This is a genomic window from Duganella vulcania, from assembly GCF_009857655.1.
GTDB lineage: Bacteria > Pseudomonadota > Gammaproteobacteria > Burkholderiales > Burkholderiaceae_D > Rugamonas > Rugamonas vulcania.
In genome coordinates this window covers 1-47,447 of sequence record NZ_WWCX01000050.1, presented here as the reverse complement: position 1 = coordinate 47,447, position 47,447 = coordinate 1, and the positions used below count along the sequence as shown (strand labels likewise).

Here is a 47,447-nt window from a genome sequence, read left to right as displayed (position 1 = left end):
CCGGGCCGTGACGGCTCCCTTGCCGCCGGCTGCAGCGCCGCCGCTGGCCGCCTTGCCCCCGGCCGGGCCGGTGAACGGGCGCTTCTTCTTGGCTGGCGCTTCGGCCGCCGCTTTCTTGGCTGCGGCTGCGGCTGCGCCTTTGGGGCCGGTCTCCGGCACGCGGTGGTCGGCCTCGAAGCCCGGTTCCTCGATGCGATGGATGACCTGGCGGGTCAACGTCTCGATGGCCTTGAGCATATCGACTTCGTCGGCGCAGACCAGCGAGACGGCTTCGCCCTCCATGCCGGCGCGCCCGGTGCGGCCGATGCGGTGGATGTAGTCCTCGGCCACGGTCGGCAAATCGAAGTTGACCACCTGCGGCAGCGCCTCGATATCCAGCCCGCGCGCGGCGACATCGGTGGCCACCAGCAGCTGGACTTCGGCGTTCTTGAAGCGGGCCAGCGCACGCAGGCGGGCCGGCTGGGTCTTGTCGCCGTGGATGGAATCGGCCGAGATGCCGTGTTCCTGCAGCGTCTTGACCAGCGCCTCCACGCCCTTGCGGGTCTTGACGAACACCAGCACCTGGCCCCAGCGCAGCTTCTTCAGCAGGTGCAGCAGCAGCTCGGGCTTGCGGCGCTTGTCGGTAGGGATCAGCCACTGCTTGACGGTCTTGGTGGCCGTGTTGCTGGCGCTGACCTGGATCGACACCGGATCCTTCAGCATGCCGCCGGCCAGCTTGCGGATCTCGTCGGAGAACGTGGCCGAGAACAGCAAGGTCTGGCGCTGCTTGGGCAGGGCCGCCAGCAGGATGTCCAGATCGCGCTCGAAGCCCAGGTCCAGCATGCGGTCCGCCTCGTCCAGCACCAGCGTTTGCAGCATGGAGAAGCTGATCGCGCCTTGGTCGTGCAGGTCGATCAGGCGGCCCGGCGTGGCCACCAATACGTCCAGGCCCTTGCGCAGCTTGGTGATCTGCGGCTCGATCGGCACGCCGCCATAGGCCACGGCCGATTTTAGCGGCAGGTTGCCGCCGTAGCTGCGGAAGCTCTCGTAGACCTGTTCCGCCAGTTCGCGGGTCGGCACCAGCACCAGGCAGCGCACCGCTTTCGGCGCGGTCATGCCGTCCATGGTCAGGCGCTGCAGTATGGGGAGGGCGAAACCCGCCGTCTTGCCGGTGCCGGTCTGCGCCGCCGCCATCAGGTCGCGGCCCGCCAGCACGGCGGGGATGGCTTGCTTCTGGACGGGCGTGGGCTGCTTGTAGCCCAGCGTCTCCAGCGTGCGCTGTATGGGGTCGATCAGGCCGAGGGCTTGGAAGGTCATGGTGTTATGCCGTAAAACGAAAAGAGGGCGCAGTGTAGCCGGTTGTCCCGGCTTGTGCAGAAAATTAATGGGACAACGCGTCCGACCACAGGGCCAGGATCTCGCGCACGCGCTGGTCCGGCAGGTTGAGCAGGTTGTCGCCGATGTACAATTCCACCGAGCTGCGGCCGGGCAGCGCCGCGTGGCTGGCGGCGTTGAACAGCCACACGCCATGCTGCTCGGCGACGCGGTTGCGGATCTCGTTGGCGCGCTCGCGGCTGACCGGCAGGTGCAGGTGCAGCATGCTGGCCTGCGGACGGGCAGGATTGGGCGTCAGCAGCGGGTAGTCGCGCAGCTCCTCGTATAGCCACTCCGTACGGCGGAAGTAGTCGGGCATCGCCGCCAGCCGGGCATCGAACTGCATGGCGGCGGCCACCACGTATGGCGTGCGCTGGTAGACGTTGCCGCCCTGGCGGCGGAACCATTCCTGCGCCTTCGCCACGAAGGCCGCGCTGCCCAGCAGCATAGCGCCGCCCATGCCGCCTATGCCTTTGTACAGCGACAGGTAGACGGTGTCGAAGCCGGCCGCGATGTCGGCGGCCGGGCGGCCATATGCGGCAACGGTTTCCAGCAGGCGCGCGCCGTCCAGGTGCAGATGGATGGACTGCTCGCGGCAATAGGCCTTGATGGCCGCCAGCTCATCCCAGCTTGGGCACTGGCCACCGATCTCGCGCATCGGCAGCTCCAGCGTGGCCGCGCCCAGATGGTCCGGGATGCCTTTGAGTTCGTCCAGAGTCCACGGGCGGTGCGGGTCGCCGATCTGCAGGGCCTGGAAATGGTCGAACAGCTGATGGTTGCCGCGTTCGTGGCGCAGGATGTGCGAGGTTGGATGCAGCGCCACCAGCCGGCTGCCGCGCTCCGAACAGGCGATGCGCAGCGCGGTGGCCTGCGTCATGGTGCCGGTGATGCAGAACAGCGCCGATTCAAAGCCCAGCAGGGTGGCGACCTTCTGCTCGAAGTCCTGTATCAGCGTGCCGGTGCCGTAGACGTCGTGCGCGACGCCGTTGGCTTCGCACCACGCGGACATCGCCGCGAACAGCTGGGCGGGCGAGGGCTGGCGGTGTCCGGGAAGGTGGGTGGTGCAGCTGAGGCGCAGTTCGGCGTCGGTCAAGGCGTTCTCCTGAAAGGGAGAATGTTACCGGCTTTTTGCCGCCGGGGCCAAAAAGCCGTTTTGGGATACTGCTCGTCGTAGTCCGGCGACAGGGTGCCCATCCGCCTCCAGAGGGCTGATCGAGTAGGTGGACAATGGGCCGGTGTTGCTACGGCCTGCTGTGCGCGTAATGTTTGTAAATTAATTAATGCCCGGTCTGGCAATCGTGCGAGGTTGTCGTAATGCTATGATCGCCTCGCTGTTAATTATTAATTAATTAATTTTTTGAGGACGGATTTCAGATGAAAAATCTTCAAGGCGCTACTTTGATTGCCGCGCTGGCCGCAGCCTTTTCTGCACAAGCCCAGACGGTCATGACCATCAACGGTCTCGAAACTTCGACCACCTGCACGGCCCCGCTGGTGTTTATTTCGGACGTGGGCAGGGAGGGCTTGTTTTATCCGGTCGCGTCGAACTCGACAGACCAGGCGAACGGCGGGACCACGTTGTTCTGCAATAAAAACAATAGCGCCAGAAAAATGTACAAGCGCATGTTCGATGGTGCCGTCAACGCCAAATGGTTCGGCCTGAGCGAGAGCTCGCTGGACAACGCGCCCGCCGTGCAGGCCGCCATCACGGCGCTGCGCAACGGCCAGGAATTGCTGATCCCGGAAGGCTATTACAAGTTCCAGGACACGATTACTTTACCGGCCAATAAATACCTCCGCTTCACCGCGCGCGGCGATCTGGACTTCGGTGCGCGCGATGGCATCGTCGTGCAAGGGCGGTATGGCCATGTGCTGGAATTGTCCAAAATGAGCGGCGCACCTTGGGAGAATACGCCCACCTACGGTTACGTCGGCTCCGGCATTACGCTGATGAATGCCCAGTACGCGACGGTGAAAGTAAATTCGATCAACGGTTTTCATGACGCCATCAAGGTGGTCGGCAAGGACCAGAATGGCTCGCAGTACAACAAGATCGACTTCGAACTGCTGACGCATAACGACGTCGGCGTACTGCTGACGACAGAGATTGACGGCTGGGCCAACGAAAATACCTTCACCGGCGGGAAGATGTCCGGCGTGACCGGTCTCGCGGCCGTACCCGGTTCTGCGCAGGTAGGTCAGTTCAACGGTAATAAGTTCTACAACTTCGGCTTCGAGAGCTTGACCAATGGCGTCGACGTGGACAAATTTAGCAACAATGTCTTCATTGCGCCGCGCCTGATGGGGGGCGAGGGTGTGGTCAACGGCTTCAAGTTTGGTCCGAGATCCTGGAATAACGTCATCGTCGCCACCGGATTGTATGAGGAAGCGTTTGTGTCGCAAGGTGCGGTGGGCAACGCCGGTATAGGTAACTTCTTGTTAGGCCACGTCATGACGAAGGGCGGTTCGACGTCGGGCGTGGTCAGCATCGCCGACAGCAAAGGCCGCTTCCTCAGCCTGATACGTGACCCGAGCTACTCGGTCAGCCAGGAGACGAAGTCGCGCATCCTGCCGCTGTCGTCGCTGCCTGCCGTTTCGCCCTGATGCGCTGATCGGCTCAGCGCTGCAGGTCAGTTCGCGCTGTGTTCGATGTGGACGTTGTGGAACTGCAGCGCGGCCAGATTGGCGTAGACGCCACCCAGCGCCACCAGCGACGCATGGGTGCCGGTTTCGACGATGCGGCCGTCCTCCATCACGATGATGCGGTCGGCGCGCTGCACGGTCGCCAGGCGGTGCGCGATGATGACGGTGGTGCGGCCGACCATCGCCGCCTCCAGCGCCGTTTGCACCAGGCGTTCGGATTCCGCGTCCAGCGCGCTGGTGGCTTCGTCGAGCAGCAGCAGCGGCGGGTTTTTCAGCAGCGCGCGCGCGATCGCGATGCGCTGGCGCTGGCCTCCGGACAGGCGCACGCCGCGTTCGCCCAGGAAGGATTGATAACCCTGCGGCAGGCGTTCGATGAATTCGTGGGCCGCGGCCAGCTTGGCGGCCTGGATCACTTCCGCGTCGGTGGCGCCGGCGCGGCCGTAGCGGATGTTCTCCATCGCGTCGGCCGAGAAGATCACCGTATCCTGCGGCACGATGCCGATGGCGTCGCGCAGCGTGTGCAGATCGAGCCTGGTGATGTCGACGCCATCGAGCTTGATGCTGCCGCTTTGCGGATCGTAGAAGCGCAGGAACAGCTGGAACAGCGTGGTCTTGCCGGCGCCCGAAGGGCCGACCACGGCCACCGTCTCACCCGGCTTGATGTCCAGCGACAGGTGGCCCAGCGCCGCCGTGTCGGGACGCGAAGGATAGGAGAACGATACGTCGTGCAGGCTCAGTGCCGCGCCGTTGGCGGCGCGCGGCGGCAGTGCCAGCGGCTGGGCCGGCGACTGGATGGCCGACTTGACCGACATCAGTTCCAGCAGGCGCTCGGTGGCGCCGGCGGCGCGCTGCGCCTCGCCCATCACCTCGGACAGGGCGCCGATGGCGCCGGCCACGATGGACGCGTACAGGATGAATTGACCGAGGTCGCCGCCGGTCATCGAGCCTTCCAGCACGGCGTGCGCGCCCAGCCACAGCACGAACACGATGGTGCCGAACACCAGCACGATGGCGATCATGGTCAGCAGCGCGCGGGCGCGGATGCGGCGCATGGCGGTGCCGAACGCGCCTTCGACCGAGGCGCCGAAACGCTCCGATTCGATCTTCTCGTGGGTGAAGGCCTGCACCGTCGGCATGGCGTTGAGGATTTCGCCGGCCATGGCGGAAGCGTCGGCGATGCGGTCCTGCGAATCGCGCGAGAGCTTGCGCACGCGGCGGCCGAACATCACGATCGGCAGCACCGTCAGGATCAGCAGGCCGATGATGATGGCCGACAGCTTGGCGCTGGTCACGAACAGCATCACCAGGCCGCCGATGAACAGCAGCACGTTACGCAGCGCCATCGAGATGCTGGTGCCCACCACCGCCTGGATCAGCGTGGTGTCGGTGGTGATGCGCGACAGGACCTCGCCGCTTTGCGTGGTCTCGAAAAATTCGGGGCTCTGGGTGACGACGTGGTTGTAGACCGCGCTGCGGATGTCGGCGGTGACGCGCTCGCCCAGCCAGGAGACGGTGTAGAAGCGCGCCGCCGTGGCCAGCGCCAGCACGGTGGCCACGCCGAACAGCGCCAGGAACACCAGGTCGACGTGCTTGATGCTCTTGGCCCCGGTGCCGCCGAAGCCAAGGTCGATCATCTGCTTGAAGGCGGCGGGGATCGCCAGCGTGGAGCACGCGGCCACCACCAGCGCGATGCCGGCCATGAGGAACTGGCGTTTGTACGGCAGCAGGAACGGCGTCAGGCCGCGCAGGGTGGCTAGACTGCCTTTCTTGGCTTCCCTGGCTGTGTTGGGGGCGGCTGCGGACGGGGTGCTGGCGGTGGTGCTATTGGTCATCGTGTGGCTGCGGTTCGTAAGTAGTCTATGTTGACGATTCAGGTGTCGCAAAATTGTTCGGTGCTGCTAAAACTTGATCGGCCTCACATAGCCGGTCATCTCCAGGTAGGCGCGGCCGGCGGGCTTGCCGTCCCGCTCAAGCGTCACCGCTCCCTCCCAGTACACCGCGCCGGTGGAGCGCCGCGAGTCCAGCTCCTGGTCATCCTGCAAAGGGATAACCTGCCACACGGTGCTGCCGGTGGTGAGCTGGGTCGAGACGGGATACTCGGCATTGGTGCGGGGCGAACGCCACCGCCGTTGCGGGGTAAAGCTGACCTGGTCCGGGGAGAACTGCGTGATCTTACCGGATGCATCGCGCCATGTCGCGTGCGACCATAGTTTAGCACCTGTCTTGCTGCGCATCTGGAAAGCCATCATGGCGCCGCCGTCGACGAGGTTGGCGCCGATCCAGTCCCAGCCCGCCGCATCGGTGGCGACGTACTGGCTGGACCACTCGTGATCGAACCAGCTGGCGCCTGTGACGGCGACCGTCTTGCCGGCGCTGGTGACGGTGCCGGTGGTGGTCAACTGCGGTTCGCTGTAGTAGTAGCTGCTGTCCGACAGCTGCGCGCCCTTGCGGGAATAACCACGGTCGCCCTGCGGCAGCACCGGCTGCGACGGCGTCAGTTTCAGATCCAGCTTGAAGCTGGCGGCATCCAGGTGGACCTGGTAGCTGCCGTCTGCGGCGCGCGCCATGTGCCAGTCCTCAAGCTTGACGTCGGTGTCGCCCACTTTGGCGTACGACAGGCCGAAGCCCTCGCGCGCGCTGCGCTCGTCGTGCAGCAGCTTGCCGTTGGCCGGATCGGAGATGGCGGCGTGGCCGATGATCAGCTGCTTGGGCGCGAATTTGCTGGGATTGGCGCGGTCGTGCGACGTGGCGCTGCGGAAGAACGTGACCTGGAAACCCATCGGCTTGCCGTCCGGTTTCGTGAGCCAGCCGGTCACGTACCACCATTCGGTCTTGAAGTCTGGATGGGCGCCGAAGTCCGCCGGGAAGCTCAGCGAGGCGCCGGGCGCCAGCGGCGTGACCGCCTTGAACACCGGCTCCGCCGCGTGGACGGACGTTTGGACGGCCAGCGCCGCCAGCAGCGCCAGTGCGGCGGCGCCGCGTTGGATCGGATTCATTTACCAGTCCTCCCTGACTGCGCGTATCGGCCCGCCCGACAGCGACTGGCGGCCGGCCAGCAGCGCGGTCAGCGCGGCGGCGGCCAGCAGCAGGCCGGCCACGGTGGCCAGCAAAGGCCATGGCAAATGCAGCTGCATGGTCCAGTGGAAGGACTGCGGATTAACGACAAAAACCAATATCAGGCTGATGACCCAGCCCAGTGCGAAACCGGTGACGATGCCCAGGCCCGTCAAGGCGCCGCCTTCGATGGCAAGGATGGACAGGATCTGCCGCCGCGTGACGCCGACGTGGCGCAGCATGCCGAACTCCTTGGCGCGCGCCAGCGTCTGCGCCGAGAAGGTGGCGGCCACGCCAAACAGGCCGATGACGATGGCGATCGCCTCCAGCAGATAGGTGATGGCGAAGCTGCGGTCGAAGATCTTCATGCTCATCGAGCGGATCTCGGACGGCGCGGTGGTCGTCAGCGCGGCGGCGAAGGGCAGGCGCTTCAAGGCCCGATCCGTGTCGGCCGCCTTGGCGCCGGGCTTGAGCCACAGGGCGACGTTGCTGGCGTCCATGTCGCCGGTGACGGCGCGGTAGTCGCCCAGCCGCATCTGGATCGAGCCGGTCGGACGGGCGTAGTCGCGCCAGACGCCGGCGACCGTGAAGGAGCGCAGCTTGCCGTTGAGCGGCAGTTCGATGCGCTGGCCGACGTTCATGCCGTACAGGTCGACCATCGCTTCCGAAATCCAGACCGGTGGCGGAGCGCCAGGCCCGGGTACCTGAGTGGCGCCGACGATGGCCAGCGTCTTACCCGGGTCGGCAGGGTCTACTTCGCGCGCCATCAGCGCGACCGCCGGACGGGCTGCGGCCAGCGAGATGCCGCGCATGCGCAGGAAGTCGGCGCTGGCGACGCCGGGCAGGGCGGCGATGGCGGCCTGCTCCTGCGGCCGCAGGCCGGCGGTGGTGCCGGCGCTGGTGGTGCTGACATAGATGTCGGCCGGCAGAATGTGCAGCAGCCAGTCGTCCAGCGACACGCGGAAGCTGGAGACCATGATCGCCATCGCCACCATCAGGCTGAAGCTGGACAGCACGCCGCCCAGCGCGATGCCGGCCTGACTGGAGGCGTTGGCGAGGCGCGATAACGTCAGCGTGACCACGGGCGAGGCGCCGGGCTTGCCGGCGGTGGCCGCGCTCCAGCGGCGGTGCGCAATGCGGAACACGATGGCGGCCAGGCGCGGCATCAGCGCGATGGCGCCGACCAGCAGCAGCGCGATCGACAGGTAGCCGAACAACGGCAGCTCGAACACCGGCGGCGCCTGCGACAGCAGGGCGGCTAATGCGATACAGGCCAGCGCCGGCCAGGCCTTGGACAGCCGCGACATCGCCGCCTCCTCGGTGCCCGACTTGAGCGCGACTGCGGGTTTGGCGCGTGCGGCGTCCAGTGCCGGCGCGGCGCAGCCCAGCAGGGCCACGGCAACGCCGAGCGCGAAATAGACCGCTGCGGCGATGGGCGTGAACTGCACCTGCGGCCGCACGCCGGAGAAGAAGCCTGCCCCCAGGTCGGCGCCCATGAAGTGCAGCGCGGCGGCGGCCATGCCATAGCCGGCGGCGATGCCGATGGCCGATCCGGCCACGCCCAGGCTCAGGCCTTCGATCAGGATCTGGCGCAGCAGGTGCTTGCGGTCCATGCCCAGCACGCGCAGCAACGCGAACTGGCTGCGGCGGCGTATCACCGACAGCGCCTGGGTGGAGAACACCAGGAAGGCGCCGGTGAACAGGGCGACCAAAGCCAATACGGTCAGGTTGACGCGGTAGGCGCGGCTCATGCCTTCGTTGCGGCTGTTCTGGTCTTCGTCGTTGGGCTGGCTGACGCGGAAACGGCCGGGATAATCGTGCTGCAGCTGCTGTTCCAGTTCGGCCTTGAAGGCGTCGCGATTGACGCCGTCGCGCAGTTTGAGGTCGATGCGGGACAGCTGGCCGAGTTTTTCGAAGCGCCATTGCGCCGCACCCAGGTCCATCACGCCGATGCGCTGGCCGGCGCGGGCGCGTTGCAGCGAGCCGGCCACGCGCAGTTTCAGTTCGCCGACGCCCACTTGCAGCGTCAGCGGCGCGCCGGCGGCGGGCTTGAGCCACTGCTGCGCGGCGGGCGACAGGAACAGCGCGTCGTCGGCCATCGTGTCCATCAAGTGGTCTTCCGATGGCACGCCGACCAGGTCGGACGAGATGAAGCTGGCGCGGAAAACGTCGATGCCGAGTATCTTCAGCGCGGTGGACTGGCCGGGCACGGAGGCGTCGAATTCCAGCACCGGCGAGGCCACCGCCACGCCGGCGCGCTGGGCCAGCACCGGGTAGATGGCTTCGTCGAAGAACTGCTCGGTGCCGCGCACCTGCACGTCGGCCACGCCGGACAGTCCCTTGATGGCGGAGGAGAATTCGTTGAACGCGGCGGCGTTGATCAGATGGATGGCGAAACCGAGCGAGATGCCGACCGCGATCGCGGCGATGGCCACCAACGCCCGCAGCGGATGCGCGCGCCATTCGCCCAACAACAACCAGCGCGACAAGCGGCCCATCGCGGCACCGCTCACAGGATTTTCCCCGGATTCATGATGCCCAGCGGGTCCAGCGCGGCCTTGATGGCCCGCATCATGTTGAGCTCCACCGCCGATTTGTAGTGCGCCAGCTCGTCGCGTTTAAGCGCGCCGATGCCGTGTTCCGCCGAGATCGAGCCGCCGAATCCGACCACGCTGTCATGCACCACGCGATTGACCTTGTCCTGGTTGAGCAGGAAGTCCTCGTTGGAGATGCCGTCCGGCGGCGCCACGTTGTAGTGCAGGTTGCCGTCGCCCAGGTGGCCGAAGCACACCAGCTGGCAGCCGGGGAAGGCCGCGTCCAGCAAGGGACCGGTGGCTGCGATGAAGTCGGCGATGCTGGACACCGGCAGCGAGATGTCATGCTTGATGTTCTTGCCGGCCTTGGCCTGCGCCAGCGGGATGTGTTCGCGCATCTGCCACAGGCCGGCCGATTGCGCCACCGAAGTCGCCACCACCGCATCGCTGATGACATCGCGCTCCAGCGCCGCGCCGATGGCCTGTTCCAGCAGGCCGACCGCGTGCTGTTCCGATTCGCTGCTCGACAGCTCCAGCAGCACATATTGTGGATGCGGCGCCGCGAACGGCTTGGGCAGCGACGGAAACTGCTGCGCCACCAGCTCCAGGCAATAGCGCGACATCAGCTCGAAGCCGGTCAGGCTGGAGCCGCAATGGTCCTGCATTAAAGTCAGCAATTGCAGCGCGTGGGCGGGCGAGGGCAGCGCCGCTAGCGCGGTGATACTGGCCTTGGGCTGCGGATAAAGCTTGAGCACCGCGCCGGTGATGACCCCCAGCGTGCCCTCCGCGCCGATGAACAGATCGCGCAGGTCGTAGCCGGTATTGTCCTTGCGCAGGCCGCGCAAGCCGCTCCAGACCTCGCCCTGCGGCGTGACCACTTCCAGCCCGAGGCATAATTCGCGCGTGTTGCCGTAGCGGAGAACCGCCGTGCCGCCCGCGTTGGTGGACAGGTTGCCGCCGATGGTGCAGCTGCCTTCCGCCGCCAGCGACAGCGGGAACAGGCAGCCCGCTGCGGCCGCGGCTTCCTGCACCTGCTGGAGGATGCAGCCCGCGTCCACGGTCATGGTACGGTTGACGGGATCGACCTGCCGGATCTGGTTCAGCCGCGCCAGCGACAGCACGACCGCGCCGCCGCCGGCATCCGGCACGCTGCCCAGCACCAGTCCTGTGTTGCCGCCCTGCGGAACCAGCGCCACGCGCCACTGCGCGCAGGCGCGCACCAGCGCCGCCACCTGGTCCACCGATGCGGGCCGCAGCACGGCAAGGGCCTTGCCGGTGAAGCGTCCGCGCCAGTCGGTGAGGAAGGGCGCCATGTCGGCGCTTGAATCGAGTACAAAGGCGTCGCCCACGACGGAGCGGCAATGCGCGAGGAAATCGATCATTTGACGGTGTTGACCTTCACCTTGTCCAGCAGTTCCTTGGCCAGCTTCTTCGCCGCTTTTTTATACGGACGCAGATACATCACGGCGCAAACAAAATAGACGCAGACGATCAGCGCCTCGCCCCAGGCCATCCAGGCGGAGATGCTGCCCTTGTCGCTCCAGCCGCGCACCACGCCCTCGGTGAAGTACAGCAGTATCATCATCGACGTCCACTGCAGGGTGTAGATGTCGCGCTTCCACACGCCGTACAGCGGCAGCAGCAGCGGCGCGGCCTTCAGCACCAGCCAGGAGCCGCCCGGCTTCAACGGCGCCAGCACCATCTCCCACAGCACGCACCAGACGATCAGCGTTACCAGGCTGCCGATGGCGCCCCAGTGAAAATACTTCTGCATTGTGTTTTCCATCATGCGTCCCCGGTCAAGCGACGGCGCGCAGTTTGACGGCCGTTTCGGCCAGGCGCCGGCCCAGCGCGATGGCCAGGCGTTTTTCATCTTCGGTGATGGTCTTCTTGCCGTCAAGTCCCGACCAGTGGCTGGCGCCATACGGCGTGCCGCCGCTGGAGGTGGTCATCAGCTCCGGATTGGTGTACGGCAGGCCGAGCACCATCAGGCCGTGGTGGAACAGCGGTATCATCATTGACAGCAGCGTCGATTCCTGGCCGCCGTGCAGGCTGCCGGTGGACGTGAACACGCAGGCCGGCTTGCCCGCCAGCGCGCCGGACAGCCACTGGGCCGCCGTGCCGTCCCAAAAATACTTCATCGCCGAGGCCATGTTGCCAAAGCGGGTGGGTGAGCCGACCGCCAGCCCGGCGCATTCGGCCAGGTCGTCCAGTTCGACGTAGGGGGCGCCTTCGGCCGGCACGTCCGGCTCGGTGGCCTCGGCCACCGTCGACACGGCTGGAACCGTACGCAGGCGCGCGTCGCAGCCTGGCACGCTTTCCACGCCCTGGGCGATCAACTCAGCCAATTTGCGCGTTGCGCCGTGACGTGAGTAAAACAATACAAGAATAATCAGATTGGCTTGGTTCATCGGCGGTATTATAGGGCGCTTTGGCGGGTGGCATCGTCGCCACTCTTGTATTTCGATTATCGCTCATGTACGAAAAAATTATTCATCCGGTTTTACAGTATGTCTCCCGCAACTGCCGTAGCGGGATAGAGACAGTGCGCTCACTGTCCTGGCCCGAAGTGCGGGACCTGTTTTTGTTCGCCCACCGCCGCCTGCGCGAGGAAAGCCTGCCGCAAGTGGCCGGCAGCCTCACTTTCACCACCGTGTTCGCGCTGGTGCCGCTGCTGACGATCGCGCTGGCGATCTTCACCACCTTCCCGATGTTTAACACCTTCCGCTCATCGCTGGAGGCTTACTTCGTGCAGAGCGTGATGCCGAAGTCGATTTCCAGCACCATCCTCAATTACCTGACCATGTTTGCCTCCAAGGCCACGCGGCTGTCGGCGGTGGGCGCGGTGGCGCTGATTTTCACCTCGATCGCGATGATGAACCTGATCGAGCGCGTGTTCAACCGCATCTGGCGCGTGCGCGCCGAGCGGCGCTGGAGCAAACGCATCCTGGTCTACTGGGCCATCATCACGCTCGGCCCCTTGCTGATCGGCGTCTCGCTGACCTTGTCGGGGCGGGTGTTCATGGCCACCAGCGACCTGATAGGCGACGTGCCGGTGATCGGCGCCTTGATCTATACGGTGCTGTCGCTGGCGCTGACCACGTTCACCTTCACGCTGTTGTATGTGGCGGTGCCGAACCGCGACGTCGACTGGCACGACGCGGCCTGGGGCGGCCTGGTGGCTGGCCTGGCGTTCGAGGTGGCCAAGCGCGGCTTCGCGGTGTTCATCACGCAGTTTCCGACGTATTCGAAGATCTACGGCGCGCTGGCGGCGCTGCCGCTGTTCCTGCTGTGGGTTTATGTGTCTTGGCTGATCACGCTGTTCGGCGCGCTGCTGGTGGCCGCGCTGCCGGTGGTGAAGTACGAACGCTGGTGGCACGAGGCGCAGCCGGGCGGCGAATTTGTCGACGCGATGGCGATCCTGCGGGTGCTGCATGTGGCCTGCAAATGCGGCGACACGGCGCTGGTCAGCGCCGGCGCGATCCGCGCGCGCACGCGGCTGGGCTTCGACGAGATGGACACGCTGCTGGAAAAGATGATGGCCGAAGGCTGGGTGGGACGCGTCAAGGTCGATGCGCCGGCGCGGGTCCAATGGGGCAAGCGTGTCAGCGAGGGCAGCGACCACTGGGTCATCCTGGCCAATGTGGAGAAGCTGACGCTGGCCGAGGTCTATCGCCTGTTCGTCTTCGCCGGCATGCCGATCAACGCCGGTGTGGTTGGCGATGGCGACGATGAGCGCGACCTGAAAGCCGCCCGCGAGGCCGCCGCGCTGGCACGTGAAGTGGAATCGGCCGTCGAGGCGGGACTGGGCAAGACCCTGGCCGCGCACTTCGGGCCTATCGACTGCCGTTAGGTGCTAAGAGCCCACAGGCCTGGCCGCGCCGCTGGCGCGCGCCAGGCTTGAACGGACGCCGGTCACGGCTTCCAGCCGTTCCCGCAGGTAGCTGCTCAGGCGCGGATGCTGGCTGAATGCGACGTTGAAGCGGATATGCTGGTTGGGCGTGTCGTTCGCCGAGAAGGCGGCGCCGCGCATCAGCAGGATGTTGTTGCGGTAGGCGTCCTGCACCAGCAGGTCGACATCCAGGCCGTCCGGCATCGTCCCCCACAAGAAAATGCCGGCGTCGCCGGGCTGCTCGAACCGCACGCCGGCCTCGCTCAATTGCCGGGTGCTGGTGTTACGAGCGGCCATGATCTTGCGCTGCATGCGGTCCAGGTGCTTGCGCAGGTTGCCGGCCCTGAGCACCTCCAGCAGCACGTATTCGTTCAACGCCGGCATCGTCATGATGGTATGGATCTTGGTCCGCATCAGCACCTTGAGCAGGGCCGGGGCGGCGGCGAGATAGCCCATCCGCAGGGCGGGGCTGAGCGCCTTGCAAAAACTGGAGTAGTAAATCACGCCGTCAAGGCCCGCCAGCGCGGCCAGCCGCGTGCTGTGGCCGTGCTGGAAGTGGCCGTGAACGTCGTCTTCGGCGATCAGGAAGCCATGCTGCTTCGCCAGCATCAGCACCTTGTGCAGATTGGCGGCGCTGCTGCTCCAGCCGGTGGGGTTGTGCAAGGCGGTCTGCACGAACAGCAAGCGCGGACGGTGTTCGCGGCAGGCCGCTTCCAGTTCGTCGAGATCGAGGCCGTCGGGCCGGCGCTTGACCGGCACCAGGCGGATGCCATCCTGGCGCAGCCGGCCGAACATCAGGAAGTAGCCGGGATCTTCGACCAGCACGGTGTCGCCGGGCTGCAGGAAACTGCGGCAAATCAGGTCGATCGCGTGGGTGGCGCCGAAGGTCGTGAGAATATGGCCGGCGTCGAAGGCCATGCCGATGCCGCGCAATATCAGCGCGATATGTTCACGTAGTTCGGGCAGTCCTTGCGGAGGGCAGCGCGATGCCATGCCGGCGGCGCTGCGCGCCAGGGCGCGTTGCACGGCGCTGCCGGGGACGGCGTCCTGCAGCCAGGTCGGCGGCAGGGCGCCGCTGCTGGCCAGCAGAATGCCGGCGCGCTGGTCGTTGGCTTGCTGCGCCAGCCAGACCGGCTCCTGCTCCTCGCCCGCTTCCAGCGCGACTTCATCGGGCGCCACGCTGCCGGCGTCCTTGGGCGAACAGGCAAAGAAGCCCGCCGTGCCATGGGAATCGATGACGCCCGCCGCGACCAGCCGGTCGTAGGCCGCCACCACAGTATTGGCGCTGACTTCCAGCTGCGTAGCCAACTGGCGTATCGACGGCAGCTTGGCGCCGCCGGGCAGGGCGCGGCTCCCGACCATGTGGCGCAACTGGGCTTCTATCTGTTTGGACAGGGCGATGGGAGAGGAGCGGTCAATGGGGAACATGATGAGAGTCTAGCGTAAAAACATCACGGCCAGCACGAGCAGGATGGCGGCCATGGTCCAATTGAACGCGCGCTGCTTTTGCGGATCTTGCAGGAAGCGGCGTATCGACATGCCAAACAGCGCCCACATGGCGTTGCAAGGCGCGCCCACCAGGGCGCCGATTACCGCCACCAGCAGTGCATTGCCGAGCGTATTCCCGCCGGCGGGCATGAAGACCGATGCCACGGTGATGGCCTTCACCCAGCTCTTGGGGTTGAGCGCCTGGAAGGTCATCGCCTGGGCAAACGTCACCGCCTTGGGCGCCTGCGCGCCGCTCATCGACGCCCCGCTGAGCTTCCAGGCCAGGTAGATCAGGTACACCGATCCGGCGATGCGCAGCACTTGCTGCGCCAATGGGTAGGTCACAAAGACGCTGCCCAGCCCGAGGCACATCAGCATCGTCTGCACGAACATGCCGGTCTGGATGCCCATGATGGCCGGTACCGCGCCACGGCCGCCGAAATTGGCGCCGGTGGTGGCGAGCATGACGTTGTTCGGTCCGGGCGTGGCCGACATCACCAGGCAGTAGGTCATCAGGGGCAGCAGATCGGTCATGGCGCGCGGCTCATAGCGTGGAAGTGATGCCAGTCTAGGGGCGCGGCGCGGAGCGGACAAGGCACAGCGCCACGGGGGCAGGCACATGCTGTATCACTCCGCCGATGGTGACAGTTGCCCATTGCCGTTATAGAATCGACATTCATAAAAATCAACTGGGAGACGTCATGCTGAGAATGCCGATTGCGGTGGTCTTGTTTGGAATTGCCGGTGTGGCGTCGTCTGCCCAGCAGCTGCACCCGCCCGGCCTGGGGGAGCGCGGCGATGAGGCCAGCATCGCGGTCGACATCAACGCGAGTGGGCAGGTGGCCGGCATCATCGAGGAGGAGAGCGGCCGCCAGCGCGCGGTGCTGTGGAACAAGCGCCTGATCGAACTGGGCACCCTGGGCGGCAGCGACAGCTTCACCAAGGGCATCAACATCGGCGGCGACGTGGTTGGCTCGGCCCAGGACAGCGACGGCCACTGGCGCGCCTTCGTCTACCGCGCCGGCCTGTCGATGCGCGATCTCGGCACGCTCGGCGGCGGCAGCAGCTACGGCATGGGCATCAGCCGTTCGGGCCAGGCGGTCGGCTTCGCCGACACCAGCGACGGCTACTTCCACGCCTTCAGCACCGGCCCCGCCGGTGACGGCCCGCTGGTCGATTTGGGTACTTTGGGCGGCAACATCAGCTACGCGGCCGGCGTCAACACCGATGGCGTGATCGTCGGCACGGCGGCGCTGGCGGACGGTTACCGGCGCGCCTTTATCTACCGGCCCGGCGCCGGCATGAAGGACCTGGGCACGCTGGGTGGACGATCCAGCAGCGCCACCGCCGTCAACGATTCCGGCGTGGTGGTCGGCGCGTCCGAGACGCCCGACCGGCACTGGCACGCCTTTGTCCACGATGGCACGAAGATGGTCGACCTGGGTGCGATGATCGGCTACGGCAACAGCTTCGCCACCGCCATCAACGCCGCCGGCCACGTGGTCGGCAGCATCCGCGTCGGCGACGAGCGCCGCTCCTTCGTCTACCGCGACGGCAAGATGACCGTGCATCCGGGCGGTTACGGCCTGTACCTGGTCAACAGCATCAACGCCGAGGAACTGGTGATCGGCGCCAAATACGTCGGCAAGAGGTTCGAGGCGTCGACCATGCACTCGTCCCAGCGCGCCGTGGTCACGCACGGCGGCAACGACATGGTGATGCTGATCGCGGCGGTGCTGGCCGCCACTGCGGGCATCGTGATCTACCGCCGCCGCTATCGCGGCATCGTGCTGGAAGGCGCCAGCCGCATTATCCGCTTCAAGTTCCCGCAAAACTGAACAGGGCATCCAGCACCGCGTCCGGCTGCTCGCTCATCAGCGAGTGGCCGCTGTCCACTGTCACCACCTTGCCGTGGCTGATGGTGGAGGTCAGCAGCTTGGTGGATTTTGGTGGCGTCATCATGTCGCGGGCGCCGAACAGGAACAGGGTGGGGCAGCGCACCGCCTGCGCTGCCGCTTCGCCGTTGGCGTAGGCGTTGCAGGCCGAGAAGTCAGTGTGGAACACCTGCTGGGGATTGATCTGCGAGATGCGCTGCATCAGCCGGCGCGAGCCTCCCATGATGCTGAAGCCCGGCCCGGGACAGGATGGCTTCTGCGCGATCGACGAGTGTGACCAGATGTTGACCATGTCGATGGCGCTCTGCTCGTCGCTGCGCGAGGTTTCCAGCAGCGCGTCCGAGACCTTCATCGGGTAGGTCGAGCCGATCATGCCCAGGTGGGTGACGCGTTCGGGCGCCCTGTGCGAGGCTTCCAGCGCGATCAAGGATCCCATGCTGTGGCCGAACAGCGCGGCCTTTTGCACGCCGGCGGCGTCCAGCACTTGCAGCAGCCAGTCCGCCAGCTCCGGTACGCTGGCCTTGGCCGCGCCCTTGCTGCGGCCGTGGCCAGGCAGGTCCACCGCCAGCACGCTGTAGCCGTGGTGCGCGAAATAGCGGGTCTGCAGCACCCATACCGAATGATCGTTCTGCGCGCCGTGGATAAAGACCACGGTCGGCAAGGCGGCGTTGAATGGCTTGCCGCCGGTGTAGCAGTAGGCGTCCACGCCTTGTACGGTCAGCAGCATGTCATGCTCCTTTCTGCGACAGCTTCAGGCCGCGCGCCAGGTCTTCGATCAAATCGTCCACGTCCTCCAGGCCCACCGACAGCCGCATTGTGCCCTCGGTGATGCCGGCTGCCGCCAACTGCTCGGCCGGCACGCGGAAGTGCGTGGTGGAGGCGGGGTGGATCGCCAGCGACTTGGCGTCGCCGACGTTGGCCAGGTGCGAGAACACTTTCAGGCTGTCGACGAAGCGCCGGCCGGCGGCGCGGTCGCCCTTCAGGTTGAACGAGAACACGGCGCCGCAGCCTTTCGGCAGCAGGCGCTTGGCCAGTTCGTAGTCCGGGTGCGACGGCAGCTCGGGATAGGATACCGATTCCACCGCGGGATTCGACAGCAGGAACTCGACCACCTTGCGGGTGTTGGCCACGTGCCGGTCCATGCGCAGCGCCAGCGTCTCCACGCCCTGCAGCACGGCGAAGGCGTTGTGGGGGCTCATGACGGCGCCGAAGTCGCGCAGGCCTTCGCGCCGCGCGCGCAGCGCGAACGCCGCCACGGTCGACTCTTCCGTGAACACCATGCCGTGGAAGCCGTCGTACGGTTCGCACAGTTCGGCGAAGCGGCCGGTCTTGTCGTAGGCCTCTTGCCAGTCGAAGGTGCCGCCGTCCACCAGCAGGCCGCCGATGGCGGTGCCGTGCCCGCACAGGAACTTGGTGGCCGAGTGGAACACCAGGTCGGCGCCGTGCTCGAAGGGCTTGAGCAGGTAGGGCGTGGTGAAGGTGGAGTCCATCATCAGCGGCAGGTTCTGCTCGTGCGCGATGGCGGCGACGGACTCGATATCCAGCACGTCCAGGCCCGGATTGCCCAGCGTTTCGGCGAACAGCACCTTGGTGTTGGGGCGGATCGCGGCGCGCCAGGCGTTGAGGTCGCGCGGGTCGACGAAGGTGGTCTCGATGCCGAAGCGCTTGAGCGTGTAGGCCAGCATATTGTGCGAGCCGCCGTACAGCGCGCGCGAGGCGACGATGTGCGAGCCGGCGCCGGCGATGGTGGCGAGCCCCAGGTGCATCGCGGCCTGGCCGCTGGCGGTGGCGATGCCGGCCACGCCGCCTTCCAGCGCGGCGATGCGTTCCTCCAGCACCGCGTTGGTGGGGTTCGAGATGCGCGAGTAGACGTGGCCGGCGCGCTCCATGTTGAACAGCGAGGCGGCGTGGTCGGAGTCCTTGAAGGCAAAGGATGAGGTGAAATAGACTGGCGTGGCGCGCGCGCCGGTGGCCGGGTCGGGCGCGGCGCCGGCGTGCAGCGCGAGGGTGTCAAAGCCGGGATATCTTGGTCCGCTCATGTGGTCTCGTTGGAGTTATAGGAATGCTGGGCATCCTACCCTGAATCGCGGCTTGGCAACAGCTCTGCAAGAATGTTGCGATTTGCTTATCCAGAGCGCTGGATTTTTTGCCGCTCATACGCTACATTCGCTATAAGGCTACAATAATCAGAACCCCCATTCACAAAGCCTATATCAGCGGACAGGACGGCCCAAAATGAAAGTCTCCGAAATTCTTCAGGTTAAAGGCAGCATTCTTTACACTATCTCTCCTGACCAGCCGTTGGCCGACGCCGCCAATACGATGGCGGAGAAAGACATCGGTTCGCTGGTGGTCATGGAATTCGGCGAGCTGGCGGGCATGCTGACCTTCCGCGAAGTGCTGCGCGCGCTGCACGAGAACGCGGGCACGGTGGGCACCGGCACGGTGCGCAAGCACATGGACGATCATCCGATCACCGTCACGCCCGATACCGAGGTCAACGAGGTGCGCCGCATCATGCTGGAAAAGCACGCGCGCTACCTGCCGGTGATGAACGCCAAGACCATCCTGGGCGTGATCTCGTTCTACGACGTGGCCCGCGCGGTGCTGGAGGCGCAGAGCTTCGAGAACAAGATGCTGAAGGCCTACATCCGCGACTGGCCGGCCGAGACGGCGGACCAGGCGGACTGAGTACACCCCGGCGCCCGGCGCCGGAAAGCAAACCGCCATGCGGCCATGCGACGATGTTGAGCGTCGCATGGCCGCATGGCGGTTTTTTTATCAGGCCGCGCCTTCCAGCGTGTCGTTGTTGAGCCAACCGTTGAGCGCCGTGGCCGTCATCGGCCGCGCGAACAGGAAGCCTTGCGCCAGCGGGCAGCCCAGCGCCTGCAGGATCTGCGCCTGGCGCTCGTCCTCCACGCCTTCCGCGATCACGGCCAGGCCGAGGTTGCGGCCCAGCTGGATCACCATCTCGGCGATGCTGCTGCCGCGCGCGGAACCGGTGATCTCGGTGACGAAGGCGCGGTCGATCTTCAGGCGGTCGATCTGCAGCCGCTGCAGGTAGGACAGCGACGAGAAGCCGGTGCCGAAGTCGTCGATCGCGATGCTCACGCCGGTCTGCTTGATCTGGCCCAGCATCTTGATCAGCATGTCCGGCTCTTCCATCGCCATCGATTCGGTGATCTCCAGTTCCACATATTCCGGCGGCGCGCCAGTGTCGTCCAGCGCCTTGCGCAGCGTCTCCAGGAAGTGCGGATGGCGGAACTGCACCTGCGAGACGTTAATCGACATCATGAAGTCAAGGTGGCCGGCCTTGCGCAGGTCCACCAGCTCCTGGCAGGCGGTGCGCATGACCCACGCGCCCAGGTCGATGATCAGGCCCGAATACTCGGCGATCGGGATGAAGCGGTCCGGCGAGATGAACTTGCCGTCCGGCGTCTGCCAGCGCAGCAGCGCCTCGGCGCCCATCGGCCGGCGCGTGGCCAGGTCGATCTGCGGCTGGTACACCACGAACAGCTGGTTTTGGCCGAAGGCCGTGCGCAGCGCGTGCATCATGCGCACCCGTTCGCGGATCTCCACGCCCATCGAGCGCGAGAAGTAGAAGTGGCCGGCGCGTTGCTGCGACTTGGCGCGCTTGAGGGCGATGTCGGCGTCCTTGAGGGCGTCGGCGCCGCTGCCTTCATGCTCGCCCAGGCGCACCAGGCCCAGCGTGGCCGACAGCTGCACGTCCTGGCCGTCGATGCTGAACGGATCGGCGAACAGCGCCAGGATGTTGGCCGGGTTGACCTGCGACGAGTCGCCCAGCACGCAGAAGATGTCGCCGCCGATGCGCGCCACCGTCAGCTGGTCGCCCAGCTGGGTTTGCAGGCGGCCGGCGACCGCCACCAGCAGCATGTCGCCGAACTGGTGGCCGAGCGCGTCGTTGGTCTCGGCGAAGTGGTCCAGGTCGACCAGCGACAGCGTGGCGTCGTCGCGCGCCGGGCCGGCCAGCGTGGCGTCGAGGATCTCGACCAGGCGGGTGCGGTTGGGCAGCTTGGACAGCTGGTCGTAGAAGGCGGCGTTGTGCAGGTGCGTGACCAGTTCGACATTGTCCAGGCCCACGGCCACGTTGGAGCAGAACACTTCCAGCAGGCGCTCGTCGATCTCGGTCGGCGCGCGGCCCACGTCCAGGTAGGCGACGAAGTCGCGGCTGGCCTTGCCGGCGAAGTACAGCGTGATGAAATCCGGGCCGTAGATGTTGCGGCGCTGGCCCAGCGTCAGCTCCATGGCGTCGTAGATGGGCTTGTGCTCCTGGTTGCACAGCGTGGCGTTGTCCAGGTGGCGGTAGCTGCCGATGGTGGCCATCACCATCAGCTGGTGGCAGCCGTCCTCCGGGCATTCCTGCACGCACAGCACGCCGTTGCCGTCCTGGCCCAGCAGGTCGGCGATCTGCGCCAGCACGCCGGAGGCGAAGTTCTGCACGCCGTGCAGCGCCATCAGCTGGGTGCTGGCGTGGACGATCTGGTTCAGGCCGCGCCGGCTGTCGTTGATCTTGCGGATTTGTTCGTACGAGCGGATCGCCGCCGTCACCGTGGTGTACAGCTTGATGCGGGTCAGCTCGGACTTGGTCTTGTAATCGTTGATGTCGAAATCGCGGATGGCGTCGATCTCCGGCGCGTAGCCGGGCTGGCCGGTGCGCAGGATGATGCGCACGTCGGCCAGGTTCAGTGTTTCGCGGATGTAGCGCACCAGGTGCAGGCCGGCGTCGTCCTGTTCCATCACCACGTCGAGCAGGATGACGGCGATTTCGGATTCGTGCTTCAGCAGTTCGCGCGCCTGGCCGGCCGAATACGCGTGCACGAATTCCAGCGGGCGCTGCTGCATGTCGAGGTTGCCCAGCGCGAAGGTGGTGGTCGAGTGAACATCTTCGTCGTCGTCGATGATCATGACCCGCCAGACGTTGCGCGCACCGGGCACTGCGGGCATCGCCGGATGCTCTTCTAAGAATACCAGATCGTCTTGATCGTCCTTGGAGTGCTCAAGGGGTGTGATCGGTGGGGGCATGTGTAACATCTCCAGGATTTCTCGGTGTTCTTGAGATCAAGTATATAGCGAATTGTTAAAAAGAACGCGGTTTTCCGGCGCTTTACACAGAACGTTGCGTACTGGTGTGCAAGTTTGCCCGGCTTTCATCGAAAGAATGGTATTTTACCAATGGAAACTTGCTTTGTGGAAATTATCGCTACGGGCGGGCGGCAAACGCCGCTGGCTGGTAGAATTGGGTACTTTCCACCTTTTTCCAAAGATTCTCTTCCTATGTCCGGCAATACATTTGGCAAATTGTTTTCAGTAACTACCTTTGGTGAGTCGCACGGTCCCGCGATTGGTTGTGTGATCGATGGCTGCCCACCAGGTTTGCCTTTGTCGGAAGCGGATATCCAGCCTGAGCTGGACCGCCGTAAGCCGGGTACCTCGCGCCACGTGACGCAGCGCAAGGAGCCTGACACGGTGGAAATCCTGTCGGGGGTGTACCAGGGCGTGACCACCGGCACGCCGATCGCGCTGCTGATCCGCAACGAGGACCAGCGCAGCAAGGACTACGGCAATATCGTCGATAGTTTCCGTCCAGGTCATGCAGATTACACCTATTGGCACAAATACGGCGTCCGCGATCCGCGCGGCGGCGGCCGCTCGTCGGCGCGCCTGACGGCGCCGGTGGTCGGCGCGGCCGCCATCGCCAAGAAATGGCTGCACCAGCAGTACGGCACCGAGTTCAAAGGCTGCATGAGCCAGCTCGGGGACATCGCCGTGCCGTTCCAGGACTGGTCGCACGTGCACGACAACCCGTTCTTCGCCGCCAGCGGCGACGCCGCCCTGATTGCCCGCATGGAAGAGGCGATGGACGAGCTGCGCAAGGCCGGCGATTCGATCGGCGCGCGCATCGACGTGATCGCCCGTAACATCCCGGTTGGCCTGGGCCAGCCCATCTACGACAAGCTCGACGCCGACATCGCCTATGCCATGATGGGCATCAACGCCGTCAAGGGCGTGGAGATCGGCGCCGGCTTCAAGTCGGTCGAGCAGAAGGGTTCGGTGCACGGCGACTCGCTGACGCCGGAAGGCTTCGTCGGCAACAACGCCGGCGGCGTGCTGGGCGGCATCTCGACCGGCCAGGACATCACGGTGTCAATCGCCATCAAGCCGACCTCGTCCATTCGCACGCCGCGCCAGTCCATCGACAAGGACGGCAACCCGGTGATGGTGGAGACCTTCGGCCGCCACGACCCGTGCGTCGGCATCCGCGCCACGCCGATCGCCGAGGCCATGCTGGCGCTGGTGCTGATGGACCACGCGCTGATGCACCGCGCGCAGTGCGGCGACGTCCGCGTCGCCACGCCGAACATCGCGCCGCCGGTGCCGCCGGTCCCGCCAGCTTCCAACTAAGCGGTGCCGGTACAAGCTTTCAGCTTCGCCTTATTCCTGTTCTGCTACTACGCGCACGCGGGAACCTGGTCCACCTACGCCACGCTGTTCTTTGCCGATAAGGGCATGACGGTGGCGCAGATCGGCGTGCTGATGTCGATGATCCAGGTGCTGCGCATCGTCGGCCCCAACGTCTGGGGCTACGTGGCCGACCATTACGACCGCCGCGTGTTCGTGCTGCGCATGGCCGGCTTCGCCGCGCTGGCGGGCTTCAGCGGCTTCTTCTTCGGCAGCACCTTTGCCCACTTCATGCTGGCGATGATCGTGCTGAACCTGTTCACCAGCGGCCAGGCGCCGATCTGCGAGGCGCTGATGCTGTCCGAGATGCGCGGCGACCTGACCTTCTACGGCCGCATCCGCATGTGGGGATCGATCGGCTTCATCGCCTCGGTCACGCTGGCCGCGTACGCGCTGGAGCACTACGGCATCGCCGCGTTGCCGTGGGTGGCCGCGGCGCTGCTGGTGCTGACCATAGTCGCCGCCTTCCGCCTGCGGGACGTGCCGCGCCGCGTGCACAAGGTGGCGCCGCCGCCGTTGCTGTCGCTGCTGCGCCGGCGCGAGGTGATCGCCTTCTTCGCCTCGACCGCGCTGATGGTCGCGGCCCACACCTCGCTGTACACCTTTTATTCGCTGTACCTGGAGCGTAATGGCTACAGCAAGACCGTGATCGGCGCCATGTGGTCGCTGGGCGTGACGGCCGAGGTGCTGCTGTTTTACTTCCAGGCGCCGCTGTTCAAGCGCTGGGGCGCGCGCAACATGATGCTGGTGACGCTGGCCGTGGCGGTGGTGCGCTTCCTGATGATAGGCTTCGGTCCGCACGTGCTGTGGCTGCTGATCGTGGCGCAGGTGATGCACGCGGCAACGTTCGCGCTGCATCACTCGTCGTCCGTGATGACCCTGCAGCGCTGGTTCTCCGGGCCGCTGCAGGCGCGCGGGCAGGCGCTGTACATGAGCATCTCGTACGGCATCGGTGGCTCGCTGGGCGGGCTGTTCCTGGCGCAGTGGTGGGAGAGGGCGGGGCCGCAGTCGGTGTACTACGTGGCGGCCGCGCTGGTGGCCTGCTCGATGCTGGCCGCCGCGCTGTCCTACCGCTGGCAGCAGCGCGATATTTACTAACCGCGGGAGCCGACCGCTTCCAGCTTGTGGCGGCGCTCGACCGCCCGCACCACCAGCGCCCGCATGTCGTTCAACAGCGCGAACTCGGTCTGGCTCAGCTGGATGGGCGGGAAGGAATCGTCCCAGTCGCCGTACAGGAAGCCGGCCGGCTGGCAATTGGCCGACAGCGGCAGGATGACGAAGCTGCGCGCTTCGGACAGGGAGCTTTTCCACCACAACGGCAGCTTGGCGGCGAACTTCACGTCGCGGGCGTTTTCAATGAAGATCACGCGGTCGCTGTTGAGCGCGGCATGGAACACATTCGGCTCGTAGGCGTCGTCGAAGGCCAGCGCCGGCAGCAGTTCCCTGGTGCCCTCGCCAAAGCTGATCTTGGCCGCGTACTGGTTATCCTTGCGGTTGCGCACGAAGGCCACCGCGCGCGAGAAGTCCAGTCCCTTGTACACCGTTTCCAGCGCGATCTGCACCATCTGGCCGGGGTTGGCCGTCTCCAGCATGTCGCGCATGTCGGCCAGGCCGCTGAGCAGGATCTTGTTGCCGGCGGCGCGCTGGCGCGTCTTGGCCAGCGCCTTGGCGCGGCGCTCGGCGGGGCGCGACAGCGGGGCGATGGACAAGTCGTTGGCCGCCACCACCTTGGCCTGCTCGATGGCGTGCATCAGGTTGTCCGGCTCCACGCCCAGCATGGCGGCGTACGATTGCGTCAGTTCCTTGACCACGGCGGCGCCGGCAGCATCGTCATGCCACAGCGATTCCGCGCACAGCGCCGACATGGTCGACAGGCCGGCGATCCAGTCCGAGCTGCTCACTTCGGTGCCGGGCGCCGGCGGCTCGACCTTGCGCATGCCCTTGACCAGCGTTCCCGGCAGGCCCCAGTGCAGGGCGGCCGCGTGGCCGATTTCCTCCATCGTCAGGCCCAGCATTTCGGGCGCGACCTGGTCGATGCCGCAGCCGGCCTGGTCGGCCGCGCGCTGCAGTTCCTGCCAGCGCTCCGGCATGTAGAAGGTCATCATCATGCGGCCCAGCGTGTGCAGCATCGAGCACACCACGGCTTCCTCGCCGTGGCGGCTTTCGGCCGTGTAGGCGATCTGCTGCGCCACGATCCCGGCCAGCACGGCCTTTTCCATTTCAATGTGGGCGATGGTGGCGTCGGGCGAGCCGGCCGCCAGCTCCTCGATCAGCTTGAGGCCCAGCGCCAGGTGGCCGATGGCCTCGGTGCCCAGCACCAGCACCGCCTTCGACACCGTGTTCACATGCTGGCCGAAGGCCGAGTACATGCCGCTGTTGGCCAGCCGCAGCACCTTTTGCGTGAGCACCGGATCGGACAGCACGGTGCGGGTCATGTTGAATTCCTGCTCGTCCTCGCCGCGCATCGCGCCCAGGATGGCGGTGATGGCCTTGGCGAAGCCCGGCATGTCGCCGCGCCGGCGGGTGCAGTCCCACAGCGCGGCCAGCGTGGCGTCGCCCAGCGGCGTGCTGGCGGTGAAGCGCGCCGTCATTGCGCCACCTGGCGCAGTTCGGGCGGCACCACCTTGACGTGGATGCTTTCCTTGAGCGCGGCCAGCGCCACATTGGCGGCCATCGGCTTGCCGGTCAGGTAGCCCTGGATGTACTGGCAGCCGCGCTGTTCCAGGTAGTCCATCTGGCCCTCGGTCTCGACGCCCTCGGCCACCACGGACAGGTCCAGGTGCTTGGCCAGGTCGAGCACGGCGTTGCAGATGGCGCCGTCCTTCTGCGAGCCGGGCAGGTCGCGGATGAAGGTGCGGTCGATCTTCAGCACGGAGATGGGGAAGCGCTTGAGGTAGGCCAGCGAGGAATACCCGGTGCCGAAATCGTCGATGGCGATGCGGGCCTTGCGCTCGGCCATTTTGGTCAGGATGGACTCGGCATGCGCCGGGTCGATCATCAAAGTGCCTTCTGTGATTTCCAAAACCAATTGCTCACCAAGTAGGCCGGAGAAGGCGATCGCATCGTCCAGCACATCCAGAAATTTATCATTGCGGAATTGCCGCGGGCTGATATTAACAGAGATGTACAGGCTGCGCTTTGCCACTTCCTCGAACTGTTTCAGCTGCACGCAGGCCGCCTTCAAGGCCCAGGCGCCCAGCAAATTGATGAGGCCGTTGGTCTCGGCGATCGGGATGAAGCGGGCCGGCGGCACCATGCCCAGCGTCGGGTGCTTCCAGCGCATCAGCGTTTCGAAGCCCTGGATCTCGCGCGTGCGGGCGTCGACGATGGGCTGGTAGTAGAGCAGGAACTCGCCCTCGCGCACCGCCTGGAACATCGCCGCCTCCAGCGAGATGTCGTGCTCCGGCGGGCCGGACTGGGTCTGGCTGTACACCACGCAACGGGCCTTGCCGGTTTCCTTGGCGCGCGACATGGCGGCGTCGGCCAGCGCGACCAGCCGCACCTCGTCCTCGGCGTGCTGCGGGTAGACCGCCACGCCGACCGAGGCGCCGATGTAGATCGTGTGGTTGTCGATTTCAAACGGCGACTGCAGGGTGGCGATCAGGCGGCCGGTGACCAGCTTGATCTGCGCCTCGGTGGCGGTGCCGGGCAGCACGGCGACAAACTCGTCGCCGCCGACGCGGGCCAGGGTGTCGCTGTCGCGCAGGGTCTTGCGCAGGCGGGCGGCGGCGGTGCGCAGCACGGCGTCGCCGACCGGGTGGCCGAGGCCGTCGTTGACTTTCTTGAATCCGTCCAGGCCGATGGTGGCGACCGAGAAGCCCTGGCCGGAGCGGCGCGCGTTGGCGATCACCATGCGCATGCGGTCCGACAGCAGCAGGCGGTTGGGCAGTTCGGTCAGGGCGTCGTGGGTGGCCATGTGGCGCAGCCGCTCTTCGGTGGCGCGCTGCAGCGTCATGTCGCGGCCGACCACCAGCAGCTCGCTCAGGCCGTGCTGGTTGGCGTAGCAGGAGATTCTCAGTTCGTGCCAGATCTCGGCGTCCGGCGTCTTGATGCGTACTTCCAGCTGACGCGACACGCTGGTGCCGCCGACTTCGGCCAGCACGGCGGCCAGCGGCGCCTGGTCGTCCAGCGATACCAGCTTGAGCAGCGTGTCGCCGGCCAGCGGGACATAGCTGGAGATCAGGGCCACCGCGCGTTTGCTGGCATACAGTATCTGCCCCAGCTGATTGAGGCGGAACACAACATCGCCCGCCTCTTCCATGAGGTTATCCAATTCATGTCGCGGGGATGGGGCTGGGATACTGGAAAACATCGCGAGGATCTAATCTTTCATTTTATACATGTAACGTGGCTGCGCGAAACTTGCAAAACCAGAACGCAATGTATCACTGATGAGAGTGGATTTACATGAAAAACGACAACATCGAAGCGACTTTTACAGTTTTCTCTTGAGTTAGGCCAATAAATTGAAGTTTACATAGGGAAAACACGGCTGTTCTGGACAGCCGTGCGGGGCCTGGTTCAGGCGTGTTGTGTGAAATGAATGGCGCCCCCGGTGTGGGCTGGGAAGCCGAACAGTTGCACGGAAATCAGGTCGGCCTCGGGGCCGCTGACGGTGCCGCTTTGGACGTGCTGCCGCGCGGTGGCGCACAGCGCGTGCAGCAGGCGGTCGCGCAGCTCCGCCAGCTGCAGCGTGGATGCTTCGCCCCCGTCGCTGGCGGGGCTGGCGGCGGTATCGGGCGGCGGCGGCAGGCCGGCCGCGAGTGCGGCGTTGCGCAACAGCGCTTCCGGCACGGATCCGGCCCGCAGGGCGCTGACCTCGTTCGCGTAGCATAAACGCAATGCGGCGGCCAACTCCAGCGCCGCCGGAGCCGTCACGTCAGCGCGAATTTGATTTAAGTGCATCAGATTGTGGGCCACCGGACTGATGGCCGTCTGGCAGAAATAGCGGCTTTCGATCAGCAGCGCGCTGTCGAAATCGACTTGCAGGCCCTCGACCATGGCGCACAGGATAGCCTCCGGCGCCGGCAGGTGGCCGCCGGTGCGCTGGCGCAGCACGGCGGGCGCCATTTGCAGCAGGGTCTGCACCGGGGCGGACGTGAGCGCCCCGCCTGGCAGGCGATAGCCCTTGACGTCCCACGGCTGCACGGCGGGCGCGTCGGCGGCCAGCGTGGTGTGCACCACTTGGGACACCTGTTCCTCGTTGCAGGCCACAGCGTGCAGCAGGCCGGCGTGCAGGGCCTGGTCGGCGGTCAGCGTCGCGCCGTCGAGCAGCAGCGGCATGGCGCCCTGCAGGCCGGCCAGGCGCACGGTGCGGACGATCTCGCCCGCGGCCGGCGCCACGCCCAGATGCACTTGCGGCAGGCTGAAGGTCGCGTCGTCCAGGCTGATGCGGTGATGGCAGGCCAGCGCCAGGCCCAGCGCATGGCCGCCGACCGCGCCGCCCAGCGTGGCGACCACCGGAATGCCCAGGCATTCCAGGCGGCGCAGCAAGCGGTTGTAGGCGGCCAGCATCAGCATGCAGTCGCCGGCCTGCGCGGCGGTCAGCGCCATCAGGTGCTCCAGTTCGTGGTCCGAATCGGTGGCCTCGGCGTCGAAGCCGATGATGACGCCGTGCAGGCCTGAGCGGCCGGCTTCCAGCTTGTCGAGCAGGGCGCCGAGCTCGCGCTGGAACAGCCGGCTCAGCGGGTTGATGGCGCGCGCGGCCACCATGACGGTGATGGTGCCGCCGATTTGATGGGTGGTGATCATGGTCATTCCGTTCACACGCGTTCGATGATGGTGGCGATGCCCATGCCGCCGCCCACGCACAGGGTTATCAGGCCGCGCTTGAGGTCGCGGGCTTCCAGTTCGTCCAGCAGGGTGCCGAGCAGCATGCAGCCGGTCGCGCCCAGCGGATGGCCGAGCGCGATGGCGCCGCCGTTGACGTTGACCTTTTCCTCGGGCACGCCCAGCTCGGTCATGAAACGCATCACCACCGAGGCGAAGGCTTCGTTCACTTCGAACAGGTCGATGTCGGCGATGTCCAGGCCGGCTTTCAGCAGCGCCTTGCGGGCGGCGGGTGCGGGGCCGGTCAGCATGATGGTCGGATCGGTGCCGGTGACGGCGGTGGCCAGCACGCGCGCGCGCGGCTTCAGGCCCAGCTGGTTGCCGGCCGCCTCGCTGCCGATCAGCGCAAGCGCGGCGCCGTCGACGATGCCGGAGGAGTTGCCGGCCGTGTGGATGTGGTCGACCCGGTCCAGTTGCGGATACTTGCGCAGCGCCACGCTGTCGAAGCCCATCCGGCCGGCCGCCTCGAACGAAGGCTTGAGGCCGCTCAAGGTTTCGATGGTGGTGTTGGGCTTGATGAATTCGTCTTCGGCCAGGATCAGCACGCCGTTCTGGTCGTGGACCGGCACCACCGAGCGGAAGCGGCCGGCTGCACGCGCTGCGGCGGCCTTCTGCTGCGAGCGCATGGCGTAGGCGTCGACCTGCTCGCGGGCGTAGCCGTCCAGCATGGCGATCAGGTCGGCGCCTATGCCTTGCGGCAGGAAGTCGGTGCGCAGGCTGGTCTCGGGATCGAGCGCCCAGGCGCCGCCGTCCGAGCCCATGGGCACGCGCGACATCGATTCGACGCCGCCGGCCACCACCAGGTCTTCCCAGCCGGAGCGCACCTTCTGCGCCGCCATGTTGACCGCTTCCAGACCCGAGGCGCAGAAACGGTTCAGCTGCACGCCGGCCACCTTCCAGTCCCAGCCGGCGGCCAGCGCGGCGATCTTGGCGATATCCGCGCCCTGGTCGCCGACCGGCGTGACGCAGCCGAGCACGACGTCGTCGATCAGCGCGGTGTCGAGCTTGTGGCGTGTCTGCAGCTCGCGCATCAGGCCCGATAACAGCGTGATCGGCTTGACGGTGTGCAAACTACCGTCTTTTTTGCCCTTGCCGCGCGGGGTGCGGATGGCCTCGTACACATAGGCTTCGATCATGGAGTCTCCTTGTCTGGATGGCCATCATAGAGTGCAAACGACAACAAAGCAACTGCTTGCTTCGCGACGCCAATTGCGCTAGTCTGGCCGGACAACCAGGGGGCAGGCCATGTTTGACAGCCACGAACATCAGGAATTACAGCGCACACTGAGGCGCTTCATCGAGAGCGAAATCAACCCCTATGTCGATGAGTGGGAGGAGGCCGGCATATTTCCCGCGCACGCGCTGTTCAGGAAAATGGGTGAGCTCGGCTTGCTGGGACTGACCAAGCCAGTGGAATACGGCGGATCGGGTCTTGATTACTCGTATTCGATGGCGATGGCCGAGACGCTGGGCCACGTCGACTGCGGCGCGATTCCGATGGCGATCGGCGTGCAGACCGACATGTGCACGCCGGCGCTGGCGCGTTTCGGCTCGGACGCCTTGTGCCGCGAGTTCCTGGCGCCGGCCATCAGCGGCGAGATGGTGGGCTGCGTCGGCGTCTCCGAGGCGCACGCCGGCTCGGACGTGGCGGCCATCCGCACCAGCGCGCGCAAGGACGGCGGCGACTACATCATCAACGGCAGCAAGATGTGGATCACCAACAGCCTGCAGGCCGACTGGATGTGCGTGCTGGTCAACACCTCCGACGGCCCGGCCCACAGGAACAAGACGCTGGTGATGGTGCCGATGGATACGCCGGGCGTTTCGGTCGGCAGGAAGATCCGCAAGATCGGCATGAACGCCTCCGACACCGGCCTGATTTACTTCGACGAGGTGCGCGTGCCGCAGCGCCACGCCATCGGCGAGGAGGGGCAGGGCTTTGTGTACCAGATGCTGCAGTTTCAGGAGGAGCGCCTGTGGGCTGCGGCTAACGCGGTGCAAACGCTGGCCAATTGTATAGACTTGACGGTGGACTGGGCACGCGAGCGCGCCATGTTCGGCGGGCGGCTGCTGGATAATCAGCACGTCCATTTCAAGCTGGCGGAGTTGAAGACGGAAGTGGAGAGCCTGCGCGCGCTGACCTATCGCGCCGGGCAGCTATATATAAGCGGCCAGGATGTGACCGAGCTGGCCTCGATGTGCAAGCTGAAGGCGGGACGCCTGCTGCGCCTGGTGCCCGACGCCTGCATGCAGTTCTGGGGCGGCATGGGTTACAGCTGGGAGAACCGCGTCGCGCGCATGTTCCGCGACGGGCGCCTGACATCCATCGCCGGTGGCGCCGATGAAGTCATGTTGGGCATCATCGCCAAACAAATGGGCATCTTGCCGAAGAAGGAGAAGAAATGAATCCATTCGATACGCATGAAGTGAACAACACGGTTGCACCGTTCGAGAACATCAACCTGTACGCGGCCGATCCGGCCTTGCAGGAAGCGCTGCTGCGCGAAGGCGGCGCGGCGGCGGCCGAGTCGCTGCACGCGCTGGGCGCGCAGCTGGGCCGCGCCGAGGTGCTCGACCTGGCGCGGCTGGCCAACCAGCACTCGCCGAAGCTGCACAACTTCGACCGCGCCGGCAAGCGCGTGGACGAGGTGGAGTTCCATCCGGCCTGGCATAGCCTGATGGCGCTGTTGATCGAGAACGGCGCACATGCGTCGCCATGGCTGGGCGGCCCCGGCGCGCAGGTCGCACGGGCGGCGCGCTACATGCTGTTCGGCCAGGTGGAGAATGGCTCGCAATGTCCGGTGACGATGACGTATGCGTCCGTGCCGGCGCTGAAGCAGGCGCCGAAGATCGCCGCCAAGTGGCTGCCGAGGATCCTGTCGACCGAATACGACCCGCGCTCGCTGCCGGTCGAGCAGAAGCGCGGCGCCATCATCGGCATGGGCATGACGGAGAAGCAGGGCGGCTCCGACGTCCGCTCCAACACCACCCGCGCCGAGCCGGTGCCACCGGCCGAAGCGCGTGCGATGTTCGGCGAGGAGGGCGAGGACGTCTACCGCATCGTTGGCCACAAATGGTTCTTCTCGGCGCCGCAAAGCGACGCGCACCTGATCCTGGCGCAGACCGACGATGCGGGCAGCGCCGGGCTGTCGTGCTTCTTCCTGCCGCGCTATCTGCCGGACGGCAGCCGCAACCAGATCCGCGTGCAGCGCCTGAAGGAAAAATTGGGCAACCGCTCCAACGCCTCGTCGGAGGTCGAGTTCACCGGCGCCTACGGCTGGTTGATCGGCAAGCCGGGACGCGGCATCCCGACCATACTGGAGATGGGCAGCCACACGCGCCTCGATTGCGTGTTGGGCAGCGCCGGCACCATGCGCGCCGCGCTGACGCATGCGCTGCATCACGCGCGCCGGCGCTCGGCGTTCGGCCGTCCGCTGTCCGAACAGCCGCTGATGCAGAACGTGCTGGCCGACCTGGCGCTGGAATCGGAAGCGGCGACGGCCTTCGGCATGCGCCTGGCGCGCTGCTTCGACGAAGGCGCCGATCCGGCGCAAGCGCTGCTGGCGCGCATTCTGACACCGGCCGGCAAGTACTGGATCTGCAAGCGCGGCCCGGCCTTCGGCGCGGAGGCGATGGAAGTCATCGGCGGCAGTGGCTACGTGGAGGACGGCCCGCTGGCGCGCCTGTACCGCGAGTTGCCGGTCAACTCGATCTGGGAAGGCTCTGGCAATGTGATGTGCCTTGACTTGTTGCGCGCCTTCGGCAAAACTCCAGCCGCGCGCGAGGCGCTGGCGTCCGAGCTGGCCCTGGCCGGCGAGTCCGACGCCGACTACGTCCGCTACACGCAGGCCTTGCTGGCCGACTTGAACCAGCCGCAGTCCGACGAATTCGGCGCCCGCGTGCTGGCCGAGCGGGTGGTGCTGGCGGTGCAGGCCGGCCTGCTGTTGCGGCATGCGCCGGCCTGCGTGTCGTCGGCGTTTGTCGCGTCGCGGCTGGCGCGTGAACCCGGCGGCGCGTTCGGACGCCTGCCGGCGGGCGTCGATTGCGCGGCCATCCTGGCGCGCGCGCTGATTGAATAAACTGGATAAATAGTTATGACGAATACCGCCCCTGTCGATAACCGCCGCGCCGATCTGGTGCGCGTGGCCGCTCGCCTGTTCCGCGAGCGCGGCTTCGACGGCACCACCACGCGCGATATCGCCGACGCCGTCGGCATGCGCTCCGGCAGTCCGTTCTATCACTTCAAGAGCAAGCAGGAGATCCTCGCGGCGGTGATGGAGGAGGGTCTGGTGGCGGGGCTGCCGGCCGCCGAGGCCATCGTGGCGGGCGATCTGCCGCCGCGCGCCAAGTTCCAGACACTGGTGCGCGCCCACCTGGAAATCGTGCTGGGCGAAGGCCACGACTTCATCCCGGTGCTGCTGTACGACTGGCGCCGCCTGACGCCGGAGCTGCGCGAACGCGTGCAGGTGCTGCGCGACCGCTACGATCAATTGTGGCAGGACGTGGTCAATGAATTGTCGGCCGCCGGCCTGCTGCGCAGCGACAGCGCGGTGGCGCGCCTGCTGCTGATGGGCGCGATCAATTACAGTGTGCTGTGGTACAAGCCGGGCCAGGGATCCAGCCTGGACCAGATAGCGGAAGAGGCGGTCGCGATGTTTCTGGGTTCCGAGGCCTAGTATAATAAAAAACACATACCGACCAAATAGAGCAAACAATGAAACAAGATCCGCGTTTTCCCAACCTGTTTATCACCAACCACCCGCTGATACAACACAAGCTGAGCCACATGCGCGCGAAGGACACGTCGACCCGTACCTTCCGTGACCTGCTCAAGGAAATCACGCTGCTGATGGGCTATGAGATCACGCGCGACCTGCCGCTGACCACCCGCACCGTCGAAACCCCGCTGATGACGATCGAAGCGCCGGTCATCGCCGGCCGCAAGCTGGCCATCGTCCCCATCCTGCGCGCCGGCATCGGCATGAGCGACGGCCTGCTGGACCTGGTGCCGTCGGCCCGCGTCGGCCACATCGGCGTGTTCCGCGATCCTGAAACCCACCAGCCGGTGGAATACCTGGTGCGCCTGCCGGACACGGTCGAACGCACCTTCATCCTGTGCGACCCGATGGTGGCGACCGGCAATTCGGCTGTGCACGCGGTCGACGTGCTGAAAAAGCGCGGCGTGACCGACGACCAGATCATCTTCCTGGCCCTGGTGGCCGCGCCGGAAGGCATCGAGGTGTTCCAGAAAGCCCACCCGGGCGTCAAGATCTACTGCGCCTCGCTCGATTCGCACCTGAACGATCACGCCTATATTGTGCCTGGCCTGGGCGATGCCGGCGACCGCATCTTCGGCACCAAGTAATTATCATGGCGACCCCGGCCGATCCAGAATACCGCGCCCGCCTCGCGGCGTTGAGCGAGCGGTTTGCCGTCACCGTGCCGGGCACGATGGCGCAGATCACCGATGCGCTGGCGGCCTGCAAGGCGTCCGCCAGCGATCCACCGCCTGAACCTGAACTGCGCCGGCTTCACGAATTGCTGCATGGCGTGGCCGGCTCCGCCGGCACCTTCGGTTTCGGCATGCTGGGGCAGCAGGCGCGGCGCATTGAACACATGGTGCGCGGCGTGCTGACCGAGCACACCGGCTGGCCGGCGGTGATTCCGGAAGTCGAACAGCTGCTGAATTGGGCTGCCCGTGACGCGCAAGCAACAGATTACGAGTAAGCGTGCGCTTGATCCATGTCAAATGACGTAGGATTAAGTTGTCTATAGTGACAAATACACCCTGACAGAGGGGCAGTTGAGCGACGGAAGGTTGGCATTTTTACTGGGTTTCTACCAAAGAAAATCTAGCTTTGCATTTATTTTCGCGAAAACGTGCTTTTCTCTCGTAAATGGGTATAATGCGGGATCGTTTAGATTCAAGAGTAGTGCAGTTTGTCTGTCATTTCTTTCTTGCCTCAAACGATATCACGGGCGCAAGCCCAACTTAACTGAAATAGGAATTGTAATGGCAACTGGTATCGTAAAATGGTTCAATGATTCGAAGGGCTTCGGCTTTATCACCCCGGACGAAGGCGGCGAAGATCTGTTCGCTCACTTCTCGGCGATTCAGTCCGCAGGCTTCAAGTCGCTGCAAGAGAACCAACGCGTTTCTTTTGAAGTGACCGCTGGTCCTAAGGGCAAGCAAGCTTCGAACATTCAGCCACTGTAATACGCTGAATCAAACGAAATAAGAAATCCTCGGTATCCGGGGATTTTTTTTCGCCCGCGTTTTTGTGCGGGCTGTGGTGCGGGCTGTTACATCAGCATCATTTCCAGGATTTGCGCCAATAATCCGGCTGCGCATACGTGTGCCGCAGGAAGTCCACGAAGGCGCGTATCCGCAGCGGCAGATGGCGGCGTTGCGCGAACACCGCGTAGATATCGTTGCCCGGCGCGGAATGCTCGTTGAGCACCGTCTGCAGCTTGCCCGCCTCGATCTCGTTCCCCACTTCCCACATCGACCGCCATGCCAGGCCCTTGCCGGCCAAGGCCCAGTCGTGCAGCACCTGGCCGTCGTTGCTGCCCATGTTGCCGCTCACCTTGACCACCACGTTCTTGCCGTTGTCGCGGAAGGTCCAGCCGCGCTGGCTGCCTTCGCTGCTGATCGCCAGGCAGTTGTGCTTGGCCAGGTCGGCCAGCGTCTTCGGTTCGCCGTGGCGCTTGAGGTAGGAGGGCGCTGCCACCACCACGCGTTCGTTGTCGGCCAGCTTGACGCTGACCAGGCTGGAATCGGACAGGCTGGCGATGCGGATCGCCACGTCGATGCCTTCGCCGACGATGTCGACCACGCGGTCGCTCATGTTCAGCGTGACGCTGACGTCGCGGTGCTCGGCCAGGAAGGAGGGGATCAGCGGCGCCACGTGCTGGCGCCCGAAACCGGCCGGGGCCGAGATCATCAGGTGCCCCGTGGCGTGCGCGCTGCGTTCGGCCACGGCGGTTTCGGCTTCCTCCAGTTCGGCCAGGATGCGCTGGCAATCCTCCAGGAAGGCCGCGCCCTCGTTGGTCAGCGCCAGTTTGCGCGTGGTGCGTTGCAAAAGTTTGACACCCAGGCGGGTTTCCAGCGCGTCCAAGCGGCGGCCTATCATGGCCGGGGCGATGCCCTCGGCGCGCGCGGCGGCCGACAGGCTGCCCTTGGAAACCACTTCAACGAAGGTGGAAATCTGTCTGAATTGACCCATGGAACGCCTAGCCCGTCACTTGTGATAAAAACGCATAGATGATGTGATTTTTAGTCTCGTTTGCATAACTTATTAGTGAATATACTGTAAAACATATCAAGGCGTAACTGAGTCCGCACACTAAAACTTTCGGCGTGCAACAAGAAGGCCAGTGCTTATAATTAGTTTGGTTGCTAATATTTTTACTATCGGAGAGACCTCATGACGCAGTCCACCATCAATCTGCCGGCAGGCATGGAAATCACGGGCGAGATCAAGCCTGGCTACGAAAACATCCTGACCACCGAGGCACTGTCGCTGGTGGTGAAGCTGACCCGCGAGTTCGAAGCGCGCCGTCAACAACTGCTGGCCGTGCGTGTCGAGCGCGCCAAGCGGCTGGACGCCGGCGAGCGTCCCGACTTCCTGCCTGAGACCGCGCACATCCGCGCCGGCGACTGGAAGATCGCACCGATTCCGAAGGCGCTGGAATGCCGTCGCGTGGAAATCACCGGTCCGGTCGAGCGCAAGATGGTCATCAACGCCTTCAACTCGGGCGCCGACAGCTACATGACCGACTTCGAGGATTCGAACACGCCGAACTGGGACAACCAGATCACCGGCCAGATCAATATGTTCGACGCCGTGCGCCGCACCATTTCGCTGGAGCAGAACGGCAAGTCGTACAAACTGAACGACAAGATCGCCACGCTGGTGGTGCGCCCACGCGGCTGGCACCTGGACGAGAAGCACGTGCTGGTCGACGGCAAGCGCATCTCCGGCGGCATCTTCGACTTCGCGTTGTTCATGTTCCACAACGCCAAAGAGCAGCTGGCGCGGGGCGCCGGTCCATACTTCTACCTGCCGAAGATGGAATCGCACCTGGAAGCGCGCCTGTGGAACGACATCTTCGTGATGACGCAAAACGAACTGGGCCTGCCACAAGGCACGATCAAGGCCACCGTGCTGATCGAGACCATCCTGGCCGCGTTCGAGATGGACGAGATCCTGTACGAACTGCGCGAACACAGCTCGGGCCTGAACGCCGGCCGCTGGGATTACATCTTCTCGTGCATCAAGAAGTTCAAGCTGGACAAGGACTTCTGCCTGGCCGACCGCGCCAAGGTGACGATGACCGCGCCGTTCATGCGCGCCTACGCCTTGCTGCTGCTGAAGACCTGCCACAAGCGCAACGCGCCGGCGATCGGCGGCATGGCCGCGCTGATTCCGATCAAGAACGATCCGGAAAAGAACGAAGTCGCCATGGGCGGCGTGCGCAACGACAAGGCGCGCGATGCCACCGACGGCTACGACGGCGGCTGGGTCGCCCACCCGGGCCTGGTGGAACTGGCCATGACCGAGTTCACCAAGGTGTTGGGCGACAAGCCCAACCAGATCGACAAGCAGCGTCCCGACATCGACGTCACCGCCGCGCAGCTGCTGGACTTCAAGCCGGAAGCGCCGATCACCGAGGCCGGCCTGCGCTACAACATCAACGTCGGCATCCACTACCTGGGCAGCTGGCTGGCCGGTAACGGCTGCGTACCGATCCATAACCTGATGGAAGACGCGGCCACGGCGGAAATCAGCCGTTCGCAAGTGTGGCAGTGGATCCGTTCGGACAAGGGTGTGCTGGAAGACGGCCGCAAAGTCACCGCCGACATGGTGCGCGCGATGATCAAGGAAGAGCTGGTCAAGGTGCAGCGCGATGCGCCGGGCGGCGACGGTCCGACCTACGTGCGCGCAGGCCAGATCTTCGAACAGATGTCGACCTCCACCGAGTTCGCGGAGTTCCTGACCTTGCCGCTGTACGAAGAGATCTAAGAAAAACCAACGGCCCGCAAGGGCCGTTTTTCATTAGAAGTCATTTTTCCACAAGCGCAGCGCGGTGAACGTGGCCAGCGGCGTGTCGATGCGGTCCAGCCGCCCGGCACGCAGCAATTGTTCGGCGATGGCCGGCTCGCGGTAGCGCAGGAAGGGATTGGTCGCCTTTTCCACGCCTATCGTGCTCGGCACCGTCGGCACGTTGTGCTCGCGCTTGTCGGTCTCCACCCTCACCCGTTCCTGCAGCGCCAGGTTGTCCGGCTCCACCACGCGCGCGAAGCGCAGGTTGGACAGCGTATATTCGTGGGCGCAGTAGACCTTGGTATCATCCGGAAGCGAGGCCAGTTTGCCAAGCGAGCTGATCATCTGCGCCGGCGTGCCCTCGAACAGGCGGCCGCAGCCGCCGGCAAACAGCGTGTCGCCGCAGAACAGCCAGGTCGGCTCATCGTCGGCGGGCTCGCGCACGTAGGCGATGTGGCCCATGGTGTGGCCGGGCACGTCCAGCACCGACAGCCGCAGCGCCAGGCCGGGCACGTCGATCGTCTTGCCTTCGCCGACCGGCAAAGTGACCGCGGCGATGCTCTCGTTGCGCGGACCAAAAACGGGAACCTGATAATGCTGTAATAATTCAGGAACGCCCCCAATATGGTCAGCGTGGTGATGGGTGAGTAGAATGGCGGTGAGCTTGAGCCCGTTGGCCTGGAGGGCCGCCAGTATCGGCTTGGCGTCACCGGGGTCGACAGCGGCGGCGTGGACGCCATCGTGGATCAGCCACAGGTAGTTGTCGTGGAACGCTGGAACCGTCAGAACACTGAGTGCTTGAATAGATGAATTGGTCATTGGATCGCAAAAAGGCTAGGCATGGACAAGGCAGGATCTGAGAAATCCATTATAGCGCTGGAAGGCTGGCTGCAAACGCCCGCCGGTGTGTACTTGCGTGAGTGGGAACAAACCTGTCTCGATAATTTAACAGCCGATATCTTCGGATACAACGCGGTGCAGATCGGCATGCCGCAAATCGATGCACTGGCCGCCAACCGCATGCCATACAAACTGCTGGCCGACCGCAAGGTGCGGCCCGTGACCAGCCCGGCGCAGCGGCCGGTGTCGCTGACGCTGGACTACACCGAGCTACCGTTCGCTTCGCAATCGATCGACCTGGTGGTGCTGCCGCATGTGCTGGAGTTCTCCACCGATCCGCACCAGGTGCTGCGCGAGGTCGAGCGGGTGCTGATCCCGGAAGGGCAGGTCATCATCTGCGGCTTCAACCCGGCCAGCCTGTGGGGCGCGCGCCACGTGCTGCGGCGCGTCGGCGGCACCTCCTTCCTGCCGCGCACGGAGGAGCTGATCTCTATGCCGCGCATGAAAGACTGGTTAAAATTATTGAACATGGGCGCCAGCCAGAGCCACTTCGGCTGCTACGCGCCGGCCTGCCGCACAGAAAAGTGGCTGCATCGCTACGCATTCATGGATAATGCCGGGCCGCGCTGGTGGCCGTACTTCGGCGGCGTGTACATCGTGCAGGCGATCAAGCGCGTGAAAGGCATGCATTTGATCGGTCCGGCTTGGACCAAGAAAACAGCGACGGCCCCCGCGGTCGTCCCGGCAACAAATAAAAGGCGGGAACAGCAGGATGGATAAGGTAGAGATTTTTACGGACGGCGCATGCAAGGGTAATCCCGGCCTCGGCGGCTGGGGCGCGTTCCTGGTGGCCGACAGCGCCGAGAAGGAAATTTGCGGCGGCGCGCGCGACACCACCAACAACCGCATGGAATTGCAGGCGGTGATCGAGGCGCTCAACGCGCTCAAACGGCCGTGCATGGTCACGCTGCACACCGACAGCCAGTATGTTCAAAAAGGCATCAGCGAGTGGATCCACGGCTGGAAAGCGCGCGGCTGGAAGACCGCCGCCAAGGAGCCGGTCAAGAACGAGGACCTGTGGCGCGCGCTGGACGCCGCGCAGGCCATGCACACCGTCGAATGGCGCTGGGTGCGCGGCCACAACGGCCATCCGGGCAACGAGCGGGCCGACATGCTGGCCAACCGCGGCGTCGAACTGGCACGCGGCCGTTGAGCGGCCTCGGCCTGTTATACTCCTGCGTCCGGATGTAGCCACCACAGAACACTATGCGCCAAATCGTACTCGATACCGAAACCACCGGCATCAACCCCAAGCTGGGCAACCGCATCATTGAAATCGGTTGCGTGGAGCTGAACAACCGTATGCTGACGGGGAATAACTTCCACGTCTACATCAACCCGGAACGGGATTCGGAAGAGGGCGCGCTGAACGTCCACGGCCTGACCACCGAATTCCTGAGCGATAAGCCGAAGTTCCATCAGATCGTCGACGACCTGCGCGCCTACATCCAGGGCGCGGAAGTCATCATCCACAACGCGCCGTTCGACCTGGGCTTCCTGAACCACGAATTCAAGCTGCTGAACCTGCCGGACTTTTCCAGCCACATCGGCGGCGTGATCGACACGCTGGTGCATGCCAAGGAACTCCATCCGGGCAAGCGCAACTCGCTGGATGCGCTGTGCGACCGGTATGGCGTGTCGAACTCGCACCGCAAGCTGCACGGCGCGCTGCTCGACGCCGAGCTGCTGGCCGACGTCTACCTGTCGATGACGCGCGGGCAGAACAGCCTGGGCATGGATGCGGAAGAGGAAGTGGTGAGCGGCGCGGAATTGCTGGAGCCGGTGCCGCTGGCCGACATCATCTTCCTGCCGGCGACGGAGGACGAGCTGGCGGCCCACGCGGCCACGCTGGCCGGACTGGACAAGGCCGTCAAAGGCCAGTGCATCTGGACCGCGACCACCACGCCGCAGGTCGCCGCGTAAGAAAAAGCGAGAATTTTCGTTTTCGGCCTTCCCCTGCGGGCAGGTTGTATGCGATAATTCGCCCCGCTTCGGGAGGTTAGCTCAGGGGTAGAGCACTGCATTCACACTGCAGGGGTCGCAAGTTCGAAACTTGCACTTCCCACCAGAATTTATCAAGAAAATCAAAGGCCTGCATCGATCTGATGCAGGCCTTTTTTCTTGAGGGTGCCGAAAGTACGGAAAAAGTACGGAGTCTTGAATAAATTTCCCATTTGTATTATTCGGCATTGTGTGAGAAAACCAGTAGGATGTTCGGCTGATTCGTGGGATTCCAGCGTTCGTCATTTTCTGCGTTGGACTAATCTCGAGCGCTGCCGCGCTGCGTTTCTGAGGCCATTTCTACTCGGATCTGGTCAATGCTGTTCAAAGCAATAGGGGGACTGATGGCTGAGCCAATCGATTCGAAGCCGCCGCGCCGGCGCTATTACTCCGAGCGGACGGGTGCCGCGCCCCCTCGCGTTGGCCTCGACCTCGACGAGTTGAAGCGTTTCTTTGTGAGCGCCTATTCAGGCTTGGTCGCCGATGGCCTTTTTCAAGAGTGGTTCGGCGACGTGTGCGTCGATCGAGGCGAGATCGATGGCCGGGCCGGTGGCGACATGCCGTTGTATGTGTATGGCAAGCTCCGTCAAAATGGGATTTGGCCTTTCCAGACCAACATCTTTGTTTGCGACCAAGACGAGCTGTTCGACGTCATAGAGTTCCTGTTCGATCACGCCTCCGAAGGCGTCGAGGGCCATCACCACCAATTCAATGATTGCGGCTGGCACTACAATCGGTTCGACCAGGCCGCAGGCCAGGCGACTTTCAGGAAGGCGATGAACGAGATACTTCCTGAATACGGAAGCGGCTTCGAGCTTTCACCCGAAGGTGAGATCGTGGCGCTGGCGGAAGAGGGCATGGAGTCGCTGCTGGGCGCACCGCTGCCGTCGGCGGATCCAAAGAATGTCATCGCCCGGGTTGACGCTGCCGTCTCTAAGTTTCGCCGGCGCTCTTCGACCGGTGATGATCGACGCGATGCGGTGCGCGATCTGGTCGACGTGCTCGAATACATTCGGGGTGAGGTCAAAAAAGTGCTCAACCGGGATGACGAGAGCGATCTGTTCAACCTCGCCAACAACTTCGGCATCCGCCACCACAAGCCAGGCCAGAAGACCGACTACGATCAGGCGATCTGGCACAGTTGGATGTTCTACCACTATTTGGCGACCATCCACGCGTGCGTGCGGCTCATCGATAAGGCGAAGGCTGCCGAAGCCGACCGAGGGGATGCGACGGCGTGACGCCGGCCTGGCGTGCGTCGATGGCGCCGCCCCGCGAGCGTTCGACGCATGGGAAAATGATCGGCGTCGCATCGATGCTTTTGGGAATAAAATAGCTCATACAACAGAGGAGTGGCCAATGGCGACGCGCGCGAAGAAGACTGACCAAAGCTTTGGCTCCCTCTTCGAGGATGACTACCTGATTCGAACTCTGGGGCAGATCGCGCAAGATCCCGAGGTCGCGCTCACGGAGCTTGTCGCGAATGCTTGGGACGCTGGCGCGGCCCTGGTGGACATCGCCATACCCGACGCCCCGCATGGCGAGTTGACCGTGCAGGACGACGGCCATGGAATGACCGCCGCGCAGTTCAAAGCCAGGTGGATGAAGCTGTCTTACGACCGCGTCAAACATCAAAGCCCCTTTGTCGAATTTCCGCCGGAGCGCGCGAACTGGACTCGGCGCGCCTACGGCCACAATGGCGTGGGCCGGCACGGCATGCTTTGCTTCGCCGACATCTACGAGGTCCAGACCTGGCGCGAGGGCAAGGGCGCGTCCGTCGTGGTCAGCACCCACAGCCAAGCCACGCCGTTCATGATGGACAGCATGACGCCTCTCAAGCGCCCTGGCCACGGGACCAAGCTGATCGTGAAGGTCGGGCGCCACTTACCCGACGCCGACAGCATCCGCGACATCCTCTCGGCGCGCTTCCTCCATGATCCCCAGTTCGTGGTGAGGGTCAACGGAGTGTCCATCCCGCTGTCCGAGCACACCGGATTGGTGGAGAAAGCGACGCTGGAGGTCGCCGGAGGCGCGCCGATCGAAGCCTTTGTGGTGGACACGACGCGCGGCTTGAAGTCGACGCTGTATCAAGGCGTGGCCTTCTGGGTCAACAGCCGCTTGGTCGGCTCCCCCAGCTGGGTCGTGGGCAACGCGGCTGTTCTCGATGGCCGCAGCCGCTTCGCCAAGCGCTACACAATCGTGGTTCAATGCGGGCCCGAATGGATGGGCGAGATCGAGCCTGATTGGTCGCGGTTCAAGTCCACGGAGGTGGTCCGCTCGATGAATTCGGTCGTGGCGGACTATGCGGCCAAGGTGTTCAACAAGCTCTCCGACGACTTCGTCGACGACAGCTCCCAAGACGCTTTGCTGCGCCACCGCGAGACGTTCAAGGAGCTCTCGTTGTTGGGCCGCATCGAGGTGGCACATTTCACGCAGGAGCTGGTCAAGCGCAGTCCAGCGATCACCGCCGAGACGCTGGCGATCGCCGTCGAGGCCGTCATCAATTTGGAGAAGTCGCGCAGCGGCGTCGCCCTGCTTCAAAAGCTCGGCAGGCTGGGCGATTCGGACGTGGTGGGCCTCGACCGGCTGCTCGGCCAATGGACGGTGCGCGACGCGCTCGCCGTGCTCGACGAGATCGACAGCCGCCTGAGCATCATCGAAGCGATCGACAAGCTGAGCGCAGATCCGGCGACCGACGAGCTGCACACGCTGCATCCGTTGGTGACCCAAGCGCGCTGGCTGTTTGGCCCGGAATTCGACAGCCTCGAATACACCTCCAATGTCACGTTGAGGACCGTCGCGCGCAAGCTTTTCAAACAGAGCGTCGAGGATGGGGCATTTTTGAAACCCGACCAGAGGCCCGACATTGTTGTGCTCGCGGACGCCACCTTGTCCATCGTCGGGACCGAGGGCTACGACAACTTCGACACGAGCCTGACGCGCATCCAAAACGTTCTCATCATCGAGCTCAAGAAGGGCAAGTCGTCCATCGGCCGGGCAGAAATGACCCAAGCGGATGGATACGTGCAGGACTTTCTGCAAAGCGAAGCCATGGACGGAACGCCCATGATCCGCGCGTTTGTCGTTGGCCATCAGATCTCCTCGAAGACCACCAGGGAGAAAAGCATCTCGGAAGACAGTGTCGTGCGTGGCAAGGTCGTGGCCACGACCTATGGCCAGCTGACCCGCAGCGCGAGCCAGCGCCTCTTCAAGCTGCGCGATAAGATTCCAGCCCGCTATGAAGGCGTGTCTGGCGCCGACCTAATGGCGAGGGTCATGGAGACGCCGTCGCAGGCCGGCTTCGACCTGCGCGAAAAGGTCGCCGAGCCATTGGCCGTTGGCGTCGTGGAAACTGCTGTCGAAGACGCCAAGGTGGGGGCCGCGGCTTGAACGGCTCGGCCTCGCCGCCGCTCGCCCCCCTAGTGGGGAACGCAAAGCGTCAGGCCATCCATTCGCTCGCCGGTTACGACTACCAAATCTGGCGCACGGTCGAGGCGTGGATGAGCTTGGGACCCGACGAGGCGCTTTTCATCGAATGCGCCGAGGATTTTGACATGCGAAGCCCGGATGGCTCGGTCGCCAACCAAGTCAAAAACTCTGCCAAGGACATCTCTGTGGGCTCCGAAGATGTCCTGGCCTCCATCGCCAACTACTGGCGCATGCGTCAAGACAACCCCGGAGCGCCGGGCCTGAAGTTTCGCTTCTTGACTCGAGGGAGCATTTGCTCCGAAAAGACGTCATTGTTTGGAGGCCGAAAAGGTTTGGACGTGTGGCGAACGGCGGTCGACGGGGACGACGACGATGCATTGCTATTGGCCCGCGACCTGCACATGCGCCTCAAGGACCTAAGCTTGTTGGCTTTCTTGGCCGGGGCTAATGCGGATTTATTGCGCGCCGAACTTTTCACGCGAATCGAGTGGGTGGTTGAGGAGCCAGGACATGACCAGGTGAAGTCGGTGGTTAAGCATTTGGCGCAGCGGCTTGGGCAATCGCAGGAGGTTTCCGTCAATCGATCCAGGGACGCAATCCCTGCATTGCTAGAGCATTGCCGAGAGGTGAGGTCTGGCGCTCACAATGTGATCGCACGATCATGCGAATAACGCGGTAATTGAGACGATGGATAGTAAATGTACAATTTGATCATGCATGGAATCGACGAATGGACCAAAGGCATTGTACTGATGCCGCGGGACCGTTTCTTAAAGCACACGGATGAGGATCTTCTAAAACGTTTTGGAGACCCAAACGAGAAAACGATCAGCGAGCTTTCCAAGCTACCTTCGCTTTTCACCTCTGAGATGCCGACAAACATACCACCACGAGTCGGTAGGATTTGCAAGGTTAAGGATCAGGGGGCCGTGCTGCGCATTGAATTCACGCCGATCGAAAATCTGTCGGAATTGGATCCAAAACGAGTTGCTGCTCTTATGCTTGAACTTGATATCCGGAGAGCCGAGACGCACACAACTCACTGGGCGGTAAAAGATGTCGATTTATTCCAGGTACTGCAACGAGCCGGCCTCTGGCGAGGTGCGCCACTCGATCCGGGGAAGGTAGAATTTTCTAGGCGCACCATCATCTGCGCATGCAATTTGTTGGAGACACATTTCACCCACGCGAAGCTAAACCAGTTTCTCCAAGAGATCGGCATGGAGCATTCGCCAGCAGCGCCGAACGTTGGCGGCCTCCAGCTAAGGTTGGCCGAACTCAGTGGCTATGCGATAACATGCCCGAGTGAGCGGACCGCGTCGGGCCTGCCGCTCTCCTATGTAATCGTAGAACGTGCTGCGGAGCTAGATCATGCGGCTTCAGAAAGGGAAATCGCCCCGGACGGTGACAGGCCCGTGCGCCGCGAGTTCCTTGCGAGTCTGGCCAAGGACGGGTACGTCTTTTCCGATCACAGCCTGTATGCTTCATCGCCAGATTCATCGACCGCATTTGACGTCCTCCACCAAGCGTTTCCAAACCAGAGCGAACCAGAAAACAAAATCCATATGGCCAAAAATTATACTGAAACCTTCGAACGGGCAAAGGTAGCGAGTCCGCTATTTCGGCCTAAAATTTTCGTGGTGCATGGCCGAGATGACGCTGCAAAACATGAAGTTGCGCGTTTTCTTGAGCGAATTGGCCTCGACGCGACGATCTTACATGAGCAGGCGAATGGCGGCCGTACGCTGATCACGAAATTCCAGGAAGTGGCGAAGGATGTGGCCTTCGCCGTGGTGTTGATGACACCAGATGACGAGGGTGCGCTCATGGGCGAAACGCAGAGACCGCGCGCAAGGCAAAACGTTGTCTTTGAACTTGGATTCTTCCTCGGTAGGATGCCGGAAGGCCGGGTGTGTGCGCTCGTAAAAAGCGATCTGGAACGGCCGTCGGACTACGACGGTGTCGCGTATATCCCACTGGACGCAAATGGTGGCTGGAAAACGCAACTTATGCGTGAGCTTAAGCATGCGAACATACCGTTCAACGCGGACCACGCCTTGTACTAAAGTTTGGCTGAGTAAAGTGGCGTCAAACCGATACCGGGCTGTCGACAAGCAAGGACAGGCGGTGGATTTTCATCAAGGAGTTTCGCAATGGTGCAGGGATCCTCGTTTACCATACTGCGCTCGCATTATGATGCGGCGTCGAGCTTGCAACGGTTTGGAATCGGCGTGGCCGTCGGTATCTATGCTTGGGGATGTGGGCAATCGTCACTGTCAGCCTGGGCGTTTAAGGTGGTGACCGGATTCGGCGCTCTGCTCGTGCTGCCTCTTTTCTTCGTTACCGTGCTGGCCATCGCCGCATTGGCGCTTAACAGCCGTATGGGCACGCTCGCCTATGGTGACTTTCTCAATCTGCTGCCATTGGTCCTTACAAAATTGCTTCGATCGGCCTCAGCGTTTTTCGGTGTTGTAACTGTGGCCTGGGTATGCTGGTGCACTGTAGGCAGTATGAATGCACTGTACGTCGCACTGCTCGGTTCAATATTTGGTGGCATGCTCGCTTATTGTTGGGCTGGCATGGTGCTGATTGCGCATGCCCTGGCATCGAGGATGTGACCAGAGTAGTCAAAGTGCAGGGCTCACGAATTCGAAACTTGCACAACCTGTTAAGTTGCACTGAAAATTGACCCACGTTCCCCACGAATTTGCAACGGAATCTGACCCACGTTAGTAGCACAATTCCACCTGTCTCATCGGCAGGAGATCGGAGTGATTGCGTATTCCACGCAAACTGGACACCTGTTCCGCCGCAAACTGGACAGTCGTTCCAGCGCAAACTGGACACCCGTTCCAGACCAAACTGGACACCTGTTCCAGGCCAAACTGGACACCTTGGACGC

The 47,447-nt window shown here is 64.2% G+C and carries 40 protein-coding genes and 1 tRNA gene; 22 read left to right on the top strand and 19 right to left on the bottom strand.

The window, feature by feature from the left end:
* The coding region (locus GTP90_RS22665) for a DEAD/DEAH box helicase (protein ID WP_217432023.1) at positions 1-1,296 on the bottom strand (1,296 nt) is incomplete at its 3' end.
* A 64-nt stretch (positions 1,297-1,360) separates the two neighbouring features.
* Positions 1,361-2,446 (bottom strand): threonine aldolase family protein, encoded by a 1,086-nt coding sequence (locus GTP90_RS22660; RefSeq protein ID WP_161085665.1) that lies wholly within the window; start codon positions 2,444-2,446, stop codon positions 1,361-1,363.
* Between the two features lie 281 nt (positions 2,447-2,727).
* Here GTP90_RS22660 and GTP90_RS22655 point away from each other — a divergent pair, with 281 nt between their 5' ends.
* Positions 2,728-3,957, top strand: coding sequence for a hypothetical protein (locus GTP90_RS22655; RefSeq protein WP_161085664.1), 1,230 nt, complete (start codon positions 2,728-2,730; stop codon positions 3,955-3,957).
* A gap of 26 nt (positions 3,958-3,983) precedes the next feature.
* Here the strand turns inward: GTP90_RS22655 and GTP90_RS22650 are convergent, their stop codons facing one another.
* The 6 genes from GTP90_RS22650 to wrbA form a co-directional block, all read right to left on the bottom strand.
* Positions 3,984-5,828: an ABC transporter transmembrane domain-containing protein gene (locus tag GTP90_RS22650; protein WP_161085663.1), complete on the bottom strand. Its 1,845-nt coding sequence runs from the start codon at positions 5,826-5,828 to the stop codon at positions 3,984-3,986.
* Between the two features lie 66 nt (positions 5,829-5,894).
* Positions 5,895-6,992 (bottom strand): lipocalin-like domain-containing protein, encoded by a 1,098-nt coding sequence (locus GTP90_RS22645; RefSeq protein WP_161085662.1) that lies wholly within the window; start codon positions 6,990-6,992, stop codon positions 5,895-5,897.
* Entirely contained in the window at positions 6,993-9,548 is a 2,556-nt protein-coding gene (locus tag GTP90_RS22640; RefSeq protein ID WP_161085667.1) for an FtsX-like permease family protein, read from the bottom strand.
* A gap of 11 nt (positions 9,549-9,559) precedes the next feature.
* The gene (locus tag GTP90_RS22635) at positions 9,560-10,966 is read right to left on the bottom strand and encodes an FAD-binding oxidoreductase (RefSeq protein ID WP_161085661.1); all 1,407 of its coding nucleotides are present in this window, start codon (positions 10,964-10,966) and stop codon (positions 9,560-9,562) included.
* On the bottom strand, positions 10,963-11,370 hold the full coding sequence (locus tag GTP90_RS22630; RefSeq protein ID WP_161085666.1) for a DUF2069 domain-containing protein: 408 nt from the start codon (positions 11,368-11,370) through the stop codon (positions 10,963-10,965). The genes GTP90_RS22635 and GTP90_RS22630 overlap by 4 nt, the downstream gene beginning before the upstream one ends.
* Before the next feature lie 13 nt (positions 11,371-11,383).
* Positions 11,384-11,995 carry an NAD(P)H:quinone oxidoreductase gene (gene wrbA, locus GTP90_RS22625; protein ID WP_161085660.1) on the bottom strand — a complete coding sequence of 204 codons (612 nt, stop codon included), beginning with the start codon at positions 11,993-11,995 and terminating at the stop codon, positions 11,384-11,386.
* 65 nt (positions 11,996-12,060) lie between these two features.
* Between wrbA and GTP90_RS22620 the strand changes: the two genes are divergently transcribed.
* A complete protein-coding gene (locus tag GTP90_RS22620) occupies positions 12,061-13,437 on the top strand; it encodes a YihY family inner membrane protein (protein WP_161085659.1) in 1,377 nt (458 codons plus the stop codon).
* A gap of 3 nt (positions 13,438-13,440) precedes the next feature.
* Here GTP90_RS22620 and GTP90_RS22615 read toward each other — a convergent pair whose 3' ends face one another.
* Entirely contained in the window at positions 13,441-14,904 is a 1,464-nt protein-coding gene (locus GTP90_RS22615) for an aminotransferase-like domain-containing protein (protein ID WP_161085658.1), read from the bottom strand.
* Between the two features lie 9 nt (positions 14,905-14,913).
* Entirely contained in the window at positions 14,914-15,498 is a 585-nt protein-coding gene (locus GTP90_RS22610) for a LysE family translocator (protein ID WP_161085657.1), read from the bottom strand.
* A 167-nt stretch (positions 15,499-15,665) separates the two neighbouring features.
* Here GTP90_RS22610 and GTP90_RS22605 point away from each other — a divergent pair, with 167 nt between their 5' ends.
* On the top strand, positions 15,666-16,802 hold the full coding sequence (locus tag GTP90_RS22605) for an HAF repeat-containing protein (protein WP_161085656.1): 1,137 nt from the start codon (positions 15,666-15,668) through the stop codon (positions 16,800-16,802).
* Here GTP90_RS22605 and GTP90_RS22600 read toward each other — a convergent pair.
* Together GTP90_RS22600 and GTP90_RS22595 are read right to left on the bottom strand one after the other, a co-directional pair.
* Positions 16,783-17,586, bottom strand: coding sequence for an alpha/beta fold hydrolase (locus GTP90_RS22600; protein WP_161085655.1), 804 nt, complete (start codon positions 17,584-17,586; stop codon positions 16,783-16,785). The genes GTP90_RS22605 and GTP90_RS22600 overlap by 20 nt on opposite strands.
* Before the next feature lies 1 nt (position 17,587).
* A complete protein-coding gene (locus GTP90_RS22595; RefSeq protein WP_161085654.1) occupies positions 17,588-18,898 on the bottom strand; it encodes an O-acetylhomoserine aminocarboxypropyltransferase in 1,311 nt (436 codons plus the stop codon).
* Positions 18,899-19,094: 196 nt separating this feature from the next.
* On the opposite strand from GTP90_RS22595, the gene GTP90_RS22590 reads away from it, so the two are divergent.
* Positions 19,095-19,550 carry a CBS domain-containing protein gene (locus GTP90_RS22590; RefSeq protein WP_117010377.1) on the top strand — a complete coding sequence of 152 codons (456 nt, stop codon included), beginning with the start codon at positions 19,095-19,097 and terminating at the stop codon, positions 19,548-19,550.
* A gap of 90 nt (positions 19,551-19,640) precedes the next feature.
* On the opposite strand, the gene GTP90_RS22585 is transcribed toward GTP90_RS22590, so the two are convergent.
* Positions 19,641-21,902 (bottom strand): putative bifunctional diguanylate cyclase/phosphodiesterase, encoded by a 2,262-nt coding sequence (locus GTP90_RS22585; protein ID WP_161085653.1) that lies wholly within the window; start codon positions 21,900-21,902, stop codon positions 19,641-19,643.
* A 252-nt stretch (positions 21,903-22,154) separates the two neighbouring features.
* On the opposite strand from GTP90_RS22585, the gene aroC reads away from it, so the two are divergent.
* On the top strand, positions 22,155-23,282 hold the full coding sequence (aroC, locus tag GTP90_RS22580) for a chorismate synthase (protein WP_161085652.1): 1,128 nt from the start codon (positions 22,155-22,157) through the stop codon (positions 23,280-23,282).
* Positions 23,283-23,285: 3 nt separating this feature from the next.
* Positions 23,286-24,437 (top strand): MFS transporter, encoded by a 1,152-nt coding sequence (locus GTP90_RS22575; protein ID WP_161085651.1) that lies wholly within the window; start codon positions 23,286-23,288, stop codon positions 24,435-24,437.
* Here the strand turns inward: GTP90_RS22575 and GTP90_RS22570 are convergent.
* The 4 genes from GTP90_RS22570 to GTP90_RS22555 form a co-directional block, all read right to left on the bottom strand.
* Positions 24,434-25,930 carry an HDOD domain-containing protein gene (locus tag GTP90_RS22570; RefSeq protein ID WP_161085650.1) on the bottom strand — a complete coding sequence of 499 codons (1,497 nt, stop codon included), beginning with the start codon at positions 25,928-25,930 and terminating at the stop codon, positions 24,434-24,436. The two genes, GTP90_RS22575 and GTP90_RS22570, sit on opposite strands and share 4 nt — an antisense overlap.
* Positions 25,927-27,600 (bottom strand): putative bifunctional diguanylate cyclase/phosphodiesterase, encoded by a 1,674-nt coding sequence (locus tag GTP90_RS22565; protein ID WP_161085649.1) that lies wholly within the window; start codon positions 27,598-27,600, stop codon positions 25,927-25,929. The genes GTP90_RS22570 and GTP90_RS22565 overlap by 4 nt, the downstream gene beginning before the upstream one ends.
* Positions 27,601-27,860: 260 nt before the next feature.
* Positions 27,861-29,090, bottom strand: coding sequence for an enoyl-CoA hydratase-related protein (locus tag GTP90_RS22560; RefSeq protein ID WP_254452000.1), 1,230 nt, complete (start codon positions 29,088-29,090; stop codon positions 27,861-27,863).
* An 11-nt stretch (positions 29,091-29,101) separates the two neighbouring features.
* Entirely contained in the window at positions 29,102-30,304 is a 1,203-nt protein-coding gene (locus GTP90_RS22555) for an acetyl-CoA C-acetyltransferase (RefSeq protein WP_161085647.1), read from the bottom strand.
* A gap of 109 nt (positions 30,305-30,413) precedes the next feature.
* Between GTP90_RS22555 and GTP90_RS22550 the strand changes: the two genes are divergently transcribed.
* The 6 genes from GTP90_RS22550 to GTP90_RS22525 all read left to right on the top strand — a co-directional run bounded on the left by GTP90_RS22550 (position 30,414) and on the right by GTP90_RS22525 (position 35,385).
* Complete coding sequence (locus GTP90_RS22550) at positions 30,414-31,574, top strand: acyl-CoA dehydrogenase family protein (RefSeq protein ID WP_161085646.1); 1,161 nt, start codon at positions 30,414-30,416, stop codon at positions 31,572-31,574.
* The gene (locus tag GTP90_RS22545) at positions 31,571-33,247 is read left to right on the top strand and encodes an isovaleryl-CoA dehydrogenase (protein WP_161085645.1); all 1,677 of its coding nucleotides are present in this window, start codon (positions 31,571-31,573) and stop codon (positions 33,245-33,247) included. The genes GTP90_RS22550 and GTP90_RS22545 overlap by 4 nt, the downstream gene beginning before the upstream one ends.
* Before the next feature lie 15 nt (positions 33,248-33,262).
* Entirely contained in the window at positions 33,263-33,844 is a 582-nt protein-coding gene (locus GTP90_RS22540; RefSeq protein ID WP_161085644.1) for a TetR/AcrR family transcriptional regulator, read from the top strand.
* A gap of 38 nt (positions 33,845-33,882) precedes the next feature.
* Positions 33,883-34,533 carry a uracil phosphoribosyltransferase gene (gene upp, locus GTP90_RS22535; RefSeq protein WP_161085643.1) on the top strand — a complete coding sequence of 217 codons (651 nt, stop codon included), beginning with the start codon at positions 33,883-33,885 and terminating at the stop codon, positions 34,531-34,533.
* A gap of 5 nt (positions 34,534-34,538) precedes the next feature.
* On the top strand, positions 34,539-34,895 hold the full coding sequence (locus GTP90_RS22530) for an Hpt domain-containing protein (RefSeq protein WP_161085642.1): 357 nt from the start codon (positions 34,539-34,541) through the stop codon (positions 34,893-34,895).
* A 286-nt stretch (positions 34,896-35,181) separates the two neighbouring features.
* Entirely contained in the window at positions 35,182-35,385 is a 204-nt protein-coding gene (locus GTP90_RS22525; RefSeq protein ID WP_008448165.1) for a cold-shock protein, read from the top strand.
* A gap of 97 nt (positions 35,386-35,482) precedes the next feature.
* On the opposite strand, the gene GTP90_RS22520 is transcribed toward GTP90_RS22525, so the two are convergent.
* A complete protein-coding gene (locus tag GTP90_RS22520; RefSeq protein ID WP_161085641.1) occupies positions 35,483-36,394 on the bottom strand; it encodes a LysR family transcriptional regulator in 912 nt (303 codons plus the stop codon).
* Between the two features lie 201 nt (positions 36,395-36,595).
* On the opposite strand from GTP90_RS22520, the gene aceB reads away from it, so the two are divergent.
* Positions 36,596-38,194 (top strand): malate synthase A, encoded by a 1,599-nt coding sequence (gene aceB / locus GTP90_RS22515; protein WP_161085640.1) that lies wholly within the window; start codon positions 36,596-36,598, stop codon positions 38,192-38,194.
* A 33-nt stretch (positions 38,195-38,227) separates the two neighbouring features.
* Here aceB and gloB read toward each other — a convergent pair whose 3' ends face one another.
* On the bottom strand, positions 38,228-39,034 hold the full coding sequence (gene gloB, locus GTP90_RS22510) for a hydroxyacylglutathione hydrolase (protein WP_161085639.1): 807 nt from the start codon (positions 39,032-39,034) through the stop codon (positions 38,228-38,230).
* 21 nt (positions 39,035-39,055) lie between these two features.
* On the opposite strand from gloB, the gene GTP90_RS22505 reads away from it, so the two are divergent.
* From GTP90_RS22505 to GTP90_RS22465, 9 genes are all read left to right on the top strand, one after another.
* Positions 39,056-39,835 carry a class I SAM-dependent methyltransferase gene (locus tag GTP90_RS22505; protein WP_161085638.1) on the top strand — a complete coding sequence of 260 codons (780 nt, stop codon included), beginning with the start codon at positions 39,056-39,058 and terminating at the stop codon, positions 39,833-39,835.
* Positions 39,828-40,268, top strand: coding sequence for a ribonuclease HI (gene rnhA / locus GTP90_RS22500; RefSeq protein ID WP_117010394.1), 441 nt, complete (start codon positions 39,828-39,830; stop codon positions 40,266-40,268). Before GTP90_RS22505 ends, rnhA begins: the two co-directional genes overlap by 8 nt.
* A 53-nt stretch (positions 40,269-40,321) precedes the next feature.
* On the top strand, positions 40,322-41,038 hold the full coding sequence (dnaQ, locus tag GTP90_RS22495; protein ID WP_161085637.1) for a DNA polymerase III subunit epsilon: 717 nt from the start codon (positions 40,322-40,324) through the stop codon (positions 41,036-41,038).
* Between the two features lie 70 nt (positions 41,039-41,108).
* Positions 41,109-41,183, top strand: a tRNA-Val gene (locus tag GTP90_RS22490).
* Between the two features lie 250 nt (positions 41,184-41,433).
* On the top strand, positions 41,434-42,357 hold the full coding sequence (locus tag GTP90_RS22485; RefSeq protein WP_161085636.1) for a hypothetical protein: 924 nt from the start codon (positions 41,434-41,436) through the stop codon (positions 42,355-42,357).
* Between the two features lie 118 nt (positions 42,358-42,475).
* Entirely contained in the window at positions 42,476-44,506 is a 2,031-nt protein-coding gene (locus GTP90_RS22480) for an ATP-binding protein (protein WP_161085635.1), read from the top strand.
* On the top strand, positions 44,503-45,216 hold the full coding sequence (locus GTP90_RS22475) for a hypothetical protein (protein WP_161085634.1): 714 nt from the start codon (positions 44,503-44,505) through the stop codon (positions 45,214-45,216). Before GTP90_RS22480 ends, GTP90_RS22475 begins: the two co-directional genes overlap by 4 nt.
* Positions 45,217-45,243: 27 nt before the next feature.
* Complete coding sequence (locus tag GTP90_RS37070) at positions 45,244-46,611, top strand: TIR domain-containing protein (protein WP_161085633.1); 1,368 nt, start codon at positions 45,244-45,246, stop codon at positions 46,609-46,611.
* Positions 46,612-46,698: 87 nt separating this feature from the next.
* A complete protein-coding gene (locus tag GTP90_RS22465) occupies positions 46,699-47,163 on the top strand; it encodes a hypothetical protein (RefSeq protein WP_161085632.1) in 465 nt (154 codons plus the stop codon).
* Positions 47,164-47,447 lie beyond the last annotated feature (284 nt).

Bases quoted from the DNA above. Each gene is read 5' to 3' on its own strand.
- GTP90_RS22565 (WP_161085649.1), bottom strand. From the start codon at position 27,600: ATGGAAGAGGCGGGCGATGTTGTGTTCCGCCTCAATCAGCTGGGGCAG.
- GTP90_RS22480 (WP_161085635.1), top strand. From the start codon at position 42,476: ATGGCGACGCGCGCGAAGAAGACTGACCAAAGCTTTGGCTCCCTCTTC.
- GTP90_RS22645 (WP_161085662.1), bottom strand. From the start codon at position 6,992: ATGAATCCGATCCAACGCGGCGCCGCCGCACTGGCGCTGCTGGCGGCG.
- GTP90_RS22560 (WP_254452000.1), bottom strand. From the start codon at position 29,090: ATGATCACCACCCATCAAATCGGCGGCACCATCACCGTCATGGTGGCC.
- GTP90_RS22600 (WP_161085655.1), bottom strand. From the start codon at position 17,586: ATGCTGCTGACCGTACAAGGCGTGGACGCCTACTGCTACACCGGCGGC.
- GTP90_RS22570 (WP_161085650.1), bottom strand. From the start codon at position 25,930: ATGACGGCGCGCTTCACCGCCAGCACGCCGCTGGGCGACGCCACGCTG.
- rnhA (WP_117010394.1), top strand. From the start codon at position 39,828: ATGGATAAGGTAGAGATTTTTACGGACGGCGCATGCAAGGGTAATCCC.
- GTP90_RS22540 (WP_161085644.1), top strand. From the start codon at position 33,263: ATGACGAATACCGCCCCTGTCGATAACCGCCGCGCCGATCTGGTGCGC.
- GTP90_RS22635 (WP_161085661.1), bottom strand. From the start codon at position 10,966: ATGATCGATTTCCTCGCGCATTGCCGCTCCGTCGTGGGCGACGCCTTT.
- aceB (WP_161085640.1), top strand. From the start codon at position 36,596: ATGACGCAGTCCACCATCAATCTGCCGGCAGGCATGGAAATCACGGGC.
- GTP90_RS22650 (WP_161085663.1), bottom strand. From the start codon at position 5,828: ATGACCAATAGCACCACCGCCAGCACCCCGTCCGCAGCCGCCCCCAAC.
- wrbA (WP_161085660.1), bottom strand. From the start codon at position 11,995: ATGAACCAAGCCAATCTGATTATTCTTGTATTGTTTTACTCACGTCAC.
- GTP90_RS22595 (WP_161085654.1), bottom strand. From the start codon at position 18,898: ATGAGCGGACCAAGATATCCCGGCTTTGACACCCTCGCGCTGCACGCC.
- GTP90_RS22655 (WP_161085664.1), top strand. From the start codon at position 2,728: ATGAAAAATCTTCAAGGCGCTACTTTGATTGCCGCGCTGGCCGCAGCC.
- GTP90_RS22545 (WP_161085645.1), top strand. From the start codon at position 31,571: ATGAATCCATTCGATACGCATGAAGTGAACAACACGGTTGCACCGTTC.
- gloB (WP_161085639.1), bottom strand. From the start codon at position 39,034: ATGACCAATTCATCTATTCAAGCACTCAGTGTTCTGACGGTTCCAGCG.
- GTP90_RS22530 (WP_161085642.1), top strand. From the start codon at position 34,539: ATGGCGACCCCGGCCGATCCAGAATACCGCGCCCGCCTCGCGGCGTTG.
- GTP90_RS22485 (WP_161085636.1), top strand. From the start codon at position 41,434: ATGCTGTTCAAAGCAATAGGGGGACTGATGGCTGAGCCAATCGATTCG.
- GTP90_RS22620 (WP_161085659.1), top strand. From the start codon at position 12,061: ATGTACGAAAAAATTATTCATCCGGTTTTACAGTATGTCTCCCGCAAC.
- GTP90_RS22520 (WP_161085641.1), bottom strand. From the start codon at position 36,394: ATGGGTCAATTCAGACAGATTTCCACCTTCGTTGAAGTGGTTTCCAAG.
- GTP90_RS22525 (WP_008448165.1), top strand. From the start codon at position 35,182: ATGGCAACTGGTATCGTAAAATGGTTCAATGATTCGAAGGGCTTCGGC.
- GTP90_RS22605 (WP_161085656.1), top strand. From the start codon at position 15,666: ATGCTGAGAATGCCGATTGCGGTGGTCTTGTTTGGAATTGCCGGTGTG.
- GTP90_RS22465 (WP_161085632.1), top strand. From the start codon at position 46,699: ATGGTGCAGGGATCCTCGTTTACCATACTGCGCTCGCATTATGATGCG.
- GTP90_RS22550 (WP_161085646.1), top strand. From the start codon at position 30,414: ATGTTTGACAGCCACGAACATCAGGAATTACAGCGCACACTGAGGCGC.
- GTP90_RS22590 (WP_117010377.1), top strand. From the start codon at position 19,095: ATGAAAGTCTCCGAAATTCTTCAGGTTAAAGGCAGCATTCTTTACACT.
- GTP90_RS22615 (WP_161085658.1), bottom strand. From the start codon at position 14,904: ATGTTCCCCATTGACCGCTCCTCTCCCATCGCCCTGTCCAAACAGATA.
- GTP90_RS22585 (WP_161085653.1), bottom strand. From the start codon at position 21,902: ATGCCCCCACCGATCACACCCCTTGAGCACTCCAAGGACGATCAAGAC.
- upp (WP_161085643.1), top strand. From the start codon at position 33,883: ATGAAACAAGATCCGCGTTTTCCCAACCTGTTTATCACCAACCACCCG.
- GTP90_RS22630 (WP_161085666.1), bottom strand. From the start codon at position 11,370: ATGGAAAACACAATGCAGAAGTATTTTCACTGGGGCGCCATCGGCAGC.
- aroC (WP_161085652.1), top strand. From the start codon at position 22,155: ATGTCCGGCAATACATTTGGCAAATTGTTTTCAGTAACTACCTTTGGT.
- dnaQ (WP_161085637.1), top strand. From the start codon at position 40,322: ATGCGCCAAATCGTACTCGATACCGAAACCACCGGCATCAACCCCAAG.
- GTP90_RS22555 (WP_161085647.1), bottom strand. From the start codon at position 30,304: ATGATCGAAGCCTATGTGTACGAGGCCATCCGCACCCCGCGCGGCAAG.
- GTP90_RS22640 (WP_161085667.1), bottom strand. From the start codon at position 9,548: ATGGGCCGCTTGTCGCGCTGGTTGTTGTTGGGCGAATGGCGCGCGCAT.
- GTP90_RS37070 (WP_161085633.1), top strand. From the start codon at position 45,244: ATGTACAATTTGATCATGCATGGAATCGACGAATGGACCAAAGGCATT.
- GTP90_RS22610 (WP_161085657.1), bottom strand. From the start codon at position 15,498: ATGACCGATCTGCTGCCCCTGATGACCTACTGCCTGGTGATGTCGGCC.
- GTP90_RS22505 (WP_161085638.1), top strand. From the start codon at position 39,056: ATGGACAAGGCAGGATCTGAGAAATCCATTATAGCGCTGGAAGGCTGG.